The organism is Nocardioides sp., assembly GCF_044226765.1.
Classification (GTDB): Bacteria; Actinomycetota; Actinomycetes; order Propionibacteriales; family Nocardioidaceae; genus Nocardioides.
This window is the reverse complement of sequence record NZ_JBGAGJ010000014.1, coordinates 55,060-112,730: the sequence shown is the minus strand read 5'-3', so window position 1 is coordinate 112,730 and position 57,671 is coordinate 55,060. Positions and strand designations below refer to the sequence as shown.

Sequence of the window (57,671 nt, the reverse complement as noted above, 5' to 3'; positions counted from 1 at the left end):
GCGGAGGCGGTCACCGGGCTGCCGGCCGACCCCGCCCGGGCGGGCGCCGAGGTCGCCCGCCGCACCTACCGGCTCGCCCTCCTCAACGACCCGAGCTACGCGGCGTACTTCCCCGGCGCGGTCCTGGCGGCGAAGACCACGCTCGTGAACCGGGTGAACCAGATCTACAACGACGACCTCGGAGTCCGCCTCGTGCTCGTCGCCGGCACGGACGAGCTCAACCTGGACACGGAGGCCAAGGCGACGGGGACGAACGGTCCGTGCGGCGCCGGAGCGTGCTTCAGTCCCGGGGCCCTGTCCGGCTGCGGGTCCGCGCTGGACGAGAACCAGTCCGCCGTCGACCGGATCCTGGGCAACGGCAACGCCGCGAACGGCAAGGCGGCCTACGACGTGGGCCACGTCGTGCTGGGCAACGACGGCGGCGGCGTCGCCGGCCTCGGCGTGGTCGGCAACGACGCGCTGAAGGCCGTCGGTTGCACGGGCTTGCCGACACCGACCGGGGACCTCTTCTACGTCGACTACGTCTCCCACGAGCTGGGCCACCAGTTCGGGGCCGACCACACCTTCGCGGGGTCGAACGGCTTCTGCGCGGGCAACCGCAACACGCCCACCGCGGTGGAGCCCGGGTCCGGGTCCTCGGTGATGGCCTACGCCGGCATCTGCGGGTCCGACAACCTGCAGCCGCACTCGGACCCCTACTTCTCGCACGCCAGCATCGCGGAGATCCAGTCCTACCTGGCCACCGTGCCCGGGGTGGGCACGTCGAGCGACAGCGGCAACCACGCCCCCACCGTCTCCGCTCCGGCGAGCCGCACGCTGCCGAAGCGGACGCCCTTCACGCTGACCGCGACCGGCAGCGACACCGACGGCGACGAGCTGACCTACCTGTGGGAGCAGTCGGACCCGGCGGCACGCAACCTGGCCGACCCGGACGCGGGCTCCGGACCGCTGTTCCGGGTCTTCGGCACCGCGGCCGAGGTCAGTGCCGAGGGCGCCCTGGAGTCACCCTCGCCGGGGGAGAACACTGCCACCGGCGACCCGTCGCGGACCTTCCCGGACCTCGCCCAGGTCGTCTCCGGTGACACGAACGCGGCGACGGGGGGCTGCAGCGGGGGTGACGTGGACTGCCTGTCCGAGCTCCTGCCGACCGTCTCGAGGTCGATGCACTTCGTGGTCACCGCGCGCGACGGCTTCGCGACCGGTGGTGGCACGGCCAGGGGCACGGTGACCCTGCCCGTGGATGCCACCACGGGCCCGCTCCTGGTGACCTCGCAGGCCGGCGGCGAGACCGACACCGGTGGCGCCGTCGGGACCGTCACGTGGGCGGTCAACCAGACCGACACGCTCGCCTCGGACGTGGCGATCCTGATGTCGACCGACGGCGGGGTGACGTTCCCGACGACCCTGGTCGACAGCACGCCCAACGACGGTGAGGCGACCGTCGTCTGGCCTGCCGGTGACACCACCCAGGCACGGGTGATGGTGCGGGCGGTCGACAACTACTTCTTCGCCGTCAACACCGCGCCGTTCACGATCAGCGGGTCGGTCCCGCCGCCCCCGGACACCTCGATCACGTCCGGCCCGCCCTCCGGAGGGTTCGCCCTCGCGGACGCGGTCACCATCGGCTTCGGGTCGACGAGCGGGTCGGCGTCGTACGAGTGCACGCTCGACGGCGCCGGCCGCCCCTGCGCGGCGCCGTCCGTGCGGCTCACCGGGCTCGCCCCCGGCACCCATGCCCTCTCCGTGGCCGCGACCGACGACGCCGGGACCGACCCGAGTCCGGCGGTGCGCCGGTGGTCGCGGCCGTACGGCGCCGCAGCGCTCGCGCGGCACGGCTCCTGGACCTCGGTGCGGTCGCCTGCGGCGTACCTCGGCCGGTCCTGGCAGACGCGGACCGCGGGAGCGTCGCTGACGCGGAAGGTGCCGGCCACGACCCGCGTGGCCCTCGTCGTCCAGACGGGCCCGGGGTTCGGCACGCTGCGGGTCGACCTCGGGGGCAAGCGCATCGGCACCGTCTCGACCGCCTCGGCGGTGTCGAGGCACCGGGTGCTGAAGGTGTTGCCCGCGTTCGCGACCCGCTCGGGGACGCTCACCGTGACGACCCTGCGGGGCCGGCCGGTCCGGGTCGAGGGAGTGGGCCTCCTGACCGCGGGATGATCCTCCGGGCATGACCTAGGGTGCCGATATGCGCACTCTCGGGATCCTCCTCACTGCTGCCCTGGCGGCCGCCGGTCCGGCCGCCGCCGCCCACGTGGGTCACCCGCACCCCCATCCCCACCAGGCACCCGCGTGGACGCGGGTCGACGTGCCCACCGACCAGCAGCTGCGCGGCCTGGACGCGGTCAGCGACCGGGTCGCCTGGGTCGGTGGCAGCGCGGGCGGGGTCTGGCGCACCACCGACGGTGGCCGCACCTGGGACGACGTCTCTCCGGCCGGCGCCGACGGGCTGCTCTTCCGCGACGTGGAGGCGAGCAGCGCGCGCACCGCGCTGGCGCTGTCGATCGGTGAGGGCACCGACAGCCGGATCTACCGGACCACCGACGGTGGCCGCACCTGGGTCCAGGCGTTCGTCAACGACGACGAGCGCGCGTTCTACGACTGCCTGGCGATGTACCCGGGTGACCGCTCGGGTCTCGCGGTGAGCGACCCCGTCGACGGGAAGTTCCGGATCATCTCGACTCGCGACGGCGGGGCCAGCTGGCAGCTGGTCGACCCGGCCGGGATGCCGGACGCGGTGCCGGGTGAGTTCGCGTTCGCCGCCAGCGGCACCTGCCTGGTGACCTCCGGCCGCGACGCCTTCCTCGCCACGGGCGGCGGGGCTGCGCGCATCCTGGTCAGCCACGACCGCGGCCGCACCTGGACGGCGCACGACTCCACCATCCCGGCGTCCGACGCCGGCGGCGTGTTCTCGCTGTCGGTGCACGGCCGGGACGGCATCGCGGTCGGCGGCGACTTCACCGCCCCGACGGTCGGCACCGATGCGTCGGCGTACTCCACCGACCACGGGCGGACCTGGAGGAGCGGCGGGGACCTGGGCGGCTACCGGTCCGGGGTCGACCAGGTGCGTCACGGGGTCGCGGTGGCGGTCGGACCGACGGGCAGCGACCTGACCCGCGACGGCGGCCGCACGTGGACGGCCTTCGACGACACGCCGCTCGACGCGGTCCAGTGCGTCGGTGCGACCTGCTGGGCGAGCGGTCCGCACGGCGTGGTGGTCCGCGCGCACGCGTCGATCCGTTAACGCGCCCGCAACCCACGAGGGTTGCGGCGGCGGCACGCTGGGGCTGTGTCCCTACCGCCGAGCCCGTCGCCGTGGTCGGGACACGTGATCGTGTGCGGCCTGCACGACGAGGGGCTGCGCGTCGTGGAGCAGCTGCACGCCACGGGTGCGCGGGTGGTCGTGGTGGACCTGGCGCCCGATCCGCGGCTGCTGGGTGCGCTGACGGGCTGGGGGGTGCCCCACCTCGCAGCGGACCCGCGGGTGGCCGACACCCTGGAGGAGGCCGGCATCGCGACGGCGGCCGCGCTCGTCTGTGTCGAGAGCGACGACCTCCAGACCCTCGCGACCGCGCTGCTCGCCCGCGAGCTGCGGCCGGACCTCCGCGTCGTCGCCCAGCTCCGCAACGCGGCGGTCGGCCGGGCGCTCGCCGACGTCGGCGTCGCCGTGCTCGACGTCGCGCGTCTGGCCGCACCGTCGCTGATCGAGGCCTGCCTGCACACCGGCCGGCGGAGCCTCGACCTCGGGCCGGTGACCCTCCACGTCGTCGAGACCCGGTGCCTGGCGGCGGGCTCGCTGCGTGAGCTGTACGGCGACCTGGCGCCGCTCGCCGTCGTACCGCTGGCGGACGGTCGGGCCCTGATGACGCCGGGCCGCGACACCCGGGTGGCAGCCGGTGACACCGTCGTGGTCATCGGCTCCGAGGAGGAGATCGACGGTGCCGGGCTGGGCTCGCGGCCCACCGTCGCGCCGCGACCGTACGTCGGCGCCCGGGCGCCGCGGGCGGCCGCGACCCGCAACTCCCTGGTGCGCGACCTGGTCGCCGGGGTCGACCGCCGGATCCGGTGGGCCCTGGTCGCGCTGGTCGGGCTCGTCGGCGTCTCGATGACGGCGCTGCTGATCGGCTACCAGGAGCCCGGCGGGCGGCGGATGACGCCGCTCGACGCGCTCTACTTCACGGTGGAGACGATCGGGACCGTCGGCTACGGCGACTTCTACTTCCGCGACCAGCAGCCGTGGCTCAGGTCGTGGGCCATCGTCCTGATGATCGTCGGGGCGACCCTGGCGACCGTCTTCTTCGCCCTGCTCACCAACGCGTTGATCGGTCGCCGCATCGAGGAGACCCTGGGGAGGCGGCGCCTGACCGGACTGGACGGTCACGTCGTCGTGGTGGGCCTGGGCTCGGTGGGCGTGGCTGCCATCGACGGTCTCCTCGCCCGCGGCGTCGACGTGGTCGTGGTCGAGGCCGACGAGGGCAGCCGGCACCTGCCGCACCTGCGGGCCCGCCGCGTTCCCCTCCTGCTCGCCGACGCCACCTTGTCGCAGACCCTCGACGGGCTCCGGCTCGACCGGGCCCGTGCCGTCGCCGTCCTCACCAGCGACGACCTGACCAACCTCGAGACGGGCCTGGCGGTACGCGACCGTCTGGGTCCACGGTGGTCCGACGTGCCGGTGGTCCTGCGCCTGTTCGACCGCGGGCTCGCGAGCACCGTGGCCGGGAGCTTCGACTTCCGGCACGTCCGGTCGCCCGCGGCGCTGGCGGCGCCCTGGTTCGTGGGAGCCGCTCTCGGCCTCGACGTCCTCGACACCTCCTACGTCAGTGACCAGATGCTCCTCGTCGCGCGGATGCGGGTCACCGCCGGCAGCGGACTCGACGGCGTGGCGATGCACGAGCTGGCCGCCGGGCTGCTGGTGCTGGTGATCGAGCGTGACGAGACGGTGCGCCGGCCTCGGCGCGACTCACGCTTCGAGGGTGGCGACGTCGCCTACCTCGTGGGGCCCTACGACCGCCTGCTCCTGCTCCTGCGTGACGCCGCCACCCCGGCCGCCGGATCTGCTTCGATCTCCCCATGAGGCGCACCGTCCAGGTCATGCTCGTCGTCGCCGTCGCGATCGACGTCGCCTACTGGTCCATCTGGTTCACCGACCGCGACGTGCTCGCCAGCGCGCACACGCAGGCCTACTACGACTTCGAGAACGCCTTCCCGCTCGCGGACGCCTGGCTCGGCGTGGCCTGCGTGCTCGCGCTGGTCACGCTCACCCGGCGTCAGCGGTCGGCGGCGTACTGGCTGACCTGCGCCGGGTCGGCCGGGCTCTACCTCTTCGGCATGGACCTCCTCTACGACCTCGAGCACGGCATCCTCACCTCCGGCGGCGGTGGTGCGATCGAGGCACTGATCGTGGCGCTGACGCTGGTCTTCTCGCTGACCGCGCTGCGGTACGCATGGGTGCTGTTCGGCGCCGCCGCTGATTCGGGCGCCGCCTCGTCCCGCCCGTAGACTCGCCGCCCGTGGCTCTCACCATCGGCATCGTCGGGCTCCCCAACGCGGGCAAGTCCACCCTCTTCAACGCGCTCACCAAGAACGACGTCCTCGCGGCGAACTACCCGTTCGCCACGATCGAGCCGAACGTCGGCGTCGTCGGTGTCCCGGACGAGCGGCTGCCGAAGCTGGCCGAGGTGTTCGGGTCCGCGCGGATCCTGCCGGCGACGGTCGAGTTCGTCGACATCGCCGGCATCGTCCGGGGAGCGTCGGAGGGGGAGGGGCTCGGCAACAAGTTCCTCGCCCACATCCGTGAGTCCGCGGCGATCTGCCAGGTGACCCGGGTGTTCCGGGACGAGGACGTCACCCACGTCGACGGCGAGGTCAACCCCGCGAACGACATCTCCACCATCCAGACCGAGATGATCCTCGCCGACCTGCAGACCGTCGAGAAGGCGATCCCGCGGCTGGAGAAGGAGGCGAAGGGCAAGAAGGAGCTCGCGCCCGTCGTCGCCGCGGCCAAGGAGGCCAAGGACGCCCTCGAGGCCGGCACGCCGGTCATCGCCACCGACATCGACCGCGGCCTGATCCGCGAGCTGTCGCTGCTCACCGCCAAGCCGTACATCTACGTGTTCAACTGCGACGCCGACGAGCTCGGTGACGAGGAGCTCAAGCAGCGGATGCGCGACCTGGTCGCGCCGTCGGAGGCGATCTTCCTCGACGCCAAGTTCGAGGCCGAGCTGGTCGAGCTCGGCGACGACGACGAGGCCCGCGAGATGTTGCACGAGATGGGCGTCGAGGAGCCGGGCCTGGAGGTGCTGGCCCGCGTCGGGTTCGACACCCTCGGTCTGCAGACCTACCTGACCGCGGGCCCCAAGGAGACGCGCGCCTGGACGATCCCGAAGGGCGCGACCGCCCCCCAGGCGGCCGGCGTCATCCACACCGACTTCGAGCGTGGCTTCATCAAGGCCGAGATCGTGTCGTACGACGACCTCCTCGAGGCCGGCTCGCTGCTCAAGGCGCGCGAGGCCGGCAAGGTCCGCATGGAGGGCAAGGACTACGTCATGCAGGACGGCGACGTCGTGGAGTTCCGCTTCAACGTCTGAACCGCTTCGGCCGCATCGGAGTGACGCCTCACCCGGTCAGGCTCTTCATGACGTTGTCAGGGGTTGCAACGCCTGACAACGTCATGAAGAGCCTGACAACCCCGGATGAATCCCCGGTCAGCCGGGGATTCATCCGCTTCCCACGGCGAAGCGACGGGCGGACCGCCCGACGCAGGAGGGCCGAGGTCAGCGGCCCCGGTGCGCCTGCTTGCAGGTGGCCCAGCCGGCGCGGTCGCTGATGTCCGCGCGGGCGGTGCCGCCCTGGAAGTCGGGGTAGACGATCGTCGCGTGGCGGTAGACCCGCACGGTCCGGCCCTTCTTCGAGCCGAACTCCGGGGTGCACCGGACCGGCTTGGTCATCGTGATCCTCGCCGGCGCCGGGGTGCAGTCCTGGTCGGGGTTGCAGGGCGCGGTCGTCCCGAAGGTGCCGCGGCCGACCGTCTTGTGGGCGCCCCAGTGCGTCCAGGTCACGTCCTTCATGTAGCCGCCCGAGTTGGCGGTGAAGTAGACGTAGTCCGGGTGCTGGGAGGCGGTGCCGCCCAGGTCGATCCAGTACACCGGCTGGTGCCGGGGCCTGCTCGCACCGGCGTCGGCGCTGGAGCCGGTCGCGACGGTGGCCAGCAGCGCGGCGACGACGGCGAGGGTCGCCGTGAGCGCCACGAGAAGTCTGCTCTTCATGGAATGTCCCCCCTGGTCCATGGCCCGAGCACCGGCGCCGAGACTACCCGCGGATCGACCGCAGCGGGTCGGGTTCACGGACCAGGGAGCGAGGGCGACGACCACAGACGCCGTGCGGTCGTGGGGCAATCCATCCGCACGGCGTCCGCCCGAGGGCCGTCCTGGCGATCGGCTCCCCCGCGGACCGGTCGACAGGGCCGTGGCCCCAGTCCACCGGACGGGCTAGGCCGGTGTCTCGCCGGTTGCAGGTTCCTGCAACGACAGCGCGAGCTCGAGCCGGACGCCGGCCGCGAACCGCGACTGGACGCCGAGGTGGTCGAGGATCCCGGCGATGTCCCCGCGTACGGTGCGCACGCTCACGCCGAGCGTCGATGCGATCGCGTCGTCCCCGACCCCGTTGGCCATCAATGAGATCACCTGCCGCTGCCGCATCGTCAGGTCGGCGATGAGCGCGACGGAGTCGGCGACGGGGAACGCCGCCGCGCGGACCGCCTCCCAGTAGCGCCACGCCGCGTCGACGCAGGGCCGGGAGCGGACGGTCATCACGGTCGCGGTCTCGCCCTGGGCCGGACCCTGCAGCAGGACCTGCGAGCGGTTGACGATCTTCATCTGCACGGGCGCGACGCTGACCAGGTAGGTGCCGAGCGTCTCTCCGGCGAGCAGCGTGCGGGCGCCCGGGGAGATGCCGTCGGCGTCGTACACGCTCACCATCTGCAGGCCGCGCTGGATCAGGCCCCGGGTCCGCGGCAGGCTGGACCGCAGCTCGCCGACGGTGACCGACGGCCGGACCGAGAGCAGGTCCCGCCAGGGCTGCTGGTCGCCGAGCGTGGTCTGACCGCGGTCGCGCGGGTAGGCCACCACGATCTCGGCCTCGTGGGTGCGCCCCCCGGCCAGGGCGTTCGCGATCTCGCTGCGGCGCAGCTGCAGGACGGCGGCCGCGTCCAGCACCGCCTGACGGTCGGACTCGAAGATGCGGCGACGGGGCGCCGCGGGCGCACGTCTGCCGCCCGTGTCGTTGTCCCCCGACTCACTCACGGCTGTATTTTCGGTGAGCCGACCGGTTACCGCAAAGAAACGGCGGTTTCACCGGACCACGACCGTCGCCTCCCGCCGCGGGACCAGCTCGCCGACCACCGGCCAGCCCGGCAGCTCCCCGGCGACGAGCAGGCCGCCGGAGGTCTGGGCGTCGGCCAGCAGCACCAGCTCGTCCTCGTCGACGCTCGCGTCGAGGTGGGGGCGCACCCAGTCCAGGTTGCGCCGGCTGCCCCCGGGCACGTAGCCGGCGGCGTACGACGCGCGCGCCGCCTCGACGTAGGGCACGGCCGCGGCGTCGACCACCGCCGACACCCCGCTGGCCCGGCACAGCTTGAAGAGGTGACCGAGCAAGCCGAACCCGGTCACATCCGTCGCGCAGGTCAGGCCGGCGGCGAGCGCGGCGCGGGACGCGTCCCGGTTGAGCGTCGTCATCACCTCGACGGCCTCGGGGAACACCTCGCCGGTGGCCTTGTGCCGGTTGTTGAGCACGCCCAGCCCGAGGGGCTTGGTGAGGGTGAGCGGTACGCCGGCCGCGCCGGCGTCGTTGCGCAGCAGCCGCCCGGGGTCGGCGATGCCGGTCACCGCCAGGCCGTACTTCGGCTCCGGGTCGTCGATGCTGTGGCCGCCGGCGAGGTGGCAGCCTGCCTCCCGGGCGACGTCCGCGCCGCCGCGCAGCACGTCGGCAGCGAGGTCGAACGGGATCCGATCGCGCGGCCAGGCGAGCAGGTTGACCGCGACCAGCGGGTCGCCGCCCATGGCGTAGACGTCCGAGAGCGCGTTGGCCGCCGCGATCCGCCCCCAGTCGTAGGCATCGTCCACCACCGGGGTGAAGAAGTCGGTGGTGACCACGACGGCCCGGTGGCCGTCCAGCCGCACGACGGCGCCGTCGTCGCCGTTCTCGAGGCCCACCAGCAGGTCGTCTGTCGCATCTCCGGCGGAGAGCACCCCACCGAGCACGCGCTCGAGCTCCCCGGGCGGGACCTTGCAGGCGCAGCCACCGCCGGAGGCGTACTGGGTCAGCCGGATGCCGAGATCGGTCGTCACGTGGTCATCCTCACCGATGCACCCTGAGGCCCAGGGGTTCACGGCGCTTGTGGGGCGACGGTTCCCGTTCAATTGTTGGGCCCTGCGCCGCGTACCGGCCGGTCATCGGTGCAGCGCCAACAATTGAACGAAAGTCGGCAGCCCCGGGCTCATGCCGGACCGGCGGGGAAGGCGCCCTGACGGGCCTGCAGGCGCTCACGCTGGGGGACCACGACGTACTTCGGGTCGCGGGCGGACGCCCGTCCCGCCTCGAAGATGCCGAACCGGGTGGTGACGGAGGCGGCGACGTACGTCGCCCCAGCCAGCGCCGAGACGAGCCGGGACCGCTTGCCCGCCAGCAGGGTGGCGGCGGACGCCACCGCGGTGCAGTTGCGGGCGATCGTCATCAGCCGCCCCGGAGTGCCGATCTTGTAGGGCTCGGCGGCGAGCCCCCGGCGCAGCAGGATCGACTCCGCGGCCGCGATCTCGACCGCCGCACCCGTGAGTGCCATCCGGCGAGCCGGGCCGGCCTGGTCGCGAGGGACGAGCAGCATCGCCAGGCCGCCCGCTGCCTGGGCGCCCGAGCCGCCGAAGACGAACGGCAGCTCACGGTGCGCCTCGTGCCACGCGGGCACGGCGGTGTTCGCGAGCAACGCAGCGGTGTACGTCGCCAGTGGCGGGCCGAACGCCGCTGCCCCGACGCCCGCCAGCCGGCCGATCCGGGGCAGCAGGCCGGTGACCTGTGACGCTGCCGCGGCACCGGAGAGCGCGCTGAACGGGGCCAGGATGAAGGAGCCGACCGAGAGGGGCGAGGTGGGCTTGAGCACCCGCAGCATGTTGAGGAACCGCTCCGGCCGGCCGAGGTCGTGGACCAGCGCGACGGTGCCGGCGGCCGCTCCGGTGGCCGCGGCGAGGCGCGCGACCCGCTCCAGGTCGGGCTTCCCCGTGAGTGCGGCGCCCTCGGCCAGCAGCGAGGATGCACCGGCCAGGCCGCCGAGGAAGAGGTAGAGCGGGACGTCCGGCGTCTTCCAGGTCGGCTCCTTGAGGATCGGCTTGCCGTAGTAGGACTCGAACTCGACGTCGGGGACCACCGTCGTCTCGCCCTGGTGCTTCGGGGGCGGCATCAGCGCCGCCTTCCCCAGAACGATGCGACGCCGAGGCCGGCGAGCGTGACGGCGGCGGCGCCCACGTGCTTCCAGATCGTGCCCAGGTCGCGGGTGGTCACCACCGGGTCGGGCGGCAGGCCGTAGACCTCCGGCTCGTCGAGCAACAGGAAGAACGCGCCGTCGCCGCCCACGCCGTCCTCGGGGTCGCGCCCGTAGAGACGAGCGACGTCGACCCCCTTGTCGTGCAGCTCGGCGAGGCGCAGGTCGGCCCGCTCGCGCAGCTCGGACAGCTCCCCGAACTGGATCGACTCGGTCGGGCAGGCCTGCGCGCAGGCGGGCTTCTGGCCCTCCTTGAGGCGGTCGTAGCACAGCGTGCACTTGAAGGCCCGGCCGTCCTCCTTGCGCAGGTCGATGACGCCGTAGGGGCAGGCCGGCACGCAGTAGCCGCAGCCGTTGCACACGTCGGGCTGCACCACCACCGTGCCGAACTCGGTGCGGAAGAGCGCGCCCGTGGGGCAGACATCGAGGCAGGCGGCGTGGGTGCAGTGCTTGCACACGTCCGACGACATCAGCCACCGCACGCCGTCGGCGCCGGACGGGGTCGCCTGGTCGCCGCCCGCCTGCTCCTCGCCCGCGGGCGCTCCCACGGACGGCATCCCGAGGTCGGTGACGGCGACGTCGAGCGGCTTCTCGACGAACGCCACGTGCCGCCACGTGGAGGCGCCGAGCGCCTGGGTGTTGTCGTAGGACATCCCGGTCAGCAGGTAGCCGTCCTCGGGGACGTCGTTCCACTCCTTGCACGCCACCTCGCAGGCCTTGCAGCCGATGCAGACCGAGGTGTCGGTGAAGAAGCCCACCCGCGGCGGGTGGTCCTCGTAGCCCGCGTCGTGCTGGACGTCGTCCAGGCGCCCCCACAGGCGGCCCTCGGAGAAGAGGTCGGAGAAGAGGGTCACTGCGCGCCTCCTTCCTCGGGATGGGCCATGTCGACGCCGGCGCGCCGACGGTAGCCGTCGACGTACGCCGTCAGCGCGGGTCCGCGAGGGCGGCGACCCGGCCGGATGTCGCAGGTGCCGACCTTGTCCTGGATGTAGACGTTGGGGTCCATCGTGATGTTGACCAGGTCGTTGGGGGAGTCGCCCTGGGTGATCCCGTTGCGGCCCCAGTGGTAGGGCAGGCCCACCTGCTCGACGAACCGGTCACCCAGCCGCAGCGACCTCAGCCGGTCGGTCACCAGCACCCGCGCCTCGATCGCGGTCCGGGCGGTCACGATCGTCACCCACTCGCCGTGGGTCAGCCCGCGCTCGGCGGCCAGGCGCGGCGACACCTCGCAGAACGGCTCGGGCTGCAGCTCGGTGAGGTAGGGCAGGGTCCGGCTCATCCCGCCCGCCGTGTGGTGCTCGGTGAGCCGGTAGGTGGTGAACACGTAGGGGAAGACCTCGCTCCAGCTCGGGTTGATCGGGTTGGTGACGTGGTCGAGCTTGCGGCGCGACGGGTTGTTCTGCTGGCCGTAGAGCGGGTTGTGCAGCGGTGACTCCGGCGGCTCGTAGTGGGTCGGGATCGGACCGTCGGCGACACCGACCGGTGCGAAGAGCCAGCCCTTCCCGTCGGTCTGCATGACGAACGGGTCCTGCCCGCCGATCGCGTCCGGTCCTTTCGCGCCCTCCTCGGGCACGTGGTCGGGGGCGCGATCGGGCACGAAGTCGGGCACGTCGGGCCCCACCCACCTGCGCTGCTCCGCGTCCCAGGTGATGTACGCCTTGCGCTCGCTCCACGGCGACCCGTCCGGGGCGGCCGACGCGCGGTTGTAGAGCTGGCGTCGGTTGGCCGGCCACACCCAGCCCCACTCCGGGGCCACCCAGTCCTGCTCCCAGTGCGGCTTGCGGCGGCGGGCCTGGTTGACCTCGTCGGCGTACACCCCGCAGTAGATCCAACAGCCGCACGACGTCGACCCGTCGGCCTTCAGCTCCGTGTACGCCGACAGCGCGGCGCCGTCGGGCCCGACCCCGTTGATCTCGCGCAGGACCGCCTCGCCGTCGGGGTCGCCGTGCTCGTCGACGGGGTAGTCCCACGCCAGGTCGAGCAGGGGCCGGTCCATCTCGTCGGTGGACCCCTGGAGCTTCTCGCGGATCCGGTTGCCGAGGTCGTAGTAGAACTGCAGCTCGCTGCGGCAGTCGCCGGGTGGCTCGACGGCCTGGTCGCGCCACTGGAGCATCCGCTGGGTCTGGGTGAACGAGCCCGCCTTCTCCACGTGCGAGGCCGCGGGCAGGAAGAACACCTCGGTGCCGATCTCCTCCGTGACGAGCTCACCGGTCTCGATCTCGGGACCGTCCTTCCAGAACGTCGCCGACTCGATCATCTGCAGGTCACGCACCACCAGCCAGTCCAGGTTGGCCATGCCGAGCCGCTGCATCTTGCCGTTCGCCGAGCCGACCGCAGGGTTCTCACCGACCAGGAAGTAGCCCTTGCAGCTGCCCTCGATCATCCCCTTGACGGTCGTGTAGGTGGAGTGGTCGCCGCTGATGCGCGGCAGGTAGTCGAAGCAGAAGTCATTGTCGGCCGCGGCCGCGTCGCCCCAGTACGACTTGAGCAGGCTGACGGCGTACGCACGGACGTTGCCCCAGAAGCCGGCCTTGCCCTCGTCGTCGCGCACCCACTCGTCCAGCGACTGGTGCTGGCTGGCGTTCGGCATCGGCAGGTAGCCCGGGAGGATGTTGAACAGCGTCGGGATGTCGGTCGAGCCCTGGATGCTGGCGTGCCCGCGCAGCGCCATGATGCCGCCGCCCGGGCGACCGATGTTGCCCAGCAGCAGCTGCAGGATGGCGGCCGTGCGGATCATCTGCGCGCCGACACTGTGGTGGGTCCAGCCGACCGCGTAGCAGAAGGCCGACGTCCGCTCGCGCCCGCTGTTGTGGGTCAGCGCGTCGGCCACCTGCCGGAAGTGGTCGGGCTCGATGCCGCAGACCTCCTGCACCATCTCGGGGGTGTAGCGGGCGAAGTGCCGCTTGAGGATCTGGAAGACGCACTGCGGGTCCTGCAACGTCTCGTCACGGCGCCCCTTCCAGCGCACCGGAGCCCCGCCCGACCCGTGGCTCTCCGACCGCGCGGACTGGTGGGACTCCTGGTGCCCGCCGCTGTCGCCGTACTCCTGGTCGTCATCCTCGCGCTCGGCCTCGGCCGCCACGTCGTCCTCGCTGTCGGGCTGGTAGCCCCAGGACTCGGGGTCGTAGTGGCCGGTGTCGGGGTCGAAGCCCGAGAAGAGCCCGTCGAGGTCCTCGGTGTCGCGGAAGCCCCCGTCGATGATGTTGGCAGCGTTGGTGTAGGCCACGACGTACTCACGGAAGTCGAGGTCGTTGCTGAGCACGTGGTTGACGAGCCCGCCGAGGAACGCGATGTCGCTGCCGGCGCGGATCGGGACGTGCAGGTCGGCGACCGCCGACGTCCGGGTGAACCGCGGGTCGACGTGGATGATCGTCGCGCCGCGCCTCTTGGCTTCCATCACCCACTGGAAGCCCACCGGGTGCGCCTCGGCCATGTTCGAGCCCTCGATGAGGATGCAGTCAGACCTCGCGAGGTCCTGCAGGAAGGTGGTGGCCCCACCACGGCCGAACGAGGTACCCAGACCGGGCACCGTGGAGGAGTGTCATATCCGCGCCTGGTTCTCGATGGCGATCGCACCCATCGCCGTGTACAGCTTCTTCATGAGGTAGTTCTCCTCGTTGTCGAGGGTCGCTCCTCCGAGGCTGGCGATGCCGAGGGTGCGGCGGGTACGCCGACCGTCGGTCTCCCACTCCCAGAACTGCTTGCGGGTGGCGATGACGCGGTCGGCGATCATGTCGACCGCGGTGTCGAGGTCGAGGTCCTCCCAGTCGGTGCCGAACGGGCGGCGGTAGCGGACCTTCGTCACCCGGGTGGGACTGGTGACCAGCTGCTTGCTGGCGCTGCCCTTCGGGCAGAGCCGGCCGCGGGAGATCGGGCTGGCCGGGTCGCCCTCGATCTGGACGACCTTCTCGTCCTTGACGAAGACCTTCTGGGCGCAGCCCACGGCGCAGTACGGACACACCGAGTCGACGACCCGGTCGGCCTGCACGGTGCGGGGCTCGAGGTCCCGGCTGCGCTCGGACATCGCGGCGTGGCCGCGGCCCAGGCGGTCCGCGCCCGTGACCTGCCGCACCAGCGGCCAGCCCAGGAACGCCCTCACAGGCGGAGGGTAACCACCGGGGGCCCCGGGCAAACCGGGCCGCGCGGTGCCTCTGGAGGGCGCCGCTCGAGGGTGCCTGCGTTAGGTTGCCGGTGGAGGCGTTCCTCGTCTGGTGACGGGCGCGGTCCTCAAAACCGTTGTGGCCGGGCCACCCGGCCAGGCGGGTTCGATTCCCGTCCGCCTCCGCCACCTCCTCGCCGCGCGTCGGGTGCCGCGTCCGTGCCTAGGATCGGTGCGTGGACGACCCTCGGCGACGCACGCCGCGCACCGACGCCGTGCTTGCCGACCCGGGGGTCGCCGGGCTGGTGGCGCGGGTCGGCGCCGGACTGGTGAAGCCGGTCGTCGCCGAGGTGCTCGCGGAATGCCGCGCCGGGACGGTCCCGCCCGAGGACGTCGTGGGCCAGGTGCTGGTCCGCGCGCCCCGGTCGGCCACCTCGCTGCGCCAGGTGGTCAACGCCACGGGGATCGTCGTGCACACCAACCTGGGTCGGGCGCCGCTGTCGGCCGCCGCCATCGAGGCCGTCGCGGTCGCCGCGGGCGCGACCGACGTCGAGATGGACCTGGGCACCGGCCGGCGCGGACCGCGCGGCCGGGCCGCGCTCGCCGCGCTGGCGGCGGCGGTGCCCGACGCCGGCGGCGTCCACGTCGTCAACAACGGCGCTGCGGCGCTCGCACTGGTCGCCTGCGCCCTGGGCGCCGGCCGCGAGGTGCTGATCGCCCGCGGCGAGCTGGTCGAGATCGGGGACGGCTTCCGCATCCCCGAGCTGATGGAGTCCCTCGGCGTGCGGCTGCGCGAGGTCGGCACGACCAACCGGGTGCGCCTGGCCGACTACGAGGTGGCCGCCGGGCCGGACACGGCGTTCGTGCTCAAGGTCCACCCGTCGAACTTCCGGGTCGAGGGCTTCACCTCCTCGGTCGCCGTGTCCGACCTGACGAGCCTGGGGCTCCCGGTGGTCGCCGACATCGGGTCCGGGCTCCTGGCGCCCCACCCGCGGCTGCCCGACGAGCCGGACGCCTCGTCGGTGCTGCGGGAGGGGGCCGCGCTGGTCACTGCGTCGGGGGACAAGCTGCTCGGCGGTCCCCAGTGCGGCCTGCTGCTGGGCGAGGCCGGCCTGGTGCAGCGGCTCCGCCGGCACCCCTTCGCCCGCGCGCTGCGCGTCGACAAGCTCACCCTGGCCGCGCTCGAGGCGACCCTGACCGGGCCCCCGGCCCCGGTCGCCCGCGCCCTCGCGACCCGGCCCGAGGAGCTGATGGCCCGCGCGCGTCGCGTCGTCGACGGCCTCGACGGGCTCGACGCCCGGGCGGTCGCGTCCGAGGGTCGGGTCGGGGGCGGTGGCGCCCCCGGCGTGCCGCTGCCCAGCGCCGCGGTCGCCCTGCCTCCCGCGCTGGCCCTTCCGCTCCGGCAGGGCGAGCCCGCCGTGGTCGGCCACGTGCACGACGGACGGCTGCTGCTCGACCTGCTGACCGTGCCGCCCGACCTCGACCAGACCCTGGTCGACGCCGTGCGCCGCGTGGCGGGCTGACGTGCACGTCGTCGCCACCGCCGGCCACGTCGACCACGGCAAGTCCACCCTGGTGCGGCGGTTGACCGGCACCGACCCCGACCGGCTCGCGGAGGAGAGGCGACGCGGGCTGACCATCGAGCTCGGCTTCTGCTGGACGACGCTGGACCCGGTGGGCGAGGTGGCGTTCGTCGACGTCCCGGGCCACGAACGCTTCGTCACGACGATGCTGTCGGGCGTCGGTCCCGTGCCCGTGGCCATGCTCGTCGTCGCGGCCGACGACCCCTGGATGCCGCAGGCAGCCGAGCACCTCGCCGCGCTCGACGCGCTGGGTGTGGAGCACGGCGTGCTCGTCGTCACCCGGGCGGACCTCGCCGACCCCGCCCCGGCGCTCGCCCGGGCCCGGGCGGAGCTGGCGGGCACCTCGATGGCCGGTGTCCCGGACGTCGTCGTGAGCGGGCGGACCGGAGCGGGCCTCGGCGAGCTCCGGAGCGTGCTCGCGACGGTGCTCGACACGCTGCCCGCGACGGACCCGGCGGCCGACGTACGGCTCTGGGTCGACCGGCGCTTCCACGTCCGCGGGGCCGGGACGGTCGTCACCGGCACCCTGCCTGCCGGCAGTGTCGCCGTCGGCGACGTGCTGGAGGTCGAGGGCGAGAAGGTGCGGGTCCGTGGGGTCGAGGCGCTCGGCCGGCCTCGCGAGCGCGTCGGCGGACCGGCCCGGGTCGCCCTCGACCTGGGCGGTCACCCGCCCGACGGGGTGGCCCGAGGTCGCGCCCTCACGACGCCGGGGGCGTTCCTCGCGTCGGGCGTCGTCGACGTCCGCGTGACCGGACCGGAGCGAGTCCCCGAGCGGCCGGTCCTCCACGTCGGGTCCGCGCACGTCGGCACCCGCGCGCACCTGCTCGCCCCCGGCGTCGCCCGCCTCCGCCTCGAGCGGCCGCTGCCCCTGCGGTACGCCGACCGCGCCGTGCTCCGCGACCCCGGGAGCCGTCAGGTGTGGGGCGTGCGGGTGCTCGACCCGGTGCCGCCGCGGCACCGGCGCGACCTCGCCTCGCACGACGGGACGCCCGCGGCCGAGCTGCGGCTGCGGGGTGTCGCCCGCCGGTCGGTGCTGCGGCGAGCCGGAGTCCCGGTCGAGCCACTGCCCGCGGGCACGGTCGCCGCGGGGGACTGGCTGGTGCCGGCCGAGCAGGTGCCGGGGCTCCGCACCCGGCTCGAGGAGCTGGCCCGAGACCGAGCGGTCGCGCCGGCGGAGGCGGCCCGCGAGCTCGGGCTGCCCGACCCGGCGCTGGTGGTCCCGCTGGTCGCGCCGCCGCTGCGGCTGGAGGACGGTCGCATCGCCGGTCCCGCGGCCCTGCCGGCGGCCCTGGTCGAGGCCGCCGCCACCGTGCGTGGCGAGCTCGCGGGCTTCGCCGCCCCCGAGGCGGGCCGGCTCGACGAGCTCGGGCTCGACACCCGCGCGCTGGCCACGTTGCACCGCGCGGGGCTGCTGCTGCGGGTGGCCGACCGGGTCGTCCTGCTCCCGGGCTCCGACGACCGGGCCGTGGAGGTGCTTGCCGACCTCCCGCAGCCGTTCACGACGAGCGCCGCCCGGCAGGCGCTGCACACCAGCCGACGGGTGGTGCTCCCGCTGCTCGCGCACCTGGACGCCACCGGACGCACCGTGCGGCTCGCGGACGACCGACGCCGGCTGCGCTGACGCGGTGCTGACGCGGTGCCGGTGCGACGCCTACGACGCTGCGGGCACCGGGTCGTTGTAGCAGCCGCACGACGGGCATCGGATGAGCATGGCCGGGCGCTCGGCGGACCCGGTCGACCCGGCGACCAGCACGAAGCGGCACCCGCCGCACACCAGGTTCAGGTCACCGGTCCCGGTCGAGAAGGGCCGCAGCTCGGGGTAGCACGTGAACCCCAGCACCGGGCGCTCCCCGGCCTCGCGCGGACCCACCAGCGGGAGGACGACGTCGGACACGCTCCGACGGTAGTGAGGTGTGCGTCCCGAGGGGAACGGCGAGTTGCTCCCGGCCCCGGAGCAACCGGCTCCCGGGGCCGGTCAACGCGCCGGTATCGGCGGCCTCGGAGAGCGCCGGATCGGGGGTTCCTGAGCGTGGATCCAGCCGATTTCTCGATCGCCGGGGGCCCTGTGTATCGTTCTCCGTCGTTGCCCCTTTAGCTCAGTCGGCAGAGCGTCTCCATGGTAAGGAGAAGGTCTACGGTTCGATTCCGTAAAGGGGCTCGGGGCAGGCACATTGGACGAGCCGGTTACGCTGGTTCGTGCAGCCGTGCCCTCGTGGCGGGGTAGCTCAGGTGGTTAGAGCACACGGCTCATAATCGTGGTGTCGCGGGTTCGAGTCCCGCCCCCGCTACTCACAGATCGAGCGACACCCGTTCCAACCCGCGCAAAGGACTTCCCGTGGCCAGCAAGAGCTCCGACGTTCGCCCCAAGATCACGCTCGCCTGCGTCGAGTGCAAGGAGCGCAACTACATCACCAAGAAGAACCGCCGCAACGACCCCGACCGGCTCGAGCTGGCGAAGTTCTGCCCCCGCTGCCGCAAGCACCAGCCGCACCGCGAGACGCGCTGACCGCAGCCAGACCCTCGTCGACCCGTCCGGTCCTCCGGGCGGGTCGACGCCATTTCCCAGGCCCTAGATATCCCAGGGGTGCAGGGCGTCAAGCGGCTGCGGGTTGGCGGTGTGCCCAGGCGGTGGTCTCGTCGTAGGTCGTCTGGTTGCGTAGGCAGCCGTCGAGGATGCCGACGAGGCGGTTGGACAGGGCGCGGAGTGCTTGGTGGTGGGTGGCGCCGCGGGCTCGGTGATGGTCGTAGAAGGCCCGTGCGCCAGGTGAGGCGCTGAGGGCGGAGAAGGCCTGCTGGTGCAGCGCGTCGGCCAGTCGTTTGTTACGGGCGTAGCGGGCGAGGACGACCTTGCTTTTGCCCGAGGTCTTGGTGATGGGGCTGGTCCCGGCGTAGTTGCGGCGGGCCTTGGCGTCGGCGTAGCGGTCCTTGTCGTCACCGAACTCGGCAAGCACCCGGGCACCGAGGACCACACCGAGGCCGGGCTGGCTGGTGATGATCTCAGCGTCCGGGTGCTGGCCAAAACACCGCTCCACCTCGCCCTCGAGGGCAGCCGCCTGGGCGACCATCGTGGTCAGTACCGCCACCAGCGAGGTCACGCTGACGCCGTAGGCCTCGGTGAGCGCGTCGGACAGCCCGAGGTGCTCGGCGCGCAGGGCGGTGGAGATCTCCTGGGCCCGGGCCTGCAGGTTGCGCTGTCTTCCGGCCTTGCGCAGCACACTGACCAGCCGTGCCGTGGAGAGTGCCCGCCCAGCGGCCGGTGTCGCAGCGACCGCGAGCACGGCGAGCGCGTCGCGGCTGGCCAGGTCCTCGCCGAACGCCTCGAGGGCGGCGGGGTAGAACTCTCGCAGCATCGAGCGCAGCTGGTTGGCCTGCCGCTGCCGGGTCCAGATCATCGTCTGGTGGGTGCGGGCCACGGTCTTGACGACCTCGGCCTGCTCGCTGTCCCCGGCGATGACCCGGTGGTGCTCACGGTCCAGGCGGACGATCTGGGCCAGCACGTGCGCGTCACCGGGGTCGCTCTTGGCGCCGGAGGTGGTGAGCCGTTCGCGGTAGCGGGAGGCCTGTTTCGGGTTGATCGCATAGACCGTGTAGCCGGCCGCGACCAGCGCGTGGACCCAGCCGCCGCGGTCGGTCTCGATCCCCACCAGGACCGACTCCGGCTCATCGTGGTCGGCGAGGTGATCGGCGATCAGCGCATGGAGCTGGCCCAGCCCGGTCACCCCCTCGGGCAGCCGACACCGTTTCAGCACCCGGCCACGCTCGTCTTGGAGCTCGATGTCGTGATGGGACTCGGCCCAGTCATCACCCAGGAACAGCACCCGATCTCTCCTCAGTCGCGAACGGATCGTCCAGAAGAGGCTCGCAGGCGACCTAATGGTTCAGTGCTCACCGCACACAGCGGGGCTCGTCATCCCAGCAGCCATCAACGCCTCCTCGTCACCGGCGGGGGCACGATCTAGAGCTAGACCTCCCGGGCCTGGGTGGAACAGTGCTCACCCACCGGCGGACTCGGACACCACTCTGGCCGAAACCCGACCGGTGCAGCCCCATTAGGGTGGTGCCATGCCAGTCGACCAGTCCCTCGTCGGCAGGGTCTTCCCCCCCACGCGAGCGCACCCGGTGACCGCGGACCACGTCGCTGCCTTCGTCGCCGCGACCGGCGGTGAGTACGACGGCGGACCGGCGCCCGCGACGTACCCGATCGTGCTGGCCTTCGAGGCCATGAACGCGTTCCTCGAGGCGGAGTCGCTCGAGCTGCACCGCATCGTCCACGGCGAGCAGCGGTTCGCCTACGAGCGCCCGGTCGTCCCCGGCGACGAGCTCACGGCCACCCTCACCGTCGCCAGCCTGCGCCAGATCGGCGGCAACGACATCATCGGCACCACCAGCCAGATCACCGACGCCTCCGGCGCGCTGGTCTGCTCGACCAGCGCGACCCTGGTGCACCGGGGTGCGGCATGACGCTCCCGACCCGGACCTTCACGGTCACCCGCGCCGACCTGGTCCGCTACGCCGAGGCCAGCGGCGACCACAACCCGATCCACCAGGACCAGGCGGTCGCCGAGGCCGTGGGACTGCCCGGCGTGATCGCGCACGGGATGTACACGATGGCGCTGGCCGCCCGGGCCGTGACGACGTGGTTCCCCGGCGCCGAGGTGGTGAGCCTGGGGTGCAAGTTCACCCACCCCGTCGTCGTGCCCGCCGAGGGCGGCGTCGACGTCGAGGTCGCCGGCGAGGTCAAGGACGCCGCCGACGGGCTGACCACCGTCGCGCTCACCGTCACCAGCGGTGGCCAGAAGGTGCTCGGGATGCCGCGTGCGGTCGTCCGGGAGGCCGCCGACCGTGCCTGACCGGCTCGCCGCCCACACGACGCTGCGGCTGGGCGGTCCCGCCGACCGCTGGGTCCGGGCCACCACCGAGGCAGAGCTCGTCGACGCGGTGCGGACCGCCGACGCGGCCGGTGAGCCGGTCCTCGTCCTCGGCGGTGGCAGCAACCTGGTCGTCGCCGACGACGGGTTCCGGGGGACCGTGGTCGAGGTCGCGACGCAGGGGGTCGCCACCGACGCCACCGACGAGGCCGCCTGCGGCGGCGCCACGGTGACGGTCGCGGCCGGTGAGACCTGGGACGACCTCGTCGACCTGGCGGTCCAGCGGGAGTGGTCGGGCGTCGAAGCGCTGTCCGGCATCCCGGGTTCGGTTGGCGCGACGCCCATCCAGAACGTGGGCGCCTACGGCCAGGAGGTCAGCCAGACCGTCGCCTCGGTGCGGGTCTGGGACCGCACCCTGCGCGGCGTCCGCACGTTCGCCAACGCCGACTGCCGCTTCGGCTACCGCACCTCGCGGTTCAAGGCCGATCTCGGGCGGCACGTCGTGCTGTCGGTCACCTTCCAGCTGCGGCAGGGGTCGCTCGGTGCCCCGGTGGCCTACGCCGAGCTCGCCCGCGCGCTCGGCGTCGAGGTCGGGCAACGCGCCCCGGCGGCCGAGGTGCGCCGCGCGGTGCTCGGGCTGCGCCGCGGCAAGGGCATGGTGCTCGACGCCGACGACCACGACACGTGGAGCGCCGGCTCGTTCTTCACCAACCCGGTCGTCGCGCCGGAGGCCGTGCCGACCGGGGCGCCCGCGTGGCCGCAGCCCGACGGCCAGGTCAAGACCAGCGCGGCCTGGCTGATCGAGCACGCCGGGTTCGCCAAGGGCCACGGCACCGACCGGGCGGCGCTCTCGGGCAAGCACACGCTGGCGCTCACCAACCGCGGAGGAGCGACCACGGAGGAGCTCCTCGCGCTGGCCCGCGAGGTGCGCGACGGCGTCGAGGCGCGCTTCGGCATCCGGCTGGTCAACGAGCCGGTGCTGGTCGGCTGCTCGCTCTGAGCCCCCGCGGGACCTACGACGTGGAGTCGTAGGTGACCGACGACGAGGTGCCGTCGGAGACCACGGCGAGCCCGATGATGAAGGCGAAGAAGAGCACGCCCAGGATCAGCAGCACGGTCCCGATGATCCCCATGATCTTGCCCGCCTGGGCCGATCCGCGGCCGCCGTACGTGCTGGGGCTGGCGTCGATCTCCCGGACGGCCTTGGCGCCGATGATCCAGGCGAACGGCGAGAGCACCAGCGTGATGCCTCCGCACGCGACGATGCCGGCCAGCGCGACGATGCCCAGGACCATCGCGGTGTTCGCCGACGGGTGGTTGGGGACCGGCGCGGCGTAGGAGTATCCGGGCTGCGGGTACTGGCCCGGCTGCTGGTAGGGCTGCTGGTAGGGCTGCTGGTACTGCTGCTGGTACTGCTGCCCGTAGGCCGGCTGCTCGTACTGGGGCTGCTCGTACTGCGGCTGGCCGTACGGCGGCGGGGTCCCGTACTGGGGCGTGCCGTACTGGGGTGCGCCGTACTGGGGCGTGCCGTACGGCGGCGGGGCGGGCTGGTCCGGCGCCTGCTCCTGCGGCTGGTACGGGTTGTCCTGCTGGTACGGGTTGGGGCCCGGGGGCTCGGGCTGGTCGCTCATGGACCCATCCTGTCAGGATCGGCGGGGTCCGTGGCCAGCCAGGCGTCGATGTCGGCCAGGATCGCGGCCCGGACGTCGTCCGGTGCACGCGAGGCCCGCACGGACATGCGCGCCAGCTCGGCCAGGGTCTCGTCGTCGAGGTCGTGGGCCGCGCGCATCGTGGCGTACTGACCCGCCAGCCGGGAGCCGAAGAGCAGCGGGTCGTCGGCGCCGAGCGCCACCTGTGCCCCGGCCTCCAGCAGGGTCGGCAGCGGCACCGACGTCAGGTCGGAGTAGACGCCGAGGGCCACGTTCGACACCGGGCACACCTCGAGCGCCACCCCCGCGGCCACGATCCGCTCGAGCAGTGCGGCGTCCTCCGCTGCGCGCACGCCGTGCCCGAGGCGCTGGGCGCCGAGCTCGTCGAGGCAGGTCCGGATGTGCTCGGGTCCGCGCAGCTCCCCGCCGTGCGGCGCCAGCAGGAGCCCGGCGCGGTCGGCGATCCGGAAGGCGGCCGCGAAGTCCGCGGTACGCCCGCGGCGCTCGTCGTTGGAGAGCCCGAAGCCGACCACGCCGCGGCCGGCGTACTGCCCGGCGAGGCGGGCCAGGGTGCGGGCGTCCAGCGGGTGCCGGGTCCGGTTGGCGGCGACGACCACCGCGATCCCGAGGCCGGTCGCGGCCGACGCCTCCCGCACCGCGTCGAGCACCAGGTCGGTGAACGCCGTGATGCCGCCGAACCGGGCGCCGTAGCCGCTGGGGTCGACCTGGATCTCCAGCCACCTGCCCCCGTCGCGGACGTCGTCCTCGGCCGCCTCCCGGACCAGCCGGCGTACGTCGTCCTCGGTGCGCAGCACCGACCGCGCGACGTCGTAGAGCCGCTGGAAGCGGAACCAGCCCTTCTCGTCAGCGGCCGAGAGCTGCGGCGGCCAGTCCTCGACGAGCTGGTCGGGCAGCGCGACACCGTCGCGGGCGGCCAGCTCGAGCAGCGTGGCGTGCCGCATGGACCCGGTGAAGTGCAGGTGCAGGTGCGCCTTCGGCAGCGCGTGGAGGTCGCGGGGATCGGTGCGTTCGCCGTGCTCGCTGCTCGACCACCGAGCCGTCAAGAGAACAGCTTCTGCAGCCTCGTCACGCCCTCGACGAGGTCGTCGTCACCGAGGGCGTAGGAGAGCCGCAGGTAGCCGGGCGAGCCGAACGCCTCGCCCGGGACGACGGCGACCTCGGCCTGGTCGAGGATGTACTCGGCGAGGTCGGCGGAGGTGTCGATGCGGCGACCGCCGTACTCCTTGCCCAGCAGCCCCTTCACCGACGGGTAGGCGTAGAACGCGCCGCCCGGCATCGGGCAGTACACGCCGTCGATCTCGTTGAGCATCGACACGATCGTGCGCCGGCGCCGGTCGAACGCGACCTTCATCTCCTCGACCGCGGTGAGGTCACCCTCGAGTGCGGCGAGCGCCGCGCGCTGGGCGACGTTGGCGACGTTGGAGGTCGCGTGCGACTGCAGGTTGGTGGCGGCCTTGACCAGGTCGGCCGGCCCGATCATCCAGCCGACCCGCCAGCCTGTCATCGCGTAGGTCTTCGCCACGCCGTTCACCACGACGGTGTGGTCGGCGAGCTCGGGGCACACGACGGGCAGCGACCCGGCCGTCGCGCCGTCGTACACCAGGTGCTCGTAGATCTCGTCGGTCAGCACCCACAGCTGGTGCTCCTCGACCCACGCGCCGATCGCGCGGATCTCGTCCGGCGTGTAGACCGCGCCCGTGGGGTTCGACGGTGAGACGAACAGCAGCACCTTGGTGCGGTCGGTGCGTGCTGCCTCGAGCTGCTCGACGGTGACCTTGTAGTCCTGGGTCTCGTCGGCCAGGACCTCGACGGCGACACCGCCGGCGAGCTGGATCGCCTCGGGGTAGGTCGTCCAGTACGGCGCGGGCACGATCACCTCGTCGCCGGGGTCGAGCATCGTGGCGAAGGCCGCGTAGATCGCCTGCTTGCCACCGTTGGTGACCAGGACCTGCGCGGGCTCGACCTGCAGGCCGCTGTCGCGCGCGGTCTTGGCGACGATCGCCTTCTTCAGCTCCGGCAGGCCGCCGGCCGGGGTGTAGCGGTGGTTGCGCGGGTCGCGGGCCGCGTCGACGGCCGCCTCGACCACGTAGTCGGGCGTCGGGAAGTCCGGCTCGCCCGCCCCGAAGCCGATCACCGGCCGCCCCTCCGCCTTCAGCGCCTTCGCCTTCGCATCGACCTTCAGCGTCGCCGACTCGGCGATCGCGCCGATCCGCTGGGAGATGCGCCGGGAGCGTGGTGAGGACTCGGGGGTGGCCATGACACCATCGTAGGGCGGTCGCACGGGCCGGCCGAAGCCGGTTTGGACGCGGCCTCGCCCGACCACGTAGAGTGGCGTGCGGTGGTTCTCCCACAGGATCAGTCCTGCCCTGGAGAGCCCCGGCCAAGGGCACTAGCTCAACTGGCAGAGCATCGGTCTCCAAAACCGAAGGTTGGGGGTTCAAGTCCCTCGTGCCCTGCAAGGTCGACCAACCGGTCGTCACGACGATGAGAGGCGGAGGACGTTGACGGACAGCAAGGCGGTCCGTGGATCGCGCGGTGGGTCCACCCACAAGCGCACCAGCATCCCCACCTTCTACCGGCAGGTGATCGCGGAGCTCCGGAAGGTCGTCTACCCGACCCAGGATCAGCTGGTCACCTACTTCATCGTGGTCATGGTGTTCGTCGTCGTCATGATGGCGTTCGTGTCCGCGCTCGACCTGGGCTTCGGCAAGCTGGTCTTCAAGGTCTTCGGCGGCTGAAGCCCCCCACTCGCGAGTAGTTGATGGAGCAGTACGTGTCTGAGCAGGAGTACGACGCCGTGGAGCCCGAGGCGACCGACGGGATCGACCCGACCCTCGAGGACCGGTACGGCGAGCCGAACGACGGCCCCGAGGTCGAGGAGGACCCGCGGCTCGACGCCGAGGTGACCGACGAGGACAGCGACGCCGCCATGGGCCTGGACGACACCGAGGACGGTGGCGTCACCAGCCTCGACCTGTCGGAGGTCGAGGGCGACGAGGGGCCGGCCGTCGACGGCGAGGACGAGGTCGACGAGAACGACCCGCTCGAGGCGTTCCGGCGCGAGCTGTGGGCGAAGCCCGGCGACTGGTTCGTCGTGCACACCTACTCCGGCATGGAGAACCGGGTGAAGTCCAACCTGGAGAACCGCATCATCTCCCTCAACATGGAGGACTACATCCACGAGATCGTGGTCCCCACCGAGGAGGTCGCGGAGATCAAGAACGGCCAGCGCAAGATGGTGCGTCGTACCGTCCTCCCCGGTTACGTGCTGGTCCGCATGGACCTCACCGATGAGTCGTGGGCGGCCGTGCGGCACACCCCGTCGGTGACCGGGTTCGTCGGCCACAGCCACCAGCCGGTCCCGCTGTCGATGAGCGAGGTCGAGAACATGCTCGCCCCGGCCGTCGTCGCCCGCGCCGAGGCCGAGGCCCTGGCCGCCGGCACCCCGGCAGCCTCGGGCGGCGCCGCGAAGAAGCCGGTCGTCGAGGTCGCCGACTTCGAGGTCTCCGACTCGGTCATGGTCGTCGACGGCCCGTTCGCCACGCTGCACGCCACGATCACCGAGATCAACGCCGAGTCGCAGCGGGTCAAGGCCCTGGTCGAGATCTTCGGCCGCGAGACCCCGGTCGAGCTCTCGTTCAGCCAGATCCAGCGGGTCTGAGCCGGACCCGCCCGATTTCCCATTCGGGCGGGACCGCAGCACAATTGTCCGGTTGCCCCCGGGCGACCAGCAGCAGGTGGCAGAGGCGGACGACGAACGCCTCGTCATGACCACGAGACAGAAAGAGAAGCAGCATGCCTCCGAAGAAGAAGATCGCCGCACTGGTCAAGGTGCAGCTCCAGGCCGGTGCCGCGACGCCGGCACCGCCGGTCGGCACCGCGCTCGGTCCGCACGGCGTGAACATCATGGAGTTCTGCAAGGCGTACAACGCCCAGACCGAGTCCATGCGCGGCAACGTGATCCCGGTCGAGATCACCATCTACGAGGACCGGTCCTTCACCTTCATCACGAAGACCCCGCCGGCCGCCGAGCTGATCAAGAAGGCCGCCGGCCTGCAGAAGGGCTCCGGCGTCCCGCACAAGGAGAAGGTCGGCAAGCTGACCAAGGACCAGGTGCGCGAGATCGCCCAGACCAAGCTGCCCGACCTCAACGCCAACGACATCGAGGCCGCGATGAAGATCGTGGAGGGCACCGCCCGCTCGATGGGCGTCACGACCGACTGACCAATCGTGGGAGAGCCGCGCTGGCTCGCTGACCACATCTCCTGGAAGAAGGAACATCATGCAGCGCAGCAAGACCTACCGCGCCGCGGCGGAGCAGTTCGACAAGGACGAGCTCTACGCGCCGCTGACCGCGATCAAGATCGCGAAGACCACCTCGAAGAAGAAGTTCGACGAGACCGTCGACGTCGTGATGCGTCTCGGTGTCGACCCCCGCAAGGCCGACCAGATGGTCCGCGGCACCGTCAACCTCCCGCACGGCACCGGCAAGACCGCCAAGGTCCTGGTGTTCGCGAACGCCGACAAGGCCGAGGCCGCCCGTGAGGCGGGCGCCGACGTCGTCGGTGGCGACGAGCTGATCGAGAAGGTCGCCGGCGGCTGGCTCGACTTCGACGCCGTGGTCGCGACCCCGGACATGATGGGCAAGGTCGGCCGCCTCGGCCGCGTGCTCGGCCCCCGTGGCCTGATGCCGAACCCGAAGACCGGCACCGTGACGCCGGACGTGGCCAAGGCCGTGTCCGACATCAAGGGCGGCAAGATCGAGTTCCGCGTCGACCGGCACGCCAACCTGCACTTCATCATCGGCAAGGCCTCCTTCTCCGAGGTCCAGCTCGCGGAGAACTACGCCGCGGCGCTCGAGGAGGTGCTGCGGCTCAAGCCGGCCAGCTCCAAGGGTCGCTACATCAAGAAGGTCACCGTCTCCACGACCATGGGCCCGGGCATCCAGGTCGACCCGAACCGCACGCGCAACGTCGCGGTCGAGGACGAGGCCGCCAGCGCCTGATCGCAGCCGAGGAGCAGGTCGTGCCCGCCGGCCGACCGCACCGAGCACGCCACCCGACCCGTCCGGAGCGATCCGGGCGGGTCGGTGTCGTCTTCCGGGCCGAGTCGGCGTGAATGCACGCTCCAGTGACGCCGAGTCGGCGCGAATGCAGGTCTTCGGTCTGCAGTGACGCCGACTCGACACCCTGGCGGTCTGCAGTGGCGCCGACTCGGCACGGGAGGCGCCGAATTGGACCCGGGCGCATCCGGGTCGTAGTCTTCTCCCCGTAACCAGAGACCGCCGGTGGTCGGGCTGCGCCAGCAGCCGGACCGAAGGTTCCGCGGAAGCGGACGGCCAGCGCAGGTGACAGAGCGGGACCGGCGAGCAGCCGGGACCATCCACGCCCTGAGCCTGTGCTCGGGGCGTTCGTCTTTCTCCGGGGCCCGACGCGGCGGTCGACCACCGGAAGGAGACCCATGGCGCGGGCAGACAAGCAGGCGGCCGTCGCGGAGATCGTTGAGTGCTGACCGAGTACCGCGGTCTCACCGTGAAGCAGCTGCAGGACCTGCGGCGCTCACTCGGCGAGAACGCCAACTACGCCGTGGTCAAGAACACGCTGGCCAAGATCGCCGCCACCGAGGTGGGCATCTCCGGCTTCGACGACCTGCTGACCGGCCCGACCGCCATCGCCTTCATCAACGGCGACGTCGTCGAGGCGGCCAAGGGTCTGCGTGACTTTGCCAAGGCGAACCCCGCCCTTGTCATCAAGGGCGGCGTCCTGGACGGCAAGCCTCTCGACGCGGCTGAGGTGGCCAAGCTGGCCGACCTCGAGTCCCGCGAGGTGCTCCTGGGCAAGCTGGCCGGCGCGATGCTCGCGTCGCTCAGCCAGGCCGTCTACCTGCTCAACGCCCCCCTCGCCCAGGCCGCCCGTCTCACGGGCGCGCTGCAGGCGAAGGCCGAGCAGGACCCCACGATCCTCGCAGGTGGTGCTGGCCAGGCCTCGGCCGAGCCGGTCGCCGCTGACGAGGCATCCGCCGAGGAGGCGGCTCCCACCGAGGAGCCCGTCGCCGAGGCCGCCTCTGACGAGGAGACCGCCGAGGCCTGACCGGGCCGAGGCGTTACACCACCTGAAACCCGGTCCAGCCGCCACCGCGGCCGGACCACCCGAATGGAAGGAACCGCCACCATGGCGAAGCTCAGCACCGACGAGCTCCTCGACGCGTTCAAGGAGATGACGCTGATCGAGCTCAGCGAGTTCGTGAAGCAGTTCGAGGAGACCTTCGGCGTCACCGCGGCCGCTCCGGTCGCCGTTGCCGCGGCCCCGGCCGCCGGCGGCGCCGCTGCCGGCGGCGGCGAGGCCGCTGCCGAGCAGGATGAGTTCGACGTCGTCCTCGAGTCGGCCGGCGACAAGAAGATCAACGTCATCAAGGAGGTCCGCGCGCTGACCTCCCTCGGCCTCAAGGAGGCCAAGGAGCTCGTCGAGTCGGCCCCCAAGGCCGTCCTCGAGAAGGCTCCCAAGGAGGCCGCCGAGAAGGCCAAGGAGGCCCTCGAGGGCGCCGGCGCCACCGTCACCCTCAAGTGACGACTGCCTGACGCAGCTCGACGCACCACCGCCACGAGGGGCGGTCCACCCAGCCGGGTGGGCCGCCCCTCGTGCCGTCTCCGGGTGCTCCTGGTCCCCGCGTCAACGGTCCAGATCGGCGAGGTGCACAGGTGTACGCCGCGGACCGCTGGGGAAGGAAACCGGCGCGTAACTTCGTGACGGTCGTCGCGTTGTTACCGGTCAGTGGGAGATGGGGGAGCGGTCCAGGTGCGCCCGGGAGCCGGACGGGTCGCGCGCAGGCGATGGAGGGACAAAGGCTGACATGGGCGTTGAGATCAAGGTCGAGCACCTCACCAAGTCGTTCGGCAAGCAGCTGATCTGGGGCGACGTGACCCTGACCGTCCCGGCCGGCGAGATCTGCGTCATGCTCGGCCCCTCCGGCACCGGCAAGTCGGTGTTCCTCAAGACCCTCATCGGGCTGCTCAAGCCCGACCAGGGCTCGATCGTCATCGAAGGCACCGACATCGCGACCTGCTCGGAGAAGGAGCTCTACGAGATCCGCAAGCTGTTCGGGGTGCTGTTCCAGGACGGCGCGATGTTCGGCTCGATGAACCTCTACGACAACGTCGCCTTCCCGCTGCGCGAGCACACCAAGAAGTCCGAGTCCGAGATCCGCGACATCGTCATGGAGAAGATGGACCTCGTCGGGCTCGTCGGTGCCGAGGACAAGCTTCCCGGTGAGATCTCCGGCGGCATGCGCAAGCGAGCCGGCCTCGCCCGGGCGCTGGTGCTGGACCCCGAGATCGTGCTCTTCGACGAGCCGGACTCCGGCCTCGACCCGGTCCGCACGGCGTTCCTCAACCAGCTCATCGTCGACCTGAACGCCCAGATCGACGCCACCTTCCTCATCGTCACCCACGACATCAACACCGCACGCACCGTGCCGGACAACATCGGGCTGCTCTACCACCGGCACCTGGCGATGTTCGGCCCCCGCGAGATGCTGCTGTCCTCGGAGGAGCCGGTGGTGCGCCAGTTCCTCAACGCCCAGCGCGTGGGTCCGATCGGGATGTCGGAGGAGAAGGACGCCGACGAGCTGGAGGCCGAGAAGGACCAGGAGCTCCCGCCGCTGCCGCCGATCCCGATGCAGCTCGAGCCCTCCAACGGCATCCCGCGGCGCAGTCAGCGCCCGCCCGGTGACTGGTGCAAGGAGAACGGCGTGACGCCCCCGCCCGGCTCGTTCGAGCAGAACATGTCGTTGGCGACGGGCTAGGGGGGCCGATGTCCAGCATCACCGCGAGCAGGGTGCTCGCCCCGGTCGGGACCGCGGGCAAGCTCTTCGCCTTCGGCCTCGACGTCGGCCGTGGGCTGTTCCGTCGCCCGTTCCAGCTGCGTGAGTTCATCCAGCAGGCCTGGTTCATCGCCTCGGTGACGATCATCCCGACCGCGTTGGTGGCCATCCCCTTCGGCGCCGTCATCGCGCTGCAGGTCGGCGGCCTGATCAAGCAGTTCGGTGCCCAGTCGTTCACCGGGTCGGCGGCCGTCCTCGCGGTGGTGCGCGAGGCCGGGCCGATCGCCACCTCGCTGCTGATCGCCGGCGCGGGCGGATCGGCGATCGCCGCCGACCTCGGCGCCCGCAAGATCCGCGAGGAGCTCGACGCGATGATGGTGCTGGGGATCGACCCGATCCAGCGCCTGGTCGTGCCTCGGGTCCTCGCCTGCATGCTGGTGGCGGTCTTCCTCAACGGCCTGGTGAGCGTCGTCGGCGTCGCCGGTGGCTACGTCTTCAACGTGGTGCTGCAGGACGGGACACCAGGTGCCTATCTCTCGAGCTTCACAGCGCTCGCCCAGCTGCCGGACCTGTGGCAGGGCATGGTCAAGGCGCTGGTCTTCGGTCTCATCGCCGCCATCGTCGCCTCCTACAAGGGGATGAACGCGGCGGGTGGCCCCAAGGGGGTGGGCGACGCCGTCAACGAGTCCGTCGTCATCACCTTCATGCTCCTGTTCGTCGTCAACTTCGTGATGAGCGCGATCTACTTCCAGCTCGTCCCACCCAAGACGGGATAGCGCCGTGGCAAGCATCCGAGCGGTCTACGACAAGCCGCTGAGGACCCTGGACGGCCTCGGTGCCGAGCTCGCGTTCTACATCAAGGCGCTGGCCTGGACGCCGCGCACCCTGCGCCGCTACAAGAAGGAGATCCTCCGGATCCTCGCGGAGGTCACCCTCGGCTCCGGTGCGCTGGCCGTGATCGGCGGCACCGTGGGCGTCATCACCGCGATGTGCTTCTTCACCGGCACGGAGGTCGGCCTGCAGGGGTACGCCGCACTCAACCAGCTGGGCACCGCGGCGTTCTCCGGCTTCGTCTCCGCCTACTTCAACACCCGCGAGATCGCCCCCCTGGTCGCCGGGATCGCGCTGGCCGCGACGGTCGGCTGCGGCTTCACCGCGCAGCTCGGGGCGATGCGGATCTCCGAGGAGGTCGACGCGCTCGAGGTCATGGCGATCCCGTCACTGCCGTTCCTGGTGACCACCCGCATCATCGGCGGCCTCATCGCGATCGTCCCGCTCTACGTCGTCGGGCTGCTGGCGTCGTACTTCGCCACCCGGCTCACCGTCACGAAGTTCTTCGGCCAGACGACGGGGACCTACGACCACTACTTCACGACCTTCCTGCCGCCGGACGACGTGATGTGGTCGTTCGGCAAGGTGCTGGTCTTCGCGGTGACGGTGATCCTGATCCACTGCTACCACGGCTACAACGCCTCGGGCGGGCCGGCCGGCGTCGGCGTCGCGGTGGGCCGGGCCGTGCGCACCAGCATCGTCGCGATCAACGTGATCGACCTGTTCCTCTCGATGGCGATCTGGGGTGCCACCACGACGGTCAGGCTGGCGGGGTGAGCGCACCGTGCGCGTGAGCTCGTTCCACAAGGTCCTCGGCGTGGTCTTCGTCCTCGCCCTGGTCGCCGCGGCGTACCTGACCTACGCGGTGTTCACCAAGAAGTTCGCGGACTACGACGAGGTCAAGCTGCAGACCTCGACCATCGGTCTGCAGCTGCCGGACCGTGCCGACGTCAAGGTACGCGGCGTGATCGTGGGTGAGGTCATCGACTTCCAGGCCGACGCGGACGGCGCGCTGCTCACCCTCGGCCTCTACCCCGGCAAGATCGGCACGATCCCGGCCAACGTGACCGGGTCGATCGTCCCCAAGACGCTGTTCGGGGAGAAGTACGTCTCGCTCGTCGTCCCGGACGACCCGGCCTCGGGCCACCTCGAGGCGGGGCAGACCATCCCGCGGACGCAGGTGTCCACGGAGGTCGAGAAGGTGCTCTCCGACCTCTACCCGCTGCTGCGCACGGTCCAGCCGGCCGACCTCAACATGACGCTGAACGCCATCGCGACCGCCCTCGAGGGCCGCGGTGACCAGATCGGGCAGAACCTCGAGACCGTCGACAGCTACCTCACCCGCATCAACCCGCAGATCCCCCAGCTCGTCGACGACCTCGCGATGACCGCCCAGGTCTCCGACACCTACGCGCAGGTGATGCCCGAGGTCGCCGACATCCTCGACAACACGGTGCGGACGACCGGCACCCTGGAGGACCGCGAGGCCCGCCTGCACGCCCTCTTCGACGACGTCGCCGCCTTCTCCGACACCGCGGCCGACTTCGTCGACCAGAACGGCGACAACCTGATCCGCCTCAGCCACGTCGGGGCGGACCAGTTCCGGGTGTTCGCGAAGTACGCACCGGAGTTCTCCTGCCTCACCCGGGGCATCGTCAAGGCCGGCGTGCTCCAGGCCCAGGCCTTCCGGGACTTCACCCTGCACATCGTCCTGGAGACCCTGCCGAACCAGCCGCGGCCCTACGGCCCCCAGGACAAGCCGCACTTCGGCGAGGACCGCGGTCCGAACTGCCTGCACCTGCCGAACGCTCCCTGGTCCCAGTCCAACCCGGTGCGCCACCAGCCGAACTTCGACGACGGCGTCGACGAGCCCACCGGCAAGGGCACGTCCCGCGTGGCGCCCGCGCAGTTCCTCCGCACGTCGGCCGGGACCACCCAGGAGAGCGACCTGCTGCGCTCCGTCCTCGGCCCCGCGCTCGGGGTCCCCGCGGACGACGTGCCCGACCTGGGGCTCCTGCTCGTCGGTCCGATGGCGCGAGGGGCGGAGGTGTCGCTGCGATGAAGGTCCTCGACAAGCGCACCACCGGCGACCTGGTCAAGCTCTTGATCTTCATCGTGGTCACCACCCTCGCGACCTCGGTCCTGGTGATGACGATCGGCAACATCTCCTTCACTCCGACCACCGAGTACAAGGCCGAGTTCGTCGACGCGACCGGCGTCGTCAAGGGCGACGACGTGCGGATCGCCGGGGTCAAGGTCGGCACCGTCAAGGGCGTGGAGATCGTGGACCGGACGCGGGCGCTGGTGACCTTCTCGGTCGACGACAGCACCCACCTGAGCAAGGCGACGCACGCCACGATCCGCTACCGCAACCTGGTCGGCCAGCGCTACCTCGCGCTGGAGGACTCGATCGGTGACGCCGCCGACCGGCTCGAGGCCGGCGACACCATCCCGGTCTCGCAGACGACGCCGGCCCTCGACCTCACCGTGTTGTTCAACGGGTTCAAGCCGCTCTTCCAGGCGCTCTCACCGGCCGACGTGAACCAGCTGTCCGCCGAGATCGTCCAGGTGTTCCAGGGTGAGGGAGGAAACCTGGAGAACCTGCTGGCCCACACCGCCTCGGTGACCACGACCCTGGCCAGCCGTGACCAGGTGATCGGCAGCCTCATCGACAACCTCAACCAGGTGCTCGACCATGTCGGCGACCGCGACCAGCAGCTGAACCGGCTGATCACCACTTTCCGGACCTTCGTCGGCGGGCTCGCGGACGACCGTCAGGCGATCCTCGGGTCGCTCGACCAGATCTCGGCGCTGTCGGTGCAGACCGCGGACCTCGTCTCGGGCATCCGGCGGCCCTTCGTCGACGACGTGAAGCAGCTGCGGCGCGTCGCCGGCAACCTCGACGCCGGCAAGGCCGAGCTCGATCGCGCCCTCCAGGTGCTGCCGATCAAGCTCAACAAGGTCGGCCGCACGGCGACGTACGGCTCCTGGTTCAACTTCTACCTGTGCCACTTCCAAGGCGACGTCCAGCTGCCCGGGCTCAAGAACCCGGTCAAGGTCGACTATCCGCCCGCCGGCACCACCGTCGCCCCGAGGTGCGACCTGGGATGAGGTACCCCACGAACTTCTCCTCCTCCGCTCCGCTCCCCCGGACAACTCCGAGGGGATCCCGATGAGCACCCCCTTCCGTGAGCGCAACCCGGTCGTGGTCGGGGCGGTCAGCCTCGCCGTCGTCGCGTTGCTGGTGCTGATGGCCTTCCGGGCCCAGGACCTGCCGCTGATCGGTGGCGGCGACACCTACTACGCGGCGTTCTCCGAGTCCGGCGGCCTCAAGGCCGAGGACGAGGTCCGCATCGCCGGGGTCCGGGTCGGCAAGGTCGAGAGCGTCGAGCTCGAGGGGGACCACGTCAAGGTCACCTTCCGGGTCGACACCCCGTCCGAGTTCGGGCAGGACACCCGGGCCGCGATCAAGGTCAAGACCCTGCTCGGGGCGATGTACCTCGCTCTCGAGCCGGCCGGCGACGGCCAGCTCGCGGAGGGGTCGGAGATCCCGGTCGACCGCACCAGCTCGCCCTACGACGTCGTCCAGGCGTTCTCGGGCCTGGCGAAGACGTCCGAGCGGATCGACACCGACCGGCTGGCCACGTCGCTGACCACCCTGGCCGACCTGACCCGCAACACCCCCGAGGAGTTCCGCGGCGCCCTGCAGGGCGTCTCGGCGCTGTCGTCGAACATCGCGGCCCGGGACGCGCAGATCAACACGCTGCTCGGCAACCTCGACCGGGTCACCACGGTGCTCGACGCCCGCGACCAGGACATCGTCGCGCTGATGAAGGACTCCGACGTGCTCTTCCGCGCCCTCGTCGCGCGCCGCCAGGCCGTCCACGACCTGCTGGTCTCCACCAGTCGGCTCTCCACCGAGCTGACCGCGCTGGTGCGCCAGTCGCGCGCCGACCTCGCCCCGGCCCTGGACCACCTCCAGAACGTCGTGGCGGTGCTCAACAAGAACGAGGACAACCTCGACAACAGCCTGCGCCTGATGGCGCCGTTCTACCGGGTCTTCGCCAGCACGCTCGGCAACGGTCCGTGGTTCGACACCTACATCCAGAACATGCCGCCGGCCCCGTCCCTCTCCGGACTCGGAGGTGCGGCCCGATGAGTCTCGCGAAGCGGGCGGTCGTTCCCGCCATCATCGTGGCGCTGCTCGTGGCGGCGGCCGTGGTGATGTTCCGCCCCGACGCCACCAAGACGCTGGTCGCGCACTTCCCGCGCACGATCTCGGTCTACGAGGGCAGCGACGTCCGGGTCCTCGGCGTGCCGGTCGGCAAGGTCGACTCGGTCACCCCGGACGGCACCGACGTGGTCGTCACCATGTCCTACGACGCCGACGTCAAGGTCCCGGCCGACGCCAAGGCGGTTATCATCGCGCCGTCGATCGTCGGCGACCGGTTCGTCCAGCTGACCCCGGTCTACCGCGGCGGTGACGTCCTCGCCGACGGGGCGGTGCTGCAGGACGACCGCACCGCGGTGCCGCTCGAGCTCGACCAGATCTACAGCAGCCTGGACGACCTGACCGTCGCGCTCGGCCCCAACGGTGCGAACAAGGACGGCGCTCTGAGCGACCTGCTCGAGACGACGGCCGCGAACTTCGGCGGTCAGGGGGCGAAGTTCCACCAGACGATCTCCGACTTCAGCCGGTTGAGCGCCACCCTCGACGACAACAAGGAGGAGCTGTTCGGCTCCGCCCGCAAGCTCGAGGGCTTCATCCACACCCTGGCCACCAACGACTCCACGGTCCGCCGGTTCAACCAGTCGCTCTCGTCGGCGTCGTCGATGCTCGCGGGGGAGCGGCAGGAGCTCGCGGCGGCCCTGCGCAACCTGGCGACCGCGCTCGGCCAGGTCGGTTCCTTCGTGAAGGAGAACCGCGACGCCCTCGGCCGCAACATCCACGGCCTCGACCGGGTCTCGAAGGTGCTGGTCCAGCGGCGCGACCAGCTCGACGAGATCCTCAGCGACGCCCCGCTGGCCCTCAACAACCTCGCCCTGACGTACAACCCCGAGGCCGGCACGCTGGACACCAACGCCAACCTCGGCGAGCTGGTCAACCAGGTGCAGTCCGACCCGGCCACGCTCCTGTGCGGCTTCCTGGGCCAGGCGGACAGCTCCGGGGCGCTGTGCGACCTCGCGCAGCAGGCGCTGGGCCGACCGGGCACCGGCGGAGCGGGCGCGGCCCGCACCTCGGCCGACCGCTACGACCGCACGCTGGGTGGGCTCCTGCCGGCCACGACGACGGAGGAGGACCGATGAGTGCCTGGGTGCGCCTGGCGCGGCCGCTGGTCGCCGTGCTCGCCGGCGCCGTGCTGCTGACCGGCTGCGACTTCGACGTCTACAAGCTGCCGCTGCCGGGTGGCACGAGCGTCGACGACCCGATCACGGTCAAGGCGGAGTTCGCCGACGTCCTGGACCTGGTGCCCAAGTCGACGGTCAAGATCAACGACGTCAGCGTCGGCAAGGTGACCGACGTCGACCTCGTCGGGCGGCACGCCGAGGTCACCATGCAGATCCCGCGCGACACCGAGCTGCCCGACAACGCCATCGCCCAGATCCGTCAGACCAGCCTGCTCGGCGAGAAGTTCGTGTCGCTCAGCCCGCCGGCGAAGGACCCCTCCGCCGAGCCGCTGGGCGACGGTGACGTGATCGACCTCGACCACACCGGGCGCAACCCGGAGGTCGAGGAGGTCCTGGGTGCGCTGAGCCTGCTGCTCAACGGCGGCGGCGTCGCGCAGCTCAAGACGATCTCGACCGAGCTGAACCAGGCGCTCGGCGGTCGCGAGGACGTCGCCCGTGACGTGCTCGACCAGATCAGAACCTTCGTGGGCCAGCTCGACGAGAACAAGGCGCAGATCGTCCGGGCCATCGACTCCCTGAACGGCCTCGCCGTGTCGGTGCGCCGGCAGGAGGGCTCCATCGACGCCGCGCTCGAGCAGCTGCCCAGCGCGCTGACGTCGCTGGACCAGCAGCGGGCCGACCTGGTCAAGATGCTCCGGTCACTGGACCACCTCGGCGCGGTCGGCGTCCGGGTGATCCAGGCGTCCAAGGCGGGGACCATCGAGACCCTGCGCCAGCTCAACCCGGTGCTCACCGAGCTCGGCAACTCCGGCAGCGCATTCGTGAAGTCGTTCAACGTCTTCTTGACCTACCCCTTCGTCGACGAGGTGGTCGGCCGGGACCCCCAGGTCGCGCGCAACCTGCACATGGGCGACTACACGAACCTGTCGATCCGTCTGAACCTGGACCTGTCCGGGGGAGTGTCCGGCCTGCCCACGCAGCTGCCGACCCTGCTGCCCAGCGAGGTCGACCCCACGGTGGTGCTGGACCTGGTCACCCGCTGCATCCGCAGCGGCTCCCTGACGAGCAAGGCCTGCACGAAGCTGCTCGGCACCGTCGAAGGCCTCTCGAAGCTGAAGCAGGCGTGCTTGAAGAAGAAGAACGAGAAGACCGTCGTGTGCCGCGCGCTCAACCAGGTCCCAGGCCTGCCCGCTGCGCCCACCGCGCTGCCGTCGGCGCTCGGCTCGCTCCTGCCCGACGGGCTCGGTCTCGGCCGCACCGCCGTGGGTCCGGGTCGGTCGGTGCGCGGTCCGACCGGGCACGGTCCGACGATGGGTCAGCTCACCCGACTCTTCGACCCGGCCCTCGTCCGCCTCCTCGTGCCCGGGATGGTGACGCGATGATCACCCGCCGCACCCGCATCCAGCTGATCGTGTTCGTCGTCATCACCCTGCTCGGCGTCAGCTACGTCGGCGCGAAGTACGCCCGGCTGGACCGGCTCGTCTACGACGACGACTACTCCGTCGTGGCGCACTTCGCCGACTCCGGCGGCATCTTCACCGGCGGCGAGGTGTCCTACCGGGGCGTCCAGATCGGATCGGTCGGTGACATGCGGCTGACCGACGAGGGCGTCGACGTGGTGCTCGACATCGACAAGGGCTACGACGACATCCCGGCCGACACCCTCGCTGTGGTCGGCAACCGCTCCGCGGTCGGGGAGCAGTACGTCGACCTGCAGCCGCAGACCGACGGGGCGCCGTACCTCCACGACGGCTCGCAGATCGCGCGTGACGACACCCGCACGCCGATCCCGACGCAGAAGCTCCTCGCCGACATCTCCGACACGGTCGACTCGGTCGACAAACAGGCCCTGAGCACCACCGTCGACGAGCTCGGGACGGCCTTCGCCGGCACCGGAAGGGACCTGCAGCGGATCATCGACACCGGCAACTCCTTCATCGAGGAGGCCAACGCCAACTTCGACACCACCACGGCGCTGATCCGCGACGGCAACACCGTGCTGCGCGGACAGGTGGACTCCGCGGACGCGATCCGAACCTTCGCGCGCGACCTGCGGTTGTTCACCGGCACCCTGGCGGGCTCCGACGCGGCGCTGCGCCGGGTGATCGACGACGGGTCGGCGACCGCCACCCAGCTGCGGACCTTCCTGGAGGAGAACCGGGTCGACCTCGCCGACCTGATCAACAACGCGGTCACGACCGGCGACGTGATCGTCAAGCACCTGCCGGGCATCGCGCAGATCCTGGTGATCTACCCCTACGTCGTCGAGGGCGGCTTCACCGTCGTCTCGAAGTCTCCCGACACCCACCTCTACGACGCCCACTTCGGGCTGATCCTCACCACCAACCCGGTCTGCCACCACGGCTACGAGGGCACCGACACACGTCCCCCGCAGGACGGCTCGAACCGGCCGATGAACACCGCTGCCGGTTGCCGCGAGCCGATCACCGAGAGCAACGCCCGCGGCCCGCAGAACCTCGACCGGCCCGGCGCGGCGTACCGCGCCCCGGTCGCCTCCTACGACCCGGAGCAGCACCGCCTGCACTGGGGCTCTCGGGTGGACCCAGCCCTCGCCCAGCCCGGCCGCCCGGCCCCGCAGGCCTTCGGAAAGGAGTCGTGGACATGGCTGCTGCTCCAGCCGTTGACACGGTGAACGTGGACGTGAGCACGGACGCGGCCGAGACCGGCCGCGTCGACCGGACCGACCCAGCACCGCGGTCGGCCGGGTTCCGGCTCGTCCTGCTCGTGGTCCTCGTCGTGCTGCTCCTCGGGTCCGCGGGCGTCCTGGTCTGGCTGCTCGCCGACCGCCGCGGTGAGGCCGACGACCTGCAGACCCAGCGCGAGGCCGTGATGTCCCAGACCGAGCAGTTCGTGCTGCGGCTCAACACCTACGGACCCGACGACCTCGACGACCAGGGCCACCTGACCGGCTACCAGCAGCGGGTCGACGAGGTGATCACCCCCAAGTTCGCCAGCGACTTCGAGTCCACCGGCCTCCCGATCGCCGAGCAGACGGTGAAGCAGGCCGGCTACGGCCGCACCGCGGAGGTCTTCGGGGTCGGGGTCCAGTCGATCGACAGCGACTCCGCGGTCGCCATCGTCGCCGGCGGCCTGACCGGCAGCTACCCCGACCGCCGGCACCCCGACGACGCCTCGAAGCGGGTCGCCGGACAGGAGGACGTGCTCCGGTGGGAGGTCGACCTGGTCAAGACGGGCGGGGCCTGGCTGGTCGACGACTACGCGCCGGTGACGGGAGCGGGCCAGTGACGGCCCCGGTGAGCCCCAGCTGGTACGACCTGCTGGGCGTCGCTCCCGACGCGTCGGCGGAGGAGGTGCGCGGTGCGTGGCGGACCGCGATCGCCGACCTCGACCCGACCGACCGGCGTTTCGCGGCGCTCAACCAGGCCGCGCAGGTGCTGCTGGACCCGCAGCGGCGGGCGGCGTACGACGCCGAGCTCGCCGCCGCGGCGGCCCTCGCCGGCCCCACGGCCGAGGCCGACCTCGCGGAGCCCGACCACGTCGCGGCCACGCCGGAGCCCGAGACCGACCGTGCCGGCCGGCGTGGCGTCCCCGCCTGGCTCCTGGTCGGGCTGGCCGTCGCGGTCCTGGTCGTCGCCGGCGTCGGCGCGTGGCTCGACGTCACGACGCCGTCGGACCGCTCGGTCGAGGACGCGACCTCCGCGGCGCAGTCGGCCGCCGAGCGGGCGGTGGTCCCGATCCTGTCCTACGACGCGACGAGCCTGGACCAGTCGAAGGCCGCCGCCGAGCAGTACCTCACCGGGGACTACCGGTCGGAGTACGACAAGCTCTTCGAGGGCGTGATCCGTCAGAACGCGCCGTCGACCAAGACGGTGGTCACCGCCCAGCTGGTCCGCTCCGGCATCGTGCGCTCCGGGGACGACCGCGTGCAGGTCTTCCTCCTGGTCAACCAGACCCGCACCAACGCCGCCGACGACCAGCCGACGATCTACAAGAACTGGGTCACGATGACCATGGAGAAGGTCGGCGACGACTGGCTGGTCGCCGGCATGGACACCTGATCGCGGGCTCGAGGCGGGCTGGTCCGGCGGTCGTCGTCCCCAGGTCACGGCCGCGCTGCTTGACCCGGGCCGGTTCGACGTTCATGATCGTCGGCAACCCGGATCGTCGGGTGTTGTGAAGCGCGCCCTCGTGCGGTAGGGTGAGAACTTGCGTCTGCCCTCAGATGCGCGTCTGCCTGCCCGGTGGCGGACGATGTGGTGGGTGGGCGCTGTTCGAAGAGCGAATCGTCGAAGGACACCTCTTGGCCGCGCGCAGCACCGCTGGACCTGCCACTTCTCAGGGCAACCGTCGCATCTCTTTCGCAAAGATCACCGAACCTCTCGAGCTCCCGCAGCTCCTCTCGCTCCAGACCGACAGCTTCGACTGGCTGGTCGGCAACGAGAAGTGGCAGGCCGCCGTCGAGCGCCGCCGCGCCGAGGGCGAGGACGTCTCCTCCAAGTCCGGTCTCCAGGAGATCTTCGAGGAGATCTCCCCGATCGAGGACTTCTCCGAGACGATGTCGCTCTCGTTCGAGAACCCGGTGTTCTACGACCCCAAGTACACCGTGGACGAGTGCAAGGAGAAGGACTTCACCTACTCCGCCCCGCTCTACGTGTCCGCGGAGTTCACCAACAACGACACCGGTGAGATCAAGGGCCAGACGGTCTTCATGGGCGACTTCCCCCTGATGACCGACAAGGGCACCTTCATCATCAACGGCACCGAGCGCGTGGTCGTCTCCCAGCTCGTCCGCTCGCCCGGTGTCTACTTCGAGCGCACCGCCGACAAGACGTCCGACAAGGACATCTACACGGCGAAGCTGATCCCGAGCCGCGGTGCGTGGCTGGAGTTCGAGATCGACAAGCGCGACATGGTCGGCGTCCGTCTCGACCGCAAGCGCAAGCAGAACGTCACCGTGCTGCTCAAGGCCCTCGGCTGGACCAACGAACAGATCCGCGAGGAGTTCGGCGAGTTCGAGTCGATGATGCTCACCCTGGAGAAGGACCACACCCAGAACCAGGACGAGGCGCTGCTCGACATCTACCGCAAGCTGCGGCCGGGCGAGCCGCCGACGCGCGAGGCCGCGCAGACGCTGCTGAACAACTACTACTTCAACCCCAAGCGCTACGACCTGGCCAAGGTCGGTCGCTACAAGATCAACAAGAAGCTCGGCCTGGTCGAGGCCTTCGACCAGCAGACGCTGACCATCGACGACGTCGTCGCCGCGATCAAGTACATCGTCGCGCTGCACGACGGCCGCACCGATGTCGAGGCGCCGCAGGGCACCCTGGAGATCTCGGCCGACGACATCGACCACTTCGGCAACCGCCGGATGCGGACCGTGGGCGAGCTGATCCAGAACCAGCTGCGCACCGGTCTGGCCCGCATGGAGCGCGTCGTCCGCGAGCGGATGACGACCCAGGACGTCGAGGCGATCACGCCGCAGTCGCTGATCAACATCCGCCCCGTCGTCGCGGCGCTGAAGGAGTTCTTCGGCACCTCGCAGCTCTCGCAGTTCATGGACCAGACCAACCCGATCGCGGGCCTGACGCACAAGCGTCGCCTGTCCGCACTCGGTCCCGGCGGTCTGTCCCGCGACCGCGCCGGCATGGAGGTCCGCGACGTCCACCCGTCGCACTACGGCCGAATGTGCCCGATCGAGACGCCGGAAGGCCCGAACATCGGCCTGATCGGCTCGCTCGCGTCGTTCGGGCGGATCAACCCGTTCGGCTTCGTCGAGACGCCGTACCGCCGCGTGGAGAAGGGCCGGGTCACCGACCAGGTCGACTACCTCACCGCGGACGACGAGGACCGCTTCGTCATCGCGCAGGCCAACGCGCCGCTCGACGACAAGGGCCGGTTCGTCGAGGAGCGGGTGCTGGTCCGCCAGCGCGACGGTGAGGTCTCCGAGATCCTGGCCGACGAGGTCGACTACATGGACGTCTCGCCGCGCCAGATGGTGTCGGTCGCGACGGCCCTGATCCCGTTCCTCGAGCACGACGACGCCAACCGTGCACTCATGGGTGCGAACATGCAGCGCCAGGCCGTGCCGCTCATCAAGAGCGACGCGCCGCTGGTCGGCACCGGCATCGAGTACCGCGCCGCTGTCGACGCCGGGGACGTCGTGGTCGCCACGGCCGCCGGCGTGGTCAAGGAGGTGTCCGCCGAGGTCGTCGAGACGATGAACGACGACGGCACCTACTCGACCTACAAGCTGGCCAAGTTCCGCCGGTCCAACCAGGGCACCTGCATCAACCAGCGGCCGCTGGTCGCCGAGGGCGACCGGGTCGAGGTCGGCTCGCCGATCGCCGACGGTCCGTGCACCGACGACGCCGAGATGGCGCTCGGCACCAACCTGCTGGTGGCGTTCATGCCGTGGCAGGGCCACAACTACGAGGACGCGATCATCCTCAGCCAGCGCCTGGTGCAGGAGGACATCCTCACCTCGATCCACATCGAGGAGCACGAGGTCGACGCCCGCGACACCAAGCTCGGCCCCGAGGAGATCACCCGGGACATCCCGAACGTCTCCGAGGAGATGCTGGCCGACCTCGACGAGCGCGGCATCATCCGCATCGGCGCCGAGGTCACGACCGGTGACGTGCTGGTCGGCAAGGTGACCCCCAAGGGCGAGACCGAGCTGACCCCGGAGGAGCGCCTGCTGCGCGCGATCTTCGGCGAGAAGGCGCGCGAGGTGCGCGACACCTCGATGAAGGTCCCGCACGGTGAGTCCGGCACCGTCATCGGCGTCCGCGTGTTCGACCGCGAGGACGGCGACGAGCTGCCGCCGGGCGTCAACCAGCTGGTGCGGGTCTACGTCGCCCAGAAGCGCAAGATCTCCGTCGGTGACAAGCTCGCCGGACGCCACGGCAACAAGGGCGTCATCGCGAAGATCCTGCCGGTCGAGGACATGCCGTTCATGGAGGACGGCACCCCGGTCGACGTGATCCTCAACCCGCTCGGTGTCCCGCGCCGGATGAACATCGGCCAGATCCTCGAGCTCCACCTCGGCTGGCTGGCCAAGCAGGGCTGGGACCTCGACCTGTCCGAGGACAAGAAGGACGCCGACTGGAAGCAGCGGATCATCAAGATCCACGCGGACAAGGCCGCCCCCGGCACCAAGGTGGCGACGCCGGTGTTCGACGGCGCCCGCGAGGACGAGATCACCGGTCTGCTCGGGGCCACCACCCCGAACCGCGACGGCGTGCGGATGATCGACGCGACCGGCAAGGCCAGCCTGTTCGACGGCCGCTCCGGCGAGCCGTTCCCGGACCCGGTCTCGGTCGGCTACATGTACATCCTCAAGCTGCACCACCTCGTGGACGACAAGATCCACGCGCGCAGCACGGGGCCGTACTCGATGATCACCCAGCAGCCCCTCGGTGGAAAGGCCCAGTTCGGCGGACAGCGGTTCGGCGAGATGGAGGTCTGGGCGATGGAGGCGTACGGCGCCGCCTACGCCCTCCAGGAGCTGCTCACGATCAAGTCCGACGACGTGCCCGGTCGCGTCAAGGTCTACGAGGCCATCGTCAAGGGCGAGAACATCCCCGACTCCGGCATCCCGGAGTCGTTCAAGGTGCTCGTCAAGGAGATGCAGTCGCTCTGCCTCAACGTGGAGGTGCTGTCGCAGGACGGCTCCACCATCGAGATGCGCGACGCGGAGGAGGACGTCTTCCGCGCCGCCGAGGAGCTCGGCATCGACCTGTCCCGCCGCGAGCCCAGCTCGGTCGAAGAGGTGTGAGGCCGCGGCCGGCGCGGATCCCGCGCCGGCCCGCCTCCGCCCCCTACTTCACTTTTCTAGAACTACCGAAGGGTTGCAGCCACCGTGCTCGACGTGAACTTCTTCGACCAGCTTCGGATCGGCCTGGCCACCGCGGAGGACATCCGCACGTGGAGCCACGGCGAGGTCAAGAAGCCGGAGACGATCAACTACCGCACGCTCAAGCCCGAGCGTGACGGTCTCTTCTGCGAGAAGATCTTCGGTCCCACCCGGGACTGGGAGTGCTACTGCGGCAAGTACAAGCGCGTGCGCTTCAAGGGCATCATCTGCGAGCGCTGCGGCGTCGAGGTGACCCGCTCCAAGGTCCGCCGTGAGCGGATGGGCCACATCGAGCTCGCCGCGCCGGTCACCCACATCTGGTACTTCAAGGGTGTCCCCAGCCGGCTCGGCTACCTGCTCGACCTCGCCCCGAAGGACCTCGAGAAGGTCATCTACTTCGCGGCGTACATGATCACCGCCGTCGACGAGGACGCGCGGCACCGCGACCTGTCCTCGCTCGAGGGCAAGGTCCAGCTCGAGCGCGAGCGCCTCGAGCGCCGTCGCGACCAGTCGGTCGAGGACCGGGCCAAGAAGCTCGAGGAGGACCTCGCGGCCCTCGAGGCCGAGGGTGCCAAGGCCGACCAGCGCCGCAAGGTCAAGGACGGTGCCGAGCGCGAGATGAAGCAGCTGCGCGATCGCGCGCAGCGCGAGCTCGACCGGCTCGACGAGGTGTGGAACACCTTCAAGTCCCTCAAGGTCCAAGACCTGATGGGCGACGAGATGCTCTACCGCGAGATGAAGAACTGGTTCGGCAAGTACTTCGAGGGCCACATGGGCGCCACGGCGATCCAGAAGCGCCTGGAGTCCTTCGACATCGAGGCCGAGGTCGAGTCGCTGCGCGACACCATCGCCAACGGCAAGGGCCAGCGCAAGGTCCGGGCCCTCAAGCGGCTCAAGGTCGTCGACGCGTTCCGCAAGACCGGCAACAAGCCGCAGGGCATGGTGCTCGACGCCGTCCCGGTCATCCCGCCGGACCTGCGCCCGATGGTGCAGCTCGACGGTGGCCGGTTCGCGACCTCGGACCTCTNGGCGAGGTCAAGAAGCCGGAGACCATCAACTACCGCACGCTCAAGCCCGAGCGTGACGGCCTCTTCTGCGAGAAGATCTTCGGTCCCACCCGGGACTGGGAGTGCTACTGCGGCAAGTACAAGCGCGTGCGCTTCAAGGGCATCATCTGCGAGCGCTGCGGCGTCGAGGTGACCCGGTCCAAGGTGCGCCGCGAGCGGATGGGCCACATCGAGCTCGCCGCGCCGGTCACCCACATCTGGTACTTCAAGGGTGTGCCCAGCCGGCTCGGCTACCTGCTCGACCTGGCCCCGAAGGACCTCGAGAAGGTCATCTACTTCGCGGCCTACATGATCACCTCCGTCGACGAGGACGCGCGGCACCGCGACCTGTCCTCGCTCGAGGGCAAGGTCGGCCTCGAGCGCGAGCGTCTAGAGAAGCGCCGTGACCAGGCCGTCGAGGACCGGGCCAAGAAGCTGGAGGAGGACCTCGCGGCCCTCGAGGCCGAGGGTGCCAAGGCAGACCAGCGCCGCAAGGTCAAGGACGGCGCCGAGCGCGAGATGAAGCAGCTCCGCGACCGCTCCCAGCGCGAGATCGACCGCCTCGACGAGGTGTGGAACACCTTCAAGTCGCTCAAGGTCCAAGACCTCATGGGCGACGAGATGCTCTACCGCGAGATGAAGAACTGGTTCGGCAAGTACTTCGAGGGCTACATGGGCGCCACGGCGATCCAGAAGCGCCTGGAGTCCTTCGACATCGAGGCCGAGGTGGAGTCGCTGCGCGACACCATCGCCAACGGCAAGGGCCAGCGCAAGGTCCGCGCCCTCAAGCGCCTCAAGGTCGTCGACGCGTTCCGCAAGACCGGCAACAAGCCGCAGGGCATGGTGCTCGACGCCGTCCCGGTCATCCCGCCGGACCTGCGCCCGATGGTGCAGCTCGACGGTGGCCGGTTCGCGACCTCGGACCTCAACGACCTGTACCGCCGCGTCATCAACCGCAACAACCGCCTCAAGCGGCTGCTGGACCTCGGCGCGCCCGAGATCATCGTCAACAACGAGAAGCGGATGCTCCAGGAGGCCGTCGACTCGCTGTTCGACAACGGCCGCCGTGGCCGTCCGGTCACCGGGCCGGGCAACCGGCCGCTGAAGTCGCTCTCCGACATGCTCAAGGGCAAGCAGGGCCGGTTCCGCCAGAACCTGCTCGGCAAGCGCGTCGACTACTCCGGCCGCTCGGTGATCGTCTCCGGTCCGCAGCTGAAGCTGCACCAGTGCGGTCTGCCCAAGATGATGGCGCTGGAGCTCTTCAAGCCGTTCGTGATGAAGCGCCTCGTCGACCTCTCGCACGCGCAGAACATCAAGTCCGCCAAGCGGATGGTCGAGCGCGCCACCTCCGGCTCCAGCCGCTACGCGATGGTCTGGGACGTGCTGGAGGAGGTCATCGCCGAGCACCCGGTCCTGCTGAACCGGGCGCCGACGCTGCACCGCCTCGGCATCCAGGCCTTCGAGCCGCAGCTGATCGAGGGCAAGGCCATCCAGATCCACCCGCTGGTCTGCTCGGCGTTCAACGCCGACTTCGACGGCGACCAGATGGCGGTGCACCTGCCGCTGTCGGCCGAGGCCCAGGCCGAGGCGCGGATCCTGATGCTGTCGACGAACAACATCCTCAAGCCGTCCGACGGCCGGCCCGTGACCATGCCCACCCAGGACATGATCATCGGTCTGTTCTTCCTCACCACCGACCGCGACGACCAGCCCGGCGAGGGCCGGGCGTTCGCCTCGGTCGGCGAGGCGATCATGGCCTTCGACCGCGGTGAGATCTCGCTGCAGAGCCGGATCAAGATCCGGTTCGACGACGTCGTGCCGCCGCTGGAAGAGCTCGCCCGGGCCGAGGAGGTAGACGAGGAGGGCCAGACCCTCACGCTCGACACCACGCTGGGTCGTGCGCTGTTCAACGAGACCCTGCCGGCCGACTACCCCTACGTGAACTACGAGGTCGGCAAGAAGGCCCTCGGCGCGATCGTCAACGACCTCGCCGAGCGCTACTCCAAGGTGGAGGTCGCCGCGTCCCTCGACGCGCTGAAGGACACCGGGTTCCACTGGGCCACCCGCTCGGGCGTCACCGTCTCCATCGACGACGTGACGACCCCCGGCGAGAAGGCCCAGATCCTGGAGGGCTACGAGACCCAGGCGGCCAAGGTCCAGAAGCAGTTCGAGCGCGGCCTGGTCACCGACGAGGAGCGCCGCCAGGAGCTCATCGAGATCTGGACCCAGGCGGCCAACGAGGTCGGCAAGGCGATGGAGACCACCTTCGACCGCGCCAACCCCATCTACATGATGGTCGAGTCGGGTGCCTCCGGAAACATGAACCAGATCCGGCAGGTGGCGGCCATGCGTGGCCTGGTGGCCAACCCGAAGGGCGAGATCATCCCGCGGCCGATCAAGTCCAACTTCCGCGAGGGCCTGACCGTCCTGGAGTACTTCATCGCCACGCACGGCGCCCGCAAGGGTCTGGCGGACACCGCGCTGCGGACCGCCGACTCGGGCTACCTGACCCGTCGTCTGGTGGACGTCTCGCAGGACGTCATCATCCGCGAGGACGACTGCGGCACCGAGCGCGGTCTGCCCAAGCGGATCGGCGAGCGCCGCCCGGACGGGTCCGTGGTCAAGGCGGAGAACGCCGAGACCGCGGCGTACGCCCGGACCGCGGCGGTCGACGTGCTCCACCCGGAGACCGGCGAGGTGCTGGCCACCGCGGGCGAGGACCTCGGCGACGTCAAGATCGGCGAGCTCGTCGCGGCCGGCGTCGAGGAGGTCAAGGTCCGCTCCGTGCTGACCTGCGACGCCAAGACCGGCACCTGCGCGAAGTGCTACGGCCGCTCGCTGGCCACCGGCAAGCTCGTCGACATCGGCGAGGCGGTCGGCATCATCGCCGCCCAGTCGATCGGTGAGCCCGGCACGCAGCTGACGATGCGTACCTTCCACACCGGTGGTGTGGCGTCGGCCGACGACATCACGCAGGGTCTCCCGCGTGTGGTCGAGCTCTTCGAGGCCCGTTCCCCGAAGGGTCGTTCCCCGATCGCCGAGGCCTCCGGCCGCGTGCAGATCGAGGAGACCGACAAGGCGCGCAAGGTGCTCATCACGCCCGACGACGGCTCGGAGGTCCAGGAGTACCCGGTCTCCAAGCGGTCGCGCCTGCTGGTCGCCGACGGCGACCACATCGAGGTCGGCCAGATGCTCACGGTCGGCACGCCGGACCCGCAGGACGTCCTGCGGATCCTCGGTGTGCGCAAGGCGCAGGAGCACCTGGTGGACGAGGTCCAGAACGTGTACCGCTCGCAGGGCGTGTCGATCCACGACAAGCACATCGAGATCATCGTGCGGCAGATGCTGCGCCGGATCACGGTAATCGAGTCCGGTGACACCAACCTGCTCCCGTCCGACCTGGTCGACCGGGTGCGGTTCGAGGAGGAGAACCGGCGCGTGGTCTCCGAGGGCGGCAAGCCGGCCTCGGGTCGTCCGGTGCTCATGGGCATCACCAAGGCCTCGCTGGCGACCGAGTCGTGGCTCTCGGCGGCCTCCTTCCAGGAGACCACCCGCGTCCTCACCGACGCGGCGATCCACGGCCGCTCGGACTCGCTGCGCGGTCTGAAGGAGAACGTGATCATCGGCAAGCTGATCCCGGCGGGCACCGGCCTCGAGCGGTACCGCAACATTCGGGTGGAGCCCACCGAGGAGGCCCGCGCCGCGGCGTACTCCGTCACCGGCTACGACTCCTACGACTACGAGTTCGGCAGCACCGGCCAGGCAGTCGCCCTGGACGACTTCGACTTCGGGTCGTACCAGAACTGAGTCGATCGCTCTCCGGAAGGCCCCATCACCCCTCGTGGGTGGTGGGGCCTTCTGGCGCGCGGTGGCGCGCTGGTCGTTGTCTTCCTCGTCGTCTGGCGCGTGCTGGGTCCGGCCGCCGGCCCCCGGTCGTGCCATCGCCTCGTCGCTACCTCGCCGTGTCGCCGGTGGCGTCCCGGGTGGTTGCGGTCCGCCCCGGCGCCACGCCTCGGTCTGACGCTCCTTCGGCGGTGGCACGGGGCTTCGGCGGCCGGCCGTGCTCGCGCGCTCCTCGGTCGTGCCTCCTGGGTGGGGGTGGTCTCGGTGGTCGAGCTTGTCGAGACTGCGCCGATGCGCCCACGCTGATGGCGGTCGCTCCTCGGCTTCCGGGGTCTCGACGAGCGCTCGCTGCTCGACCACCGGGTGGTGCTCCTCCTGGTCCAGCCCGGTCGGGTCTTGCGGCAACCGGGTGGGGAGGAGTTGCATCTGAAGGAGTGTCGGGCGTGGTGCTCGCGGCGAGGAGGGCGGGATCATGAGGTCGTTCAGGTGGGGTGCCGTGGTGGCGGCTGCCGGGATGGTGGCGATGGTGGTGGCCGGGCTGCCTGCGGCGGCGTCCGGGGTGCGCGGGGTGCCGGAGTGCACCAACGCCAACCTGGTCGCGTCGTACCACCAGGGTGGCGCGGCGACGAGCCATCAGTACGGGCGGATCGTGCTGCGCAACACGTCCGCGCAGGCCTGCAGCATCCGGGGGTACGGCGGGCTGTCGTACGTCGGTGGCGGCAACGGCACGCAGATCGGTGCGGCCGCCGACCGGACCCCCAGCCGGGTCCGCACGATCGTCGTGGCGCCGGGCAAGAAGGTCGCCAGCCAGGTCGTCGAGACCTCGTGGGCGCCGTACGCCGGCCGGTGCCACCGGGCGCACGTCGACGGGTTCCGGGTGTACCTGCCCGACGAGACCCGGTCGCAGTACGTGAAGCACCCGACCACCGGCTGCACGAACCCGAGGGTTCACCTCCTGGCCCACAAGGCTTACCGTCGTCCATGACCGAATCGCAGGACCGATCGGGCGAGACCGACGAGGACGTCGAGCAGGAGCGTCAGGAGCGCCTGGACCCCGAGAACCGGCCGGACCAGGCCGAGGTCGACAACACCGACCGGGAGTTCGACGAGGAGAAGGGGATGTTCACCGACTCCGAGGGCTACGAGGAGGCCGACGAACGCTTCCCGCCGATGGGGGAGCAGGGAGCCTGATTCCCGCTCGGGGGCGTCGGCCTGAGACAATCGTGGCGTGAGCACGCCCGAGCGGACCGACGTCCTGGTGGTCGGCGCCGGCCCCGCCGGGTCGGCCGCCGCAGCGTGGGCTGCGCGCTCCGGGCTCGACGTGGTGATCGCCGACTCGGCGACGTTCCCGCGCGACAAGACCTGCGGTGACGGGCTGACGCCCCGGGCCGTCGGGGAGCTGCAGCAGCTCGGTCTCGAGGACTGGCTGCGCGCCCACACGGTCAACCGGGGGCTGCGCGCCCACGGCTTCGGGCAGACCCTGCTGCTGCCGTGGCCCGGAGGGTCGCTCCCTGACTGGGGCTCCGCCGTGGCACGCACCGAGCTCGACGACCACCTGCGGACGACGGCGATCAAGTCGGGGGCCGTGGCGCTGGACGGCCACCGCGCCGTCGACGTGCGGATGGCCGGCGGCCGGGTCGAGGCGGTCGTCTTCAGGACCGCCGACGGGCCGGTCGAGATCGGCTGCCGACGGCTGGTCGTCGCCGACGGTGTCCGGTCGCCGCTGGGCAAGGTGCTCGGCCGCGAGTGGCACCGCGAGACCGTGTACGGCGTCGCCGGCCGCTCCTACGTGACCTCCACCCGCTCCGACGACCCCTGGATCAGCTCGCACCTGGAGCTGCGTGGTCAGGACGGCGCCATCCTGTCGGGCTACGGCTGGATCTTCCCGCTGGGCACCGGCGAGGTGAACCTCGGCGTGGGGACGCTGGCCACGGCCAAGCGGCCGGCCGACCTCGCGATCAAGCCCCTGATGGCCCACTACGCCGACCAGCGGCGCGCCGAGTTCGGGCTGGGCGACGAGCTGCGGATGCCGACGTCCGCGCTGCTGCCGATGGGCGGTGCCGTCTCCCAGGTCGCCGGCGCCAACTGGGCGCTCATCGGCGATGCCGCGGGGTGTGTCAACCCGCTCAACGGCGAGGGCATCGACTACGGCCTCGAGACCGGCCGCCTGGTCGCCGAGGTGCTGGCGGAGCAGGGGAGCGGGGCCGGCGACCTGTCGACGACCTGGCCGGCGCTGCTCCGCGACCACTACGGCGAGTCGTTCTCCATCGCGCGCCGGCTCGCCGGCCTGGTGACGGTGCCCCGGCTGCTGCCGACGCTGGGACCGGCCGGGATGCGCTCCGACTGGCTGATGACGCTCGCGCTGCGCTGGATGGGCAACCTGGTGACCGACGAGGACCGCGACCGGGCCGCCCGGGTGTGGCGCTGGGCGGGGCGCCGCTCGATCGCCCGCGACCACCGTCCGCCGTTCACCTGATGTCGGGTCTCCCCCAGCGCCAGCGGGTGGCGGCCTACGCCGTGATCCTGCGCGACGACCACATCCTGCTCAGCCGCTTGTCGGCCTCGGTCACGCCCGACGAGCTGTGGACCCTGCCCGGCGGCGGCCTCGACCACGGCGAGGACCCGCGCGACGCCGTGGTGCGCGAGATCCACGAGGAGACCGGGCTGGCGGCCACGGTCGGTGAGACCGCGCGCGTCTACTCCGCCCACCTGCCCGGGGTCTGGCGGGAGGGGCGCCGGGTGGACGCCCACGCGCTCCGGATCGTGTACGACGGCTGGGTCCCCGTCGACGCGCCGGCCCCCCGGGTCCTCGAGGTCGACGGCTCCACCGCCGAGGCCGCGTGGCGGCCGGTGGCCGACGTCCTGGACGGGTCCGTCCCGGTCGTGCCGATGGTGCTGGAGGCGCTCGCCGACCACCGGCCCGTCCGGATGCAGCGGCTGGCGGCGTACGCCCTGGTCACCCGCGACGACCAGGTCCTGCTGACCCGGATCTCGGCGCGCGGCCACCACAGCGGGTCCTGGACCCTGCCGGGTGGCGGGGTGGAGCACGGCGAGACCCCGCGCTCCGCCCTCGTGCGTGAGGTGCGCGAGGAGTGCGGCGTCGAGTGCGGCGTCGGCGAGCTGATCGACGTCCACGACGTCCACTTCGAGGGCACGGCGCCGTCGGGACGCCGCGAGGACTTCCACGGGGTGCACCTGGTCTTCGACGCGGACGTGGCCGCGGACGCCGAGCCCTACGTCGTCGAGGAGGGCGGCACCACCGACGCCGTCGCGTGGGTGCCGCTGGCGGCGATCGAGTCCGGTGAGCATCCGGTGCTCGAGGTGGTGACCGAGGCGCTCAGGGCAGCCGAGCGGCGGCGACCTCGCACACGTTGAGCTCGGGGTGCTTGGCGTTGTTGACGACCATGTAGGACGACAGCACCCACATCCGCTTGACCCCGTTGACCGACCACCAGATGCGCATCATCCCGTTGGTGGGCAGGTCGACCGGGCCCAGCAGGCCGGTCACCGGGTCGCGGTCGAGGTCGGAATAGTGGTCGACGCGGTCGCTCGCCAGCCCCTCGCCGCGGATGTACTCGTAGTCCATGTAGGCATTGGGGTCGTCGGTCTTCAAAGCGACCGTCTGGTCCCCGGTGCGCCCGGTCTCGCAGCGCAGCTGCGCCTGGCCGATGCTGCCGAGGTCGACGGTGGTGAAGTCCTTGGTCGCAGCCTCCGCGTCACCGTGCCAGCTCAGGCCGAACTGCTGGGTGGTGTCGGTGCGCAGGGCGAGCGTCATCTTGCAGTACTGGCTGCCGGGGTAGGCGAACCGCTCCCAGTACCACGTCAGCCGGAACGCCGTCGCCGGCACCGTCATCGTGCCGCCGCCGGGACGGTTGCGGCCCGGGCGGGAGCTGATGACGCCGTACGCCGTGCCCTTCTCGAAGTCCTCGATCGGCCACCGCTGGTTGAGCCCCTCGTGGGCCTGCGGGCCGGTGCCGCCCCGGCCGTTGTCGGCCGCGGTGGCGTAGGTGTAGACCCGCACGTTCTTGACCGCGACCCGGTCGGTGCCGTTCTTGGTCTCGAACTTCGCCAGCCACATCTGGTTCTCGGAGCGCCGGTTGGCCGTGCGCAGCCGGATCATCGTGCTGTTGGGGCGGCACACCAGGTCGACCGCGCCGATGCCGGGCACGTTCGCGGTGCGCTGGTAGACGGGGTTGCGCTGGTAGCCCTGCCACTGCACGACGATCCGCTTCGACTGCTGGACGGCGCGCTTCGCGGCGCTGCCGCCGGCGTACGACGGCACCGCACCGAGCGACGCCAGCACCAGCGCCAGGGACGCGGCGAGGAGCAGCCAGGGACGACGGGTCATTTGGCGGGGTTCTCGCTCGGCAGGGGAGTAGCGGACGGCGTGGCCTGGACCTCCGGCGCGTAGAGCTCGGGGTCCAGCTCGCCGGACAGCCACTTCTCCTCCAGCGCCACCACGTCGTTGGACAGCGCCACCAGGCGGTTGTCGGCCGCCAGCTGCTGGGCCGACCGCAGGTAGTGAGTCATGAAGTCGCGCACCTCCGGCCGGGCGAGCGACCGGGTGGTGGTCGTGATGAGCAGCTGCCGGGCCAGCGGGTACTCACCGTCGGTGATCGTGCGCTGGCTCGGGAAGATGCAGTTCTCCGGGTTGCGCGAGTCGGTGATCTCGAAGGGGCGCAGCTGGTCCTCGAACAGCTCGTAGTAGCTGTACCGGAAGTAGGCCACGTGGCCGCGGTAGCCGTTGTACCGGGCGCGGGCCTTGTTCACGAGCAGGAACGCCCGGTTCGCCTTGACGTAGTCCACCCTGGCCGCGTTGTAGCGCACGACGGCCTTGGACTGGCGCTTGTACGCCGCGTCCACCCGGGCCTGGTCCTTCGCCTTGTCCTTGGCGCTGCGCTGGTCTCGGATGCCCTTCTTGCGCTCGTAGAGCGCGGTCTTGAGCTCCTGGTTGGCCGCCTGGAGCTCCTGGCGGGCGTCCTGGAGGGCCTGATAGGCCTGCGCGCGCGTGCGGGAGACGTCGTCGTAGGTCGCTGCGAGACGTGCCTGCGCCGGCGTGCCGACCACGAACATGCGGGCCGCCTCGTCGGAGTCGGCCAGGTAGTAGTCCGAGCGCAGGTCGACGCGGGCCGGCTCGGGGGCGTCGAGGACGTAGCGGCCGAAGAAGCTGAACCCGTCGCTGGCGGGGCCGGGGCCGCCGACCCGCAGCGGGACGTTGTCGTAGCCCAGGGGCGCCTGGCTCCAGTTGGTCAGCGGCGACCCGGCGCGCCAGATGTCACGGACCTGGTCGACGGTGAGGCAGTCGGCGCCGACGTCGCTCTCGGACTTGATCGCGACGACCACGGCCTCCGCGGCGACCTGGAACTGGACGACGTCGAGGCCGACAGCCTGGCACGCGTCCCATTCGGCGCGGCTGATCGGCCTCGCCGAGTCGACCAGGTCGACCCGGCCGGCGCAGAGCTCTTGGAACGCCTGGTCCTCGCCGTTGTTGGCGATGTTGACCTCCGCCGCGTTGGCGGTGGTCTCGTAGACGTTGACCTCGCGCTGGGTCAGCGAGCCGGCGGTCGAGCCGTCGATGTCGACGACACCCGAGGGCCGGGTCGGCAGCTGCGCGTAGGCACGGTCGATGTCCTTGAGTCGGGCCTGCTCCTGCTGGAAGTTCTCGGCCTGCCCCTGGTCGACGGTGTCGGTCGCCTGCTGGGACGGGTCGGAGCAGGCGGACAGCAGGGCCAGGCTCACCGCCGCGGCGGCCAGCGACCCGACCAGTCGGGTGCGGCGCGGGAAGGTCGTCATCACTGGCCCCCCTCCAGGGTCAGGGTGCTGCTCGGCGAGCTCGACGGCGAGCTGGTGGCGCTGGGCGAGCCGCTCGGGTTCACCACGACGACGTCACCGGACTCCGGCGGGTAGCGGTACGCCTTGCCCAACGTCATCACCTCGAAGTCGTCGAGGGTGAGGCCCTGCAGCTCGTTGCCCTTGAGCAGGGTGTTGGTGACGTTGCGCTGGGCGTAGAGCGTCGGGACGGCGGCGCGGTCGACGACGATCGCGCCGTAGGTGCGCAGGCAGGCGGTGACGGCGTCGGCCATCCGGCGCTGCGCGGCGGTCAGCCGGATCAGCTTCTTGGTGATCGGGTCGCGCGGGGCGGGCAGCACGACGTCGCGCTTGAGACGGATCCGAGCGCCCTCGGGCAGCGAGGTGGTGCGGCCGTTGCCGTCGGTCGACGACGCCGGCTGCACGAAGACTCCGGTCGCCGGACCGGGCACGCTGATCGCCAATGCGTGCCGGATCTCGCCGGACTGCAGCTCGCCGGGACGGATCAGGCCGGCGAACAGCGGCAGGCCGGACCCGCGAGCGGCCTCGGTGTACGGCGGGCTGTAGCCCGGGCCGTTGAGGTCCCACTTGCGCATGAAGTTGTAGGAGATGGTGTTGTCGGCCTCTCGACGAGCCCGCCAGAAGTCGTAGGCGACCGAGGCCGAGGTGTCGAAGACGGTGTACCAGCCGTCGTACCGCGGGTCCGGGTCGATGTCGTCGGGCACCCTGAGCGTCGTCGTGTTGGAGCCGTCACCGCAGACGATCTGGCGGCACACGAGCTTGGTCGGGGTGCCGCCCGCGACGACCGGGACCGTCCAGCGGTAGGTGTTGATGTAGAGGCCGCTGTCGACCAGGTCGCGGCGCTGGGTGATCACGTCGGAGCCGGGCACCTCGGTAACGCCCACGCGCTCCTGGGCGAAGTGGATCATCCGGTCCGAGTTCGGGTCCGGGCGCGCCGCGTCGATGCGGCGGTTCCATGGCGAGTTGTCGCTGAAGAAGCGGCCCTCGGGGACAACGACGCTCTTGGTGTCCTTCGCGTCGACGTTGACCACGACGTTGCCGCCCTTGCTGCTGCTGCTGTCGTCGCTGCCGCCGCAGCCGGCGAGCACGAGGGCCGAGCTCACGGCCAGGGCGGCGAGCACGTGGGTACGGCGGAGTCTTCGCAGCATCGTCCTCACGCCCTGCTTCCGTTGCCGCGACCGAGCGTGGCGTCTGCCGCGTCGGCGACGCGGGACACCGCGTCGCTGAGGATCGCGAGCCGGTGGCCCTCGTCCCGCGGGTCGAGCTGGTCGTCGTCGACCTCACCGGCGCGCAGCCGGGCGGCGCTCACGATCGCGTGCGCCTCCCGGCGCGAGTGCAGGCGGATCAGCTCGGCGTCGAGCTCGGCCTGCGCGGTGACGAGCTCGTAGCGCCGGGTGGCCTCCAGCTCCATCGCCTCGAGGTGGCGCAGCGTGGCCTCCTCCGCGGCGCGCAGCCGCGCGATCACCTCGGCCTCGATCTGCGCGACGTCGCGGTGCACCTCTACGCCCGACCCGTCGGCCGCGACGAACGGGGTCACAGGCGGGGGCGGCGCGGCCGCCACGGGCGGCGGCGCCACGGCGACCTCCAGGACCTGGGTCCGGGCCTCGGCGGCCTCGACGTCGAGCAGGTCGACCTGCGGCGCCTGGACCTGGGGCACCTCGACCTCGGGCGCTGCCGGAGCCGGAGCGGTCTCGGGTGCCTTCGTCGTCGCCTTGGCCGCTGCCTTGGTGGCCGGCTTCGCGGCGGCCTTGGCGGGCGTCTTGGCGGCGGTCTTGGCGGCGGTCTTGGCCGTCCTCGCGGTGCGGGTCGCCGGCGCCTTGCGGGTGGTGGTCTTGCGAGCGGCGGCCTTGCGCACCGTCGGAGCCGGCTCCGGCTCGGCCTCGAGCACCGGCGCAGGGGCAGGGGCAGGGGCAGGGGCGGGCTCGGGAGCGGGCTCCGGCGCCGACTCGGTGGCCGGTGCGGTGTCGGGTGCGTTGACCGGTGCGGTGACCGGCGGAGCCGACGGCGGGTCGATCACTGGAGGCGTGGTGACGGCCGGTGCCACCGAGCGCGCGGCCGCGGCGTCGGCGGCGCGGCGCTCGGCCTCCCGGCGGGCCCGGACCACGTCGGGACGGGTCGCGGTCGTGGCGGAGCCGCCGCCGGCACCACCGGCGAGCGCGGTGGTGAAGTCGACCTGACCGATCCGGCTGTCGTCGGAGAGCGCCGAGAGCACGTCGTCGACCGACGGTGGCGGGGTGACCTGGGGCTTGCGGTCCTCGGCCATCACGAACCGCCCCCGGTCTGGACGTCGGTCGTCGTCGTGCCGTCGGGGGAGTAGCCGGCGGGCACGTTGACCAGGACGTAGCGCGGCGTCTTGTAGACGACCTGGAG

The 57,671-nt window shown here is 71.2% G+C and carries 48 protein-coding genes, 4 tRNA genes and 3 pseudogenes (2 of these 55 only partly in view); 39 read left to right on the top strand and 16 right to left on the bottom strand.

The genetic code is table 11. From position 1 onward, the window contains the following. The 5 genes in view from ACILRH_RS21490 to ychF are tightly spaced (at most 45 nt apart) and all read left to right on the top strand, a layout consistent with a single transcriptional unit that may run on beyond the window. Nucleotides 1-2,157 carry the 3' portion of a M12 family metallo-peptidase gene (locus ACILRH_RS21490; protein WP_395696110.1) on the top strand. Its footprint begins 219 nt before the window's first position, so 2,157 of the gene's 2,376 nt are visible here — the last part of the coding sequence; its start codon lies off the left edge, out of view; its stop codon occupies nt 2,155-2,157. 28 nt (nt 2,158-2,185) lie between these two features. Then, complete coding sequence (locus tag ACILRH_RS21485; RefSeq protein WP_395696109.1) at nt 2,186-3,241, top strand: oxidoreductase; 1,056 nt, start codon at nt 2,186-2,188, stop codon at nt 3,239-3,241. A gap of 45 nt (nt 3,242-3,286) precedes the next feature. Further along, nucleotides 3,287-5,071: an NAD-binding protein gene (locus tag ACILRH_RS21480; RefSeq protein ID WP_395696108.1), complete on the top strand. Its 1,785-nt coding sequence runs from the start codon at nt 3,287-3,289 to the stop codon at nt 5,069-5,071. Next, complete coding sequence (locus ACILRH_RS21475; protein WP_395696107.1) at nt 5,068-5,496, top strand: hypothetical protein; 429 nt, start codon at nt 5,068-5,070, stop codon at nt 5,494-5,496. Before ACILRH_RS21480 ends, ACILRH_RS21475 begins: the two co-directional genes overlap by 4 nt. Nucleotides 5,497-5,507: 11 nt before the next feature. After that, nucleotides 5,508-6,584, top strand: a complete 1,077-nt coding sequence (gene ychF / locus ACILRH_RS21470) for a redox-regulated ATPase YchF (protein WP_395696106.1) — start codon at nt 5,508-5,510, stop codon at nt 6,582-6,584. A 186-nt stretch (nt 6,585-6,770) separates the two neighbouring features. Here the strand turns inward: ychF and ACILRH_RS21465 are convergent, their stop codons facing one another. The 6 genes from ACILRH_RS21465 to fdh all read right to left on the bottom strand — a co-directional run bounded on the left by ACILRH_RS21465 (nt 6,771) and on the right by fdh (nt 14,624). Then, complete coding sequence (locus tag ACILRH_RS21465) at nt 6,771-7,262, bottom strand: hypothetical protein (RefSeq protein ID WP_395696105.1); 492 nt, start codon at nt 7,260-7,262, stop codon at nt 6,771-6,773. Nucleotides 7,263-7,484: 222 nt separating this feature from the next. Continuing rightward, nucleotides 7,485-8,297, bottom strand: coding sequence for a response regulator transcription factor (locus tag ACILRH_RS21460; protein WP_395696104.1), 813 nt, complete (start codon nt 8,295-8,297; stop codon nt 7,485-7,487). Between the two features lie 48 nt (nt 8,298-8,345). Beyond that, nucleotides 8,346-9,341 carry a selenide, water dikinase SelD gene (gene selD, locus ACILRH_RS21455; RefSeq protein ID WP_395696103.1) on the bottom strand — a complete coding sequence of 332 codons (996 nt, stop codon included), beginning with the start codon at nt 9,339-9,341 and terminating at the stop codon, nt 8,346-8,348. A 149-nt stretch (nt 9,342-9,490) separates the two neighbouring features. Further along, nucleotides 9,491-10,444, bottom strand: coding sequence for an NrfD/PsrC family molybdoenzyme membrane anchor subunit (gene nrfD, locus ACILRH_RS21450; protein WP_395696102.1), 954 nt, complete (start codon nt 10,442-10,444; stop codon nt 9,491-9,493). After that, nucleotides 10,444-11,379, bottom strand: coding sequence for a 4Fe-4S dicluster domain-containing protein (locus ACILRH_RS21445; protein ID WP_395696101.1), 936 nt, complete (start codon nt 11,377-11,379; stop codon nt 10,444-10,446). Before ACILRH_RS21445 ends, nrfD begins: the two co-directional genes overlap by 1 nt. Further along, complete coding sequence (gene fdh / locus ACILRH_RS21440) at nt 11,376-14,624, bottom strand: formate dehydrogenase (protein WP_395696100.1); 3,249 nt, start codon at nt 14,622-14,624, stop codon at nt 11,376-11,378. The genes ACILRH_RS21445 and fdh overlap by 4 nt, the downstream gene beginning before the upstream one ends. A gap of 94 nt (nt 14,625-14,718) precedes the next feature. Here fdh and ACILRH_RS21435 point away from each other — a divergent pair. From ACILRH_RS21435 to selB, 3 genes are all read left to right on the top strand, one after another. After that, nucleotides 14,719-14,813: transfer RNA gene (locus tag ACILRH_RS21435), tRNA-Sec, on the top strand. A 47-nt stretch (nt 14,814-14,860) separates the two neighbouring features. After that, entirely contained in the window at nt 14,861-16,147 is a 1,287-nt protein-coding gene (selA, locus tag ACILRH_RS21430) for an L-seryl-tRNA(Sec) selenium transferase (RefSeq protein ID WP_395696099.1), read from the top strand. A gap of 1 nt (nt 16,148) precedes the next feature. Beyond that, entirely contained in the window at nt 16,149-17,828 is a 1,680-nt protein-coding gene (selB, locus tag ACILRH_RS21425) for a selenocysteine-specific translation elongation factor (protein WP_395696098.1), read from the top strand. Nucleotides 17,829-17,858: 30 nt separating this feature from the next. Here selB and ACILRH_RS21420 read toward each other — a convergent pair whose 3' ends face one another. After that, nucleotides 17,859-18,101 (bottom strand): hypothetical protein, encoded by a 243-nt coding sequence (locus ACILRH_RS21420; RefSeq protein ID WP_395696097.1) that lies wholly within the window; start codon nt 18,099-18,101, stop codon nt 17,859-17,861. A gap of 191 nt (nt 18,102-18,292) precedes the next feature. Here ACILRH_RS21420 and ACILRH_RS21415 point away from each other — a divergent pair. The 3 genes from ACILRH_RS21415 (at nt 18,293) to rpmG (ending at nt 18,713) form a co-directional block, all read left to right on the top strand. Beyond that, nucleotides 18,293-18,365: transfer RNA gene (locus ACILRH_RS21415), tRNA-Thr, on the top strand. 56 nt (nt 18,366-18,421) lie between these two features. Further along, nucleotides 18,422-18,495, top strand: a tRNA-Met gene (locus tag ACILRH_RS21410). A gap of 47 nt (nt 18,496-18,542) precedes the next feature. After that, nucleotides 18,543-18,713, top strand: coding sequence for a 50S ribosomal protein L33 (gene rpmG, locus ACILRH_RS21405; protein ID WP_395696096.1), 171 nt, complete (start codon nt 18,543-18,545; stop codon nt 18,711-18,713). An 88-nt stretch (nt 18,714-18,801) separates the two neighbouring features. On the opposite strand, the gene ACILRH_RS21400 is transcribed toward rpmG, so the two are convergent. After that, nucleotides 18,802-20,025 carry an IS110 family transposase gene (locus tag ACILRH_RS21400; protein WP_395692498.1) on the bottom strand — a complete coding sequence of 408 codons (1,224 nt, stop codon included), beginning with the start codon at nt 20,023-20,025 and terminating at the stop codon, nt 18,802-18,804. A 244-nt stretch (nt 20,026-20,269) separates the two neighbouring features. On the opposite strand from ACILRH_RS21400, the gene ACILRH_RS21395 reads away from it, so the two are divergent. Genes ACILRH_RS21395 through ACILRH_RS21385 form a run of 3 tightly spaced genes read left to right on the top strand, consistent with a single transcriptional unit; the run spans nt 20,270 to nt 22,075 of the window. After that, nucleotides 20,270-20,668 (top strand): MaoC family dehydratase N-terminal domain-containing protein, encoded by a 399-nt coding sequence (locus ACILRH_RS21395; RefSeq protein ID WP_395696095.1) that lies wholly within the window; start codon nt 20,270-20,272, stop codon nt 20,666-20,668. Further along, a complete protein-coding gene (locus ACILRH_RS21390; RefSeq protein ID WP_395696094.1) occupies nt 20,665-21,057 on the top strand; it encodes a MaoC/PaaZ C-terminal domain-containing protein in 393 nt (130 codons plus the stop codon). Before ACILRH_RS21395 ends, ACILRH_RS21390 begins: the two co-directional genes overlap by 4 nt. Continuing rightward, nucleotides 21,050-22,075, top strand: coding sequence for a UDP-N-acetylmuramate dehydrogenase (locus ACILRH_RS21385; protein WP_395696093.1), 1,026 nt, complete (start codon nt 21,050-21,052; stop codon nt 22,073-22,075). The genes ACILRH_RS21390 and ACILRH_RS21385 overlap by 8 nt, the downstream gene beginning before the upstream one ends. A 13-nt stretch (nt 22,076-22,088) precedes the next feature. Here the strand turns inward: ACILRH_RS21385 and ACILRH_RS21380 are convergent, their stop codons facing one another. From ACILRH_RS21380 to ACILRH_RS21370, 3 genes are read right to left on the bottom strand one after another with little or no spacing between them, the layout of a single operon-like run. Beyond that, a complete protein-coding gene (locus ACILRH_RS21380; protein WP_395696092.1) occupies nt 22,089-22,706 on the bottom strand; it encodes a DUF4190 domain-containing protein in 618 nt (205 codons plus the stop codon). Beyond that, nucleotides 22,703-23,788 carry an adenosine deaminase gene (locus tag ACILRH_RS21375; protein WP_395696091.1) on the bottom strand — a complete coding sequence of 362 codons (1,086 nt, stop codon included), beginning with the start codon at nt 23,786-23,788 and terminating at the stop codon, nt 22,703-22,705. The genes ACILRH_RS21380 and ACILRH_RS21375 overlap by 4 nt, the downstream gene beginning before the upstream one ends. Further along, a complete protein-coding gene (locus ACILRH_RS21370) occupies nt 23,785-25,002 on the bottom strand; it encodes a pyridoxal phosphate-dependent aminotransferase (protein ID WP_395696090.1) in 1,218 nt (405 codons plus the stop codon). The genes ACILRH_RS21375 and ACILRH_RS21370 overlap by 4 nt, the downstream gene beginning before the upstream one ends. Before the next feature lie 126 nt (nt 25,003-25,128). Between ACILRH_RS21370 and ACILRH_RS21365 the strand changes: the two genes are divergently transcribed. The 25 genes and pseudogenes from ACILRH_RS21365 to ACILRH_RS21245 all read left to right on the top strand — a co-directional run bounded on the left by ACILRH_RS21365 (nt 25,129) and on the right by ACILRH_RS21245 (nt 52,847). Beyond that, nucleotides 25,129-25,201, top strand: a tRNA-Trp gene (locus ACILRH_RS21365). A gap of 45 nt (nt 25,202-25,246) precedes the next feature. After that, nucleotides 25,247-25,483, top strand: a complete 237-nt coding sequence (secE, locus tag ACILRH_RS21360; protein ID WP_395696089.1) for a preprotein translocase subunit SecE — start codon at nt 25,247-25,249, stop codon at nt 25,481-25,483. 23 nt (nt 25,484-25,506) lie between these two features. Further along, nucleotides 25,507-26,406, top strand: a complete 900-nt coding sequence (nusG, locus tag ACILRH_RS21355; protein ID WP_395696088.1) for a transcription termination/antitermination protein NusG — start codon at nt 25,507-25,509, stop codon at nt 26,404-26,406. 134 nt (nt 26,407-26,540) lie between these two features. Beyond that, nucleotides 26,541-26,969 carry a 50S ribosomal protein L11 gene (gene rplK / locus ACILRH_RS21350; RefSeq protein ID WP_011754170.1) on the top strand — a complete coding sequence of 143 codons (429 nt, stop codon included), beginning with the start codon at nt 26,541-26,543 and terminating at the stop codon, nt 26,967-26,969. A gap of 58 nt (nt 26,970-27,027) precedes the next feature. Then, nucleotides 27,028-27,750: a 50S ribosomal protein L1 gene (gene rplA / locus ACILRH_RS21345; RefSeq protein ID WP_395696087.1), complete on the top strand. Its 723-nt coding sequence runs from the start codon at nt 27,028-27,030 to the stop codon at nt 27,748-27,750. A 455-nt stretch (nt 27,751-28,205) separates the two neighbouring features. Then, nucleotides 28,206-28,834: pseudogene (gene rplJ / locus ACILRH_RS21340) on the top strand (50S ribosomal protein L10). An 81-nt stretch (nt 28,835-28,915) separates the two neighbouring features. Next, on the top strand, nt 28,916-29,311 hold the full coding sequence (gene rplL / locus ACILRH_RS21335) for a 50S ribosomal protein L7/L12 (RefSeq protein WP_395696086.1): 396 nt from the start codon (nt 28,916-28,918) through the stop codon (nt 29,309-29,311). A 283-nt stretch (nt 29,312-29,594) separates the two neighbouring features. After that, nucleotides 29,595-30,545 (top strand): ABC transporter ATP-binding protein, encoded by a 951-nt coding sequence (locus ACILRH_RS21330; protein ID WP_395696085.1) that lies wholly within the window; start codon nt 29,595-29,597, stop codon nt 30,543-30,545. Between the two features lie 8 nt (nt 30,546-30,553). Beyond that, nucleotides 30,554-31,339 carry an MlaE family ABC transporter permease gene (locus tag ACILRH_RS21325; protein WP_395696084.1) on the top strand — a complete coding sequence of 262 codons (786 nt, stop codon included), beginning with the start codon at nt 30,554-30,556 and terminating at the stop codon, nt 31,337-31,339. Nucleotides 31,340-31,343: 4 nt separating this feature from the next. Further along, a complete protein-coding gene (locus ACILRH_RS21320; RefSeq protein WP_395696083.1) occupies nt 31,344-32,171 on the top strand; it encodes an MlaE family ABC transporter permease in 828 nt (275 codons plus the stop codon). 13 nt (nt 32,172-32,184) lie between these two features. After that, nucleotides 32,185-33,456 (top strand): MCE family protein, encoded by a 1,272-nt coding sequence (locus tag ACILRH_RS21315; protein WP_395696082.1) that lies wholly within the window; start codon nt 32,185-32,187, stop codon nt 33,454-33,456. Next, nucleotides 33,453-34,505, top strand: a complete 1,053-nt coding sequence (locus ACILRH_RS21310; protein ID WP_395696081.1) for an MCE family protein — start codon at nt 33,453-33,455, stop codon at nt 34,503-34,505. Before ACILRH_RS21315 ends, ACILRH_RS21310 begins: the two co-directional genes overlap by 4 nt. A gap of 61 nt (nt 34,506-34,566) precedes the next feature. Beyond that, on the top strand, nt 34,567-35,553 hold the full coding sequence (locus tag ACILRH_RS21305; protein ID WP_395696080.1) for an MCE family protein: 987 nt from the start codon (nt 34,567-34,569) through the stop codon (nt 35,551-35,553). After that, complete coding sequence (locus ACILRH_RS21300) at nt 35,550-36,701, top strand: MCE family protein (protein ID WP_395696079.1); 1,152 nt, start codon at nt 35,550-35,552, stop codon at nt 36,699-36,701. Before ACILRH_RS21305 ends, ACILRH_RS21300 begins: the two co-directional genes overlap by 4 nt. Further along, nucleotides 36,698-38,125, top strand: a complete 1,428-nt coding sequence (locus ACILRH_RS21295) for an MCE family protein (RefSeq protein WP_395696078.1) — start codon at nt 36,698-36,700, stop codon at nt 38,123-38,125. Before ACILRH_RS21300 ends, ACILRH_RS21295 begins: the two co-directional genes overlap by 4 nt. Next, the gene (locus ACILRH_RS21290) at nt 38,122-39,396 is read left to right on the top strand and encodes an MCE family protein (protein ID WP_395696077.1); all 1,275 of its coding nucleotides are present in this window, start codon (nt 38,122-38,124) and stop codon (nt 39,394-39,396) included. The genes ACILRH_RS21295 and ACILRH_RS21290 overlap by 4 nt, the downstream gene beginning before the upstream one ends. A gap of 8 nt (nt 39,397-39,404) precedes the next feature. Further along, complete coding sequence (locus ACILRH_RS21285; RefSeq protein ID WP_395696076.1) at nt 39,405-40,010, top strand: hypothetical protein; 606 nt, start codon at nt 39,405-39,407, stop codon at nt 40,008-40,010. Between the two features lie 8 nt (nt 40,011-40,018). Beyond that, nucleotides 40,019-40,783, top strand: a complete 765-nt coding sequence (locus tag ACILRH_RS21280; protein ID WP_395696075.1) for a J domain-containing protein — start codon at nt 40,019-40,021, stop codon at nt 40,781-40,783. Between the two features lie 242 nt (nt 40,784-41,025). Next, entirely contained in the window at nt 41,026-44,505 is a 3,480-nt protein-coding gene (gene rpoB / locus ACILRH_RS21275) for a DNA-directed RNA polymerase subunit beta (protein WP_395696074.1), read from the top strand. A gap of 84 nt (nt 44,506-44,589) precedes the next feature. Then, nucleotides 44,590-45,609, top strand: a pseudogene (locus tag ACILRH_RS21270) (DNA-directed RNA polymerase subunit beta'); the annotation flags it as partial. A gap of 2 nt (nt 45,610-45,611) precedes the next feature. Next, a pseudogene (locus tag ACILRH_RS21265) lies at nt 45,612-49,436 on the top strand (DNA-directed RNA polymerase subunit beta'); the annotation flags it as partial. Between the two features lie 508 nt (nt 49,437-49,944). Next, entirely contained in the window at nt 49,945-50,457 is a 513-nt protein-coding gene (locus ACILRH_RS21260) for a DUF4232 domain-containing protein (protein WP_395696073.1), read from the top strand. Then, nucleotides 50,454-50,663 (top strand): hypothetical protein, encoded by a 210-nt coding sequence (locus ACILRH_RS21255; RefSeq protein WP_395696072.1) that lies wholly within the window; start codon nt 50,454-50,456, stop codon nt 50,661-50,663. The genes ACILRH_RS21260 and ACILRH_RS21255 overlap by 4 nt, the downstream gene beginning before the upstream one ends. A gap of 37 nt (nt 50,664-50,700) precedes the next feature. Beyond that, entirely contained in the window at nt 50,701-51,948 is a 1,248-nt protein-coding gene (locus tag ACILRH_RS21250) for a geranylgeranyl reductase family protein (protein WP_395696071.1), read from the top strand. After that, nucleotides 51,948-52,847, top strand: coding sequence for an NUDIX domain-containing protein (locus ACILRH_RS21245; RefSeq protein WP_395696070.1), 900 nt, complete (start codon nt 51,948-51,950; stop codon nt 52,845-52,847). The genes ACILRH_RS21250 and ACILRH_RS21245 overlap by 1 nt, the downstream gene beginning before the upstream one ends. Here ACILRH_RS21245 and ACILRH_RS21240 read toward each other — a convergent pair. The 5 genes in view from ACILRH_RS21240 to ACILRH_RS21220 are tightly spaced (at most 5 nt apart) and all read right to left on the bottom strand, a layout consistent with a single transcriptional unit that may run on beyond the window. Next, nucleotides 52,810-53,820, bottom strand: a complete 1,011-nt coding sequence (locus ACILRH_RS21240; RefSeq protein ID WP_395696069.1) for a hypothetical protein — start codon at nt 53,818-53,820, stop codon at nt 52,810-52,812. The genes ACILRH_RS21245 and ACILRH_RS21240 overlap by 38 nt on opposite strands. Next, the gene (locus tag ACILRH_RS21235) at nt 53,817-55,265 is read right to left on the bottom strand and encodes a substrate-binding domain-containing protein (RefSeq protein WP_395696068.1); all 1,449 of its coding nucleotides are present in this window, start codon (nt 55,263-55,265) and stop codon (nt 53,817-53,819) included. The genes ACILRH_RS21240 and ACILRH_RS21235 overlap by 4 nt, the downstream gene beginning before the upstream one ends. Then, the gene (locus ACILRH_RS21230; RefSeq protein ID WP_395696067.1) at nt 55,265-56,449 is read right to left on the bottom strand and encodes a hypothetical protein; all 1,185 of its coding nucleotides are present in this window, start codon (nt 56,447-56,449) and stop codon (nt 55,265-55,267) included. Before ACILRH_RS21230 ends, ACILRH_RS21235 begins: the two co-directional genes overlap by 1 nt. 5 nt (nt 56,450-56,454) lie before the next feature. Beyond that, on the bottom strand, nt 56,455-57,564 hold the full coding sequence (locus ACILRH_RS21225; protein WP_395696066.1) for a hypothetical protein: 1,110 nt from the start codon (nt 57,562-57,564) through the stop codon (nt 56,455-56,457). Beyond that, nucleotides 57,564-57,671: the 3' portion of a hypothetical protein gene (locus tag ACILRH_RS21220; protein WP_395696065.1), read on the bottom strand. The gene runs 1,560 nt beyond the window's last position; the window shows 108 of its 1,668 coding nt (coding positions 1,561-1,668); the start codon falls outside the window, past its right edge — the gene reads right to left on this strand; it ends in the stop codon at nt 57,564-57,566. Before ACILRH_RS21220 ends, ACILRH_RS21225 begins: the two co-directional genes overlap by 1 nt.

What these genes read in the sequence shown, in the direction of transcription:
- ACILRH_RS21485 (WP_395696109.1), top strand. Translation starts at nt 2,186, where the DNA reads ATGCGCACTCTCGGGATCCTCCTCACTGCTGCCCTGGCGGCCGCCGGT.
- ACILRH_RS21475 (WP_395696107.1), top strand. Translation starts at nt 5,068, where the DNA reads ATGAGGCGCACCGTCCAGGTCATGCTCGTCGTCGCCGTCGCGATCGAC.
- ACILRH_RS21465 (WP_395696105.1), bottom strand. Translation starts at nt 7,262, where the DNA reads ATGAAGAGCAGACTTCTCGTGGCGCTCACGGCGACCCTCGCCGTCGTC.
- nrfD (WP_395696102.1), bottom strand. Translation starts at nt 10,444, where the DNA reads ATGCCGCCCCCGAAGCACCAGGGCGAGACGACGGTGGTCCCCGACGTC.
- ACILRH_RS21395 (WP_395696095.1), top strand. Translation starts at nt 20,270, where the DNA reads ATGCCAGTCGACCAGTCCCTCGTCGGCAGGGTCTTCCCCCCCACGCGA.
- ACILRH_RS21390 (WP_395696094.1), top strand. Translation starts at nt 20,665, where the DNA reads ATGACGCTCCCGACCCGGACCTTCACGGTCACCCGCGCCGACCTGGTC.
- ACILRH_RS21380 (WP_395696092.1), bottom strand. Translation starts at nt 22,706, where the DNA reads ATGAGCGACCAGCCCGAGCCCCCGGGCCCCAACCCGTACCAGCAGGAC.
- ACILRH_RS21370 (WP_395696090.1), bottom strand. Translation starts at nt 25,002, where the DNA reads ATGGCCACCCCCGAGTCCTCACCACGCTCCCGGCGCATCTCCCAGCGG.
- nusG (WP_395696088.1), top strand. Translation starts at nt 25,507, where the DNA reads ATGGAGCAGTACGTGTCTGAGCAGGAGTACGACGCCGTGGAGCCCGAG.
- rplK (WP_011754170.1), top strand. Translation starts at nt 26,541, where the DNA reads ATGCCTCCGAAGAAGAAGATCGCCGCACTGGTCAAGGTGCAGCTCCAG.
- rplA (WP_395696087.1), top strand. Translation starts at nt 27,028, where the DNA reads ATGCAGCGCAGCAAGACCTACCGCGCCGCGGCGGAGCAGTTCGACAAG.
- rplL (WP_395696086.1), top strand. Translation starts at nt 28,916, where the DNA reads ATGGCGAAGCTCAGCACCGACGAGCTCCTCGACGCGTTCAAGGAGATG.
- ACILRH_RS21330 (WP_395696085.1), top strand. Translation starts at nt 29,595, where the DNA reads ATGGGCGTTGAGATCAAGGTCGAGCACCTCACCAAGTCGTTCGGCAAG.
- ACILRH_RS21325 (WP_395696084.1), top strand. Translation starts at nt 30,554, where the DNA reads ATGTCCAGCATCACCGCGAGCAGGGTGCTCGCCCCGGTCGGGACCGCG.
- ACILRH_RS21310 (WP_395696081.1), top strand. Translation starts at nt 33,453, where the DNA reads ATGAAGGTCCTCGACAAGCGCACCACCGGCGACCTGGTCAAGCTCTTG.
- ACILRH_RS21305 (WP_395696080.1), top strand. Translation starts at nt 34,567, where the DNA reads ATGAGCACCCCCTTCCGTGAGCGCAACCCGGTCGTGGTCGGGGCGGTC.
- ACILRH_RS21300 (WP_395696079.1), top strand. Translation starts at nt 35,550, where the DNA reads ATGAGTCTCGCGAAGCGGGCGGTCGTTCCCGCCATCATCGTGGCGCTG.
- ACILRH_RS21295 (WP_395696078.1), top strand. Translation starts at nt 36,698, where the DNA reads ATGAGTGCCTGGGTGCGCCTGGCGCGGCCGCTGGTCGCCGTGCTCGCC.
- ACILRH_RS21290 (WP_395696077.1), top strand. Translation starts at nt 38,122, where the DNA reads ATGATCACCCGCCGCACCCGCATCCAGCTGATCGTGTTCGTCGTCATC.
- ACILRH_RS21260 (WP_395696073.1), top strand. Translation starts at nt 49,945, where the DNA reads ATGAGGTCGTTCAGGTGGGGTGCCGTGGTGGCGGCTGCCGGGATGGTG.
- ACILRH_RS21255 (WP_395696072.1), top strand. Translation starts at nt 50,454, where the DNA reads ATGACCGAATCGCAGGACCGATCGGGCGAGACCGACGAGGACGTCGAG.
- ACILRH_RS21245 (WP_395696070.1), top strand. Translation starts at nt 51,948, where the DNA reads ATGTCGGGTCTCCCCCAGCGCCAGCGGGTGGCGGCCTACGCCGTGATC.
- ACILRH_RS21240 (WP_395696069.1), bottom strand. Translation starts at nt 53,820, where the DNA reads ATGACCCGTCGTCCCTGGCTGCTCCTCGCCGCGTCCCTGGCGCTGGTG.
- ACILRH_RS21235 (WP_395696068.1), bottom strand. Translation starts at nt 55,265, where the DNA reads ATGACGACCTTCCCGCGCCGCACCCGACTGGTCGGGTCGCTGGCCGCC.
- ACILRH_RS21230 (WP_395696067.1), bottom strand. Translation starts at nt 56,449, where the DNA reads ATGCTGCGAAGACTCCGCCGTACCCACGTGCTCGCCGCCCTGGCCGTG.
- ACILRH_RS21225 (WP_395696066.1), bottom strand. Translation starts at nt 57,564, where the DNA reads ATGGCCGAGGACCGCAAGCCCCAGGTCACCCCGCCACCGTCGGTCGAC.